The organism is Legionella qingyii (genome assembly GCF_003184185.1).
In genome coordinates this window covers 1-53,560 of record NZ_QHJG01000044.1, presented here as the reverse complement: position 1 = coordinate 53,560, position 53,560 = coordinate 1, and the positions used below count along the sequence as shown (strand labels likewise).

The following is a 53,560-nucleotide window of genomic DNA, read 5'->3' as shown; positions in this document are numbered from 1 at the left end:
AACTTGCCCCGAAGGCGTGCTGCGTATTCTACTGATTTCGCCAACAGTGTCAAACACTTTTTTCATTTTTTTAAAAAAAATGATGACACTCTGTTTATTGTAAATGCAGCTTGGCAATTCTACGTTTGCCAACTTGTATTATATAGGTCTTATTTGTAGATAATACAAGTGATGCATCCTCAGCTTTTTCTCCATCTATTTTAACTGCACCCTGTTTTACCAAACGAATCGCTTCTGAAGTACTTTGAGTTAGATTCATTTGCTTTAATATTTGAGCTAAAGAAAGCGATTCATTCGAGGTTATTGTTTGTTCCTCTAAATCTTCAGGAATAATCCCTTTTTGAAATCGTTCTATAAATTCTTTATGTGCATGTTCTGCTTGTGTTTGATCATGGAAGCGCGCCACGATTTCTTTAGCAAAATCAATTTTTATGTCTCTAGGATTCGCACCGTCTATTACTGATTTCTTTAAAGCCTGAATTTCCTTTCCTGTTTTAAAACTCAGTAAATCTATATATCGCCACATTAATTCATCAGATATTGACATAATTTTACCAAACATATCGGATGCTGGCTCACTAATACCAATATAATTATCTAGTGACTTAGACATTTTCTTCACACCATCTAAGCCTTCAATCAATGGAGTCATCATCACAACTTGTGGTTCAAGACCATAATGCTTTTGTAATTCGCGCCCCATTAATAAATTAAATTTTTGATCCGAACCACCCAGTTCAATATCTGCTTTGAGTGCCACAGAATCATAACCCTGAAGTAGAGGATATAAAAACTCATGAATTGCGATTGGCTGACCTGTAGTATATCGTTTGTTAAAATCATCACGCTCTAACATACGTGCAACTGTGTGGGTTGCAGCTAGACGAATTAAATCTGTTGCATTGAATTTTGCAAGCCACTGCGAGTTAAATGCTACTCTTGTTTTAAGAGGGTCTAAAATTTTAAAAACTTGCTCTTGATAGGTCTTGGCATTATTAAGAACTGTTTCTGGACTAAGTGGCAAACGTGTGACATTCTTCCCAGTTGGATCGCCAATCATCGCCGTAAAATCACCAATTAAAAAAATGACTTCATGACCATGTTGTTGAAATTGTCGTAACTTATTAAGTAATACAGTATGTCCCAAATGCAAATCAGGTGCAGTTGGATCAAAACCTGCTTTTATTTTTAAGGTAGTTCCTTTTTGTAATTTTTTTTCCAATTCATGCTGGGGAAGTACCTCCTCACAGCCTCTTATTAGCTCGGAACAAACTGAATCTTCAACTATCATGACATCAAAACCTTTATAAATGATTGACCTATCTTCTCACACCGAGTATCTTAGCCCGGTTGGCAATTTCCTGCCATACCTAAAAGGTGATTTAAGATAATTTGTCACCCGAAATTTAATAAAATGCAGACAATAGCATGATTCCGGATGGCAATGTATAGGCAAACAATGGATAAAAAACCTTATATATATATCGAAAAAAGAAAAACGAATAAAAATAAAAAATCTAATCCATCTAAGGTATTAATGGGTTTTGCCTTGATTATTGCCTTTTCACTCCCCTATTTCCTTGTAAAAAAGTTTTCACATAACTCACATCAGGGACCTACAACTCAATCCATTGCCTTACCTGATCTTGATGAAGATGAATCAGAAGAGTATCAAGATGAAGCTTATCAAGAAAATGCATTTCAAAATGAAGAAGAGCAAATTGTTGAAGAGTCTAAACCCGATCTGACAGAAGAAACAGCTAAAACTGTTGCACAAAACGCTGTTAAAGCGGTTCAACCAGTTAAAAAAATTGCCAAGGACAATGAATGGCAAACTATTAGACCTAGATCTGGTGACTCTATGGCCACTATATTTAAGCGACTTGGATTAACTGCCCAAAATCTACATTTGGTGATGCAAAAAAATCCTTATGCTAAAGCGCTTACTGCAATAAAACCAAGTCAAGAACTGAAATTTTTAATTAATAAGAATAAATTAGAAAAATTAATTATCCCGATGAACAACATACAGACACTTACAGTTTATAGGGATGGGGCAGTTTATAAAACGAAAATTGATTCCAAAAAAGTAAAAACCCAAGAGCGTTATGTAACGGGTGTAGTCAAAGGTTCCTTATTCGCAACAGCCCAACAATTAGGGATCCCGAGGAAATTAATTCAACAAATGACTACTATCTTGCGTAAAGAAATTGATTTTTCGCGTTCTGTTCGTAGTGGAGATCGATTCTCTATTGCTTATGATACGTTCTATGTGGAAAACAAAATGGTGGGCATTGGTGATGTTGTTGCCGTAAGCTACACCAATCAAGGTAAAACCGCTCAGGCCGTACGCCATATCAGTAGAAATGGCACTCGTGACTATTATACCCCTAAGGGAGAAAGCTTTAAAAAAGCATTTTCACGCTATCCCATTAAATTTAGTCATATCAGTTCGACCTTTACTACTTCAAGATATCATCCAATATTACACTATAAAAGAGCCCATAAAGGTATCGATCTTGCAGCACCGATTGGTACTCCGATTCAATCTGTCGGTGATGGGACTATTGTTAGTATTGGCAGACACAATGGGTACGGTAATATGATTGAAGTCAAACACGATAAAACCTACAGTACGCTTTATGGACACATGCTTCGATTTGCAAAAGGTCTATCCAAAGGAAGCAGAATAAGACGAGGCCAAGTTATTGGCTATGTTGGCCAAACAGGTCTTGCGACAGGCCCTCATTGTCATTATGAACTGCATGTTCATAATCAACCAAGAAATCCAACTACAACTTATTTGCCTACAGCATCTCCTGTTCCTGCGCGAGAAATGGCTCAATTTAAAGCGAAAGTGCGTAATGTGTTTGCTCACTTGAAATCAATGGAAAAAGCAAATTATGCTGGCAAAGGCAAGAAGAAAACAAAAATAGGATAATCTAAAGCAGAACTGTATAATTCATGCATGTGCCAAATTTTCGAGGGCGCCGTATATTTCGCTACCCTATGAATTTCTGGCAAAGCTACAATAGCTCTCAGTTATTATCATCCGAATAAATAGCGACAAACAAGTACTGATGCAATAATTCCAGCAAGATCAGCCAATAAACCCGCGGGTATAGCGTGCCGCGTGCGCCGAATTCCTATAGAACCGAAATATACAGCAATGACATAAAATGTCGTTTCTGTACTTCCCATCATAGTTGCTGCAATTTTGCCTATGAGTGAATCCCCGCCATATTGATGAATCAATTCCGCCATCATTCCCGTTGAAGCACTTCCAGAAAAAGGTCGAATCAAAGCCAACGGTAATACTTCTGGAGGCATACCTATCATAGCTAAAAGCGGTGAAAGAAGATTTGCCATTAAACTAAAAAAACCTGAGGCACGCAGCATGCCTATAGCAACTATCATAGCGATTAAATAGGGAACAACGCTTAAAATAGTATCAAAACCTTGTTTCGCACCGACAATAAATGCATCAAAAACATTAATTTTTTTTACTGCCGCAGCATATAAAGGAATACCTACAATAAAAACTAAAAGCATCCAATTGGATAATTGATTGGCAAACCCACTCATAGACTGTTTTTCCCTTCAACACGAAACATTGGTAATTTGGCTAATTGTTTTACAGAAATAATGGCGACCAATGTAGAAATGGTCGTTGCGATCAATGAGCTGACTATAACGCTGCTAGGATTCGTACTGCCATTGGTCGCCAAATAGGCAATTGCGGTAGCAGGGATTAATTGCACGCTTGAAGTATTAATTGCCAAGAAAGTACACATGGAATTTGTTGCAATTTGTGCGTGTTGATTCAGTGTTTGCAGCTCTTTCATTGCTTGCAGTCCAAATGGAGTAGCTGCATTGGCAAGACCTAGCATATTAGCAGCAATATTCATAGTCATTGCTCCCATTGCAGGATGCTCCGTAGGAATATCCGGAAATAGTCGTCTTAAAATTGGCCTGAGTATTTTTCCTAGTAAGGCAACCAAACCTGATTCGTTAGCTATAGACATTATTCCTAGCCATAATGACATAATTCCTGCCAAACCAAGAGCGATTTCAAAGCCTAGTTTTGCCGATTCTGTGACAGCACGTGCCACCTCATCAATACGCCCCTCAATTACGCCAACGACGACTGAAATTAGTATCATTCCTAACCAAATTATATTCAGCATCCTTGCCTCCATACTTTGGAACGGGTTAAAATGCAGTCATTATTTGGCTTTAGATAGAAAAAACTAATGAAGTACACACTCACTCCCTTAAAACATCTAGCCTTTGCAGCCTGCATTCTCATTTCTTTTCAAAGCCATGCTTTTGACTCAGATAGTGCCGAAAAACAAGCTAACTCCTCAATAGAAGAACTATACCATAGACTAAGCAACATGCCGAATAGTTCCATGCCAGATAGAATAGATTGGGTCAGCAGTCAATTTTTAGGAGTACAATATATTCTTGGTTCCTTAGGTGAAGGACCAAAGGCTCGATACGATCAATACCCTCAATATCGTGTAGATGCGTTCGACTGTGATACCTACGTCAACACCGTTGTATCATTGGCCGTTGCAAATTCGCTTGCATCGTTTCAACGATGCATAAAAAGCATACGTTATAAAAACGGAACTGTCTCTTATCTACAACGAAATCATTTTACAGGTCTGGATTGGAATCAAAATAATCAGCGAAATGGAATTCTTAAAGACATTACACTAACTATAAAAGATCAGAATAATCAACCTGTTGCAAAAATTGCTGATGCGATCATTAATAAACCCAATTGGTATGCCTATAAAACTGTTCAAACAATCAGATTAGTAAACACTGATAAGGTAAAAGAAGAAGAACGATTAATGGAATTAAAAAAGAAAGGGGCCCAATTGGAAACTCTTTCAGAAGAAGTTCCATACATCCCCTTCACTGCACTATTTTCTGAAAAAAATAAACCTAATATGTATTTATTCGCACAAATTCCTAATGGTGCAATCATCGAAATCGTAAGACCCAATTGGGAGCTAAGCCCAAAAATTGGCACTGCATTAAATATTTCTCATTTAGGCTTTGCAATTCGAAATAAAGGTCAATTGTTTTTTCGGCAAGCTTCATCAGAATATGGTAAAGTAGTTGATGTTCCATTGATTGAATATTTAGAAAAAGCAATAAATAGCCCAACGATTAAAGGAATCAATGTCCAAATTGTTGTACCAACACAACCATTAACAGACTGTAAATTGCCTGTTTAAAATCAAACTAAGTTTGGGTAAACTACAAGTCAAATGTAGTCTGGGTGAAGCGCGGCCCAGGTTTAATTAATACAATTCCCGGGTTATACTGCGCTTCACCCAGGCTAAGCCAGGCATTAGGGATTATTAAAATGAATTACGGATTAACGCAAAAACCTAACTTATCAAGTAGTGAATGTCTTGTTATTGGGGTGTTTTCTGATGCTGAACTAGCTGATTTTGCTCTGAGTAAGGAGCATCATAATTTAGTTAGTAGACTTATTAAAAAAACCTCCGAGGCTGGTGATATGCAGTGGCATCATGATCTGGATGGTAGCTTATTAATCATTCAATGTGGTGAACAAACCAAATTCACACCATCTCAGCTAAAAAAAAGAATAACAGAGATTACAGGGGCTTTAATCAAACACCGAATTCGCTCTGCAACCCTATGTTTGCCTCAAATAACGCACTATTCAGCAGATTGGCAATTGGAACAAATGATTGTTCAAATCGATAATCAACGCTATCAATTACTCGATTTTAAAAAGAAAAAAGCGAAGCCTCATCAATTAGAGTCTATAACTTTTTATTTGCCGAATGCTAGTGAAGAGGGATTAAAATTAGGTCAATCAATTGCAGCAGGTGTTGAGTTGACTCGTCATCTGGCCAATATGCCCGCTAATATCTGTACCCCTACTTATTTAGGGGATCAAGCAATGCAATTAGCTAAAGAATTTGCCCAAAATATGAGCTGCAAAGTGATGGGACCGGAAGAAATGCACCAAATGGGCATGGGAACTTTATTAGCAGTGGCACAAGGGTCAGCCCAACCACCAAGACTTATTGACATACATTACAAAGGAGCTGATGATGCTCCTCCAATCATTCTGGTAGGCAAGGGAATTACTTTTGATTCTGGCGGATTATCCATCAAACCAGCCAATGCAATGGATGAAATGAAATATGATATGTCTGGTGCTGCCAGTGTATTAGGTACTTTAAAAGCTTGTGCTTTGTTAAAACTTCCTGTTCATGTTATCGGTTTAATTGCCAGTGCTGAAAATATGGTGAGTGGCACCTCCGTCAAATCAGGTGATATTGTTACAAGTATGTCCGGGCAAACCGTGGAAATCATTAATACTGATGCCGAAGGTCGTTTGGTTTTAGCCGATGCACTGACATATGCAGAGCGATATCAACCGAAATTTGTCATCGATGTTGCAACACTTACTGGTGGAATTATTGTTGCGCTGGGAACTGTTGCATCGGGTTTTATGACTCAAGATGAAGAATTAGCACAATTGATTGAAGATGCGGCTAAGGAAAGTAATGATAGAGTCTGGCGCATGCCTTTAGATGATGACTATCAAGATGCCCTTGATAGTCCTTTAGCCGATATGATCAATGCGGGTTTTGATCGTACTGCAAGCAGTGTCACTGCAGCTTGCTTTTTGTCTCGCTTTACAGAAAAGTATCGTTGGGCACATTTAGACATTGCTGGCACAGCCTGGATCTTCGGCAAAAATCGTAATGCCACTGGCAGACCAGTTCCCTTATTAACTCAAATAATACGCCATGCCCTCAATTCGCGTTGATTTTTATCTATTAGCTAGTGACCAGACTGATGCACGCTGGTCGGTGGCTTGTCGTCTTTTGGAAAAAGCTTATGCTAAAGGACATAAGGTTTATGTCTTATGCAACAACAAACAAGATGCCGAATTTCTGGATGAGCTGCTATGGACGTTCAAAGAAGAAAGCTTTATTCCGCATAACCTGCAAGGTGAAGGCCCCGAACCCCCTCCCCCGATACAAATAGGTTATGAACGGGAACCTAGAGGATTTAACGACATCCTCTTGAATCTTGCGAATTATATTCCAGATTTTTATCCTAAATTTAAGCGTGTTATCGAAATTGTAGTGAATGTAGAAGCTGAGAAAGAATTAAGCCGTGCACACTACAGAGACTATAGAGCCAAAGGTTGCGAATTACATACGCATCAGATTGAATTGAAGTAGTGTGCTGGTTCTTTGATTCGAATGTTTCGTCATCCTGAATACCCACCAGTACACGTCATCCTCAGCGCAGTGGGAGCTCTCCATCGGATGATATGAACATAATAAAATATAATGCTCAAAGTAGTAAATCCTTCATCGTAAGCTCCTCAGGATGACACTAGTTGTGAACGATTACGATAAAGCAGGACATTAATCCCAGAGAATATCTTTATCTTTTTTTATTGCGGCTTGCAGTAAACTAATTAAAGGAACAGCACGCTTTGACAAACTGATTTCTGATTCGTTTTCATCATCCTCTTCAACCACCTTTTTTTCTTTGTTAAGGCCAGCCTGCAATCGTTCCAAAGCTTCAGGAAGATTTTCTGATTTGATTGCACCAGGAGTAGTGCCGCTATGTCCCATTAAAGAAAGCAGACGCTTAGCTACATCTGCAAAATAGGTTATATCTTCATAGGCATCAGTATGAAACGTTATTAACATCAGAATCTCCTTTTGAACTCAACTTTTTCTTGTTATCCATAAACCTTTAGCAAATATTCTGCAACCGTGTGTAACCCCATTGCTTCTCCACCTTCAGGCTTTCCAGGCCTATTACCCAAGTTCCACGCCATAATATCAAAATGCATCCAAGGTATGGATTTTGCTACGAAGCGCTGCAGAAATAATCCTGCCACAATTGCTCCTGCATAAGGATGATCGCTAGAGTTAGCTAAATCAGCAATATTTGAGCGAAGCAAATCTTCGTACGCTGGAAATAAAGGCAATCGCCAGATGGGATCAACCACTTTATAAGAGGCCGCTGTTAGTTCTGCAGCCAAGTGATCATTATTGGTAAACAGTGCGGCAATTTCAGTACCAACTGAAACACGTGCAGCTCCTGTTAGAGTTGCAAAGTCAATCAGTAAATCGGGGTGTTCTTCGCATGCTTTTACTAAAGCATCAGCCAAAACCAACCGTCCTTCCGCATCCGTATTATGCACTTCCACAGTTAAGCCGTTACGCATGGTTAAAACATCACCAGGTCTAAATGCATCAGGACCTATAGAATTTTCTACAGCAGGAATAAGCATTTGTAAGCGTACCGGTAAATTACGCGTCATAATCCATTGCGCAAGACCTATTACATGGGCAGCACCACCCATATCTTTTTTCATTAACCGCATACCAGAAGCCGATTTAATATCTAGGCCTCCGCTATCAAAACAAACCCCTTTTCCTACCAGAGTAATATGAGGATTTTTCTCATCTCCCCAAGTTAATGACAACAAGCGGGGAGATGATTTAGAAGCACGCCCAACTGCATGAATTGCTGGAAAATTATCGTTTAACAATTCATCACCAATCCATTGTCTGAATTGCGCATTATGTGTTTCAGCTAATTGTTCTACTACCTCAGCTAATTCTTTTGGACCTAAATCACTTGTTGGTTTGTTTATCAAATCCCTCACTAAAAAGTGAGCTTGAGTTAATGCCAAAATGGAATTTAAATTATCTGGATGAACTACTAAAAGCCGTGGTTGCACTTCTTGTTTTTTATATGCCTCAAAACGATATTGCGCCAAAGCCCAACTGATTGCTCCTTCTTGGGAACATATTCCTTGTACTTGATAAATATTAGGAGGAAGTATTAATGCTGCATTGGCTAAAGCCTGAACTTGATTCCCATCACCTGTACCAATATATGCTTTATCGATCAAACCATCTGCATTCTGAATGAAACAAGAATCACCTATTTTCCCTTTAAATTGATGCAAGGACAGACAATTTTGTACCGCAGGAGTAAGCATGCTTACCTCCTCTTCCCATTGACCTTGAGAAATCAAATAAAGAGGAATAGCCCTTTCACCTTGAGTCTCATAAAATAACTTTGCTTGCATGTTTTTATTCCTTCACTTGACCTCGGAAATGGGCAGGTCTAAGCCCGGTTAATCCCAGAACTAACAAATAAATGATTACTGCAGCTGTTACATGGACGGATAGTAAGGTTAGACGCATCACGGGGGAAAAACCAAGCCAGTAACTTACTGTACCACTCATTAAAATTAAATAAATACTAATTGCTGCATTAGCAAGGAGTAATTGCATACTGTATTTTAACCATCCAGGAGAAGGTTTGAATACCCCACGTTTAATTAATAAAAATAATAAAGTACCGCAATTAACATAACCTGCCAATGCGGAAGCTAAAGTTAGACCCGCGTGAGCGAAATGCCAAATAAATATAGAACACAATAAAGTATTAACTATCATAGAAATCGCACCCACCTTAACTGGAGTGCTAATGTCTTGTCGTGCATAAAAACCAGAGGCTAATACTTTGACCATCATAAAAGCAGGCACCCCGGCCCCAAGTGTGATTAAGCTTTTTTGAGTCTGAATCACATCATAAGCGGTGAATTTACCATAGGCAAAGCAACTCGCAATCAACGGCATAGCAAATAAACATAATCCTAAACCTGCTGGAATTCCTATAAGTAAAATAGAGCGTAATCCCCAATCTAAGGCACTTGAATATTGGCTTATACTCTGCTCCGCATGCCTTCGAGATAAATGAGGAAGAATCACTGTTGCAATCGCCACACCAAAAACTCCTAATGGAAAATCAGTAAGGCGGTCGGTGTAGTATAACCAAGACACACTTCCAACTTTTAAAAAGGAAGCAAAAATACTGTCAACCATTAAATTAAGTTGGGCAATAGAAACACCAAATAAAGCTGGAATCATTAACTTAAGCACTTTATTCACTCCAGCATCATTTCTGACTAACTGGGGTTTTACTAATAAACTGCGTTGATGCAAAAAAGGAATTTGAAACAGTAATTGCGCAATGCCTGCAATGAGCACGCCCCAAGCCAAACCGACTACAGGTTTTGGTAAATGAGGACATAAATAGATCGCCACAAGAATCATACTGATATTCAATAATACCGGTGTAAAGGCAGGGATTGCAAAATAACCGTAGGTATTTAATACCGCTCCAGCCATAGCTGTTAGTGAAACGAGCATTAAAAATGGAAAAGTAATACGCAACATTTCTGTAGCCAATACAGCACGGTCACTGTCATGACTAAAACCAGGGGCAAATAAAAAGATGATCACTGGTGCAGCAAATATCCCAATTAAAGTGACAACACTAAGAATAGTACCTAGATATCCGGAAATACGTGCGATAAAAACACGTACATCGCTTGGAGAACGAGTTTTTTGATACTCAGCAAGCACAGGAACAAACGCTTGAGCAAATGCTCCTTCTGCAAAAAGACGACGCATAAAATTAGGAATGCGGAATGCTACAAAAAAAGCATCCATGCCTGCTTGAGCACCAAAAAAATTGGCGAGCACCATATCGCGCACAAAACCTACAATACGTGAAATAAAGGTCATTACTGAAACCAATGTCGTTGAACGCAATAAGCTCTGTCGTTTAGGTACCATAATCTCTGTATCTGTTGCTGACATAATTTTTATACAAGGCGCAAAATACCTTATATTATACCTAAATGTATCAACTGTCATAATTATAAATATGATGTCATAGTCTTTATACTGAAATTGAACGAATAATTAGGATTTCATATTACTCAATTGATTTTGAGCATAAATGACACATACCGTCGTAGAGTGAATCAATTTATGCTTTAGAAACAAAGAAGTCTATTGACAAATTCTAACTCATTGTGCATGATCATCATCTTTTTGTACCATCTGAATGAGTGGAGATTTTTAAGTGGCAAATATTAAATCAGCGATCAAGCGTGCTCGCCAAAACGTAAAACTACGTCAACACAATGCCAGTGCACGTTCTATGTTCCGCACCTACATCAAAAATGTAATTAAAGCTGTTGAATCAGGTGATAAAGAAGCCGCTCAAGCTGCCTTCACCAAAGCGCAACCAATTATTGATAAAGCGGCTTGTAAAGGTTTAATTCATAAAAATAAAGCTGCTCGTATTAAAAGTCGTCTAGTAGCTCGTGTTAAGGCAATGGCTGCTTAATCGTTCAATTCGAAAAAATCGAACCGGAATTGCCGGTTCGATTTTTTATCTGCTGAAAGCGTTTAATAGTTCACGACTACCTTATCTATTAACATTATTATAATACTACCTGACTGGAGATTCCCTCGCTACATTCGGAAAAATTGAGCTATGTTCAAAATTTTTTCTGGTGGATGCGGCACTAATACTCTCCCTTGGCTACAGCACTCGCCTTCACCCAGGCTATGATCAAAATACTAAACGGGTACTTATACCGGCAAAGTTACCTGTGTTACTTCGTCTTCCAAATACGGCCTTCCTACTATCTTACATAGACTCTTTTTATCTTCTGTTGATAAGTAAGAAACTAAAGCTTCCAGTACGTTATAGTCTTCGCCATCTACAGTTGTAGAGGTCTCAGAAGGATACTCATCATAAATCGACCATCCATCTACTACGGCCATATAAAGAGTGTTTAAAAGCATTTTTGCCTGATGAATTTTACCTTGTAGTTTTTTCTCTTCATTACTTCTCGGAACAGAAAAAAAACCAAGAATTGAGCCTTGCCAACCTGATATTTTAGTATCATTTTTGGGCTCAATCATGGCAAATGCTTTATAACAGGAAACAATACGCTGAATTAAATCCCTTTGATATTCTTTGTATTTTTCAGGTAAAGATGCATTTCTTATTAACCACTCCAAACGCTGCAACTGACTGACGATATATTTCACTTCATCACAATACTCTTCATCGATTTTAAATAGCTTCTCGGTATCCACTGATAATTCATCAAAACGTTGTGGGGGTACGCTCCAATATAATTTAACTTCCTTATCCTGTTTCATATCTCGATAAAAAACTTCTTTACCTGATGATTTTTTATGTGTGTGTAAAGGGCCCTCACTATGCAAAAGTATAGGTTCTAAACCTGGAATCAATCGTGGCAAAGAGGAATTTTTAAATGGGGCAAGTTGCTCGTCGGTTAAGATTCCTTCCAAAAGGGAAACCGCCATAGTTTTACAGGTATTGGAATTCTTCAGACTAGGTCCCGATAAATCAAATGATAAATGAAAATCAAAAGGCTTAAGCCTGGAAGGACGTCCTTCAATTTTGGCTTTTATTTGTTCAATTTCAAAAATTTGTCTGGAGTAGGCTTCTTCTTGATAAATTCTTCCCTTTTTTGATGGATCTGCTTTAAAATTTTGACCATCACCTACTATTTCTTTAATTGCAGCCTCTTGCTCTGCAACAGCATGTGCGCATCTCTTTTGTAACAATTCAAATTCATGCTGAGTTAGCTCAAAAGTGTATCCATGTAAACCGTGCCCAAGATCCATGAAACGCACTTCCTCATTAATTAGCATCCCATGATTGCCTTGGAAATCAACATCTAAATGATATTTGTTTTTAAATTGCTCCAACCAACTGCTTTTATCTCCGGTACTGGTAACACCATAAAAGCCCCAAGTCTCAACAACTTCAAGCAATTGTTTGCTTTCATCCAGCATCGATAAAAAAAAAGAACCATGCCAAAAAGGATTCCCTCCTACAGTATGATCAAATACGCAAAAAGTTATCGTATATTTCATCGTGACACTCCTGTCATTTTGTTAGACTTTCTATTGGAATACTAGATAAATCAAAAACTATTTTGAGTAAATATTATAAAATATGCAATATTTTATCCCAAAATAAATGGAATAAATTTTAATTTGGAATCAATGGAACGATAAACAGGCAGAAAAGATGAACAAACGATAAATTATGCTTCCCGGGCGTTGTTTATCTCGCCCGGGGAATCAAGGAATTAACTAACTATCCATAAATACTGGCCAATTTTGCCTGATTCAACTGCTCAATGGCACGTTTTGCCGGTACAAAATTTGGAAACTGCGTCACTAAACGTTGTAAAATCATACGCGATAAAACTTCATCCCCCTGATTCCACTCATTTAATGCTTGCAGATACATAAAATCAGCTGTTTGCTCCGGAGTAAAAGAGGCTTTATTCATTAATACAGGTTCAATAAAACTCACACGAGCTTGATTTTGTGCTTCCATTCTCTGTAAAATTTTACGTGCCTGTATGCTGCCATTATCACTTGCCTGCTGTAGTAATTCCTTACCCTTAGAAAGAGATCGCTCACCAGCAGTTCCCTCCAAGTAATAAGTACCTAATTGATACTGTGCATAAGCATTTTGTCGTACGGCGAGTTTTTCATAAAGACTTGCAGCCATTTTGGGGTTTCTCTCAACGCCCAAACCATAATGATACATTCTTGCTAAAGCCAACATCGCCTTCTCGTTACCTTTAGCAGCAGATTGTTGGTAATAGTTAATTGCATCATTAAAATCAAGTTTGGTAATTACTCCTGTTTCTGATAATAATCCCAATTGATAAAGTGCATTGTCATCACCTAAATCTGCGGCCTTTTTATACCAGGATAAAGCTTGTTGTGTGTCACGAGATTGTCCGAGGCCATTAAAATAAATTGCACCTAATTGATTCATTGCCTCATGAACTTGATGGGTTGATGCTTCAACAAATAAATCCCTCGCTTTTTGATAATTGACTGGTGTTCCTTTGCCATATAAGTACATTAATGCCAAATCATATATTCCTAAAGGATCTCCTTTCGCAGCAGCTTGTTGATAAGCCTTAAATGCCTGGGCATAATTATCATTGACTGTTTCATCAATAAATCCTAAAGCAACAGAAGCTTCAGGTAGAACAAAGGCTGCTTTCTCATACCACTGCTTAGCCAAATTGTAATCAGGTTCGCCATTCTCACCTAATTGATAAAACTGACCTAACAGATATTGAGCAAGAGGATTTCCTTGTTCTGCAGATGCAGTATACCAACGTTGTGCCTCTGCCAGATTAGGTTCGGAACCTAAACCCTTTTCCAGCATGAAAGCCAATTTCAATTGTGCATACTGATCTCCTTTTTCGGCCAAACCAGTATAAATTTGTTTGGCTTCTTGCATTTTCTCTGGATCAGAATTTTCTGCCAAATAGAAATCGGCCAAAACAATTCCTGCATGACTGTTACCTAATTTATAAGACCGTATTAAATTAGGTAAAAAGTCTTGTCCATTTTGCTTTTGCAACACCGCCATATTAAAATCTGCATATGAGAATTTATCATCAACGGATTTCTGCAATTGCTCCATTCCTTTTGTCTTGTCTTGGGCAATACCCTTCCCTTCTGCAGAATATGTTCCTAATATAAAATCGCTTACCGAGTTTTGTCCTGCTTGCTGATACCAGGTGATGGCTTGTCCTGGATCCGCTTTAACACCAATACCCCGGTCATAGAGCAATCCCAGCAATAACGCAGCGTTTTCATCTCCACTAGTCGCTTGCTCTTTAGCAATCAGAAAAGCTTGCGCCTGCTTTGCCATATCCTGATCCATAGCATTATAAAATGCGAGAGGCAGTAGTGCCTGAGAAATGCCTCTATCTGCGGCCCCTTGATACAATTGACGAATCATAGCTATTTTGTGCTTCCTTACATTGACACTTAAACCGCTATCATTTTGACGCGCCAAGCTATCTGCAAGCTCATATTCTGCAGGACCATAATTGTTGGCTGCAGCCAGATATAACATAGACGTTGCTTGTTCTGGATTGGGTTGAATATAAACTGTACCATCCGGACCAGTTATCCCCTGGGATAGAATTCTGGCCAAAACGTATTGAGATTTTTTATTTCCTTTAAACGCTGCATCCGTTAAATCATTTAATGCAAGCTGATAATCATTTTTATCCTTAGCATGCTGTAAATATAAAATGCCTAAATTGTATTCTGCACCCAAATGTTGCTGTTGTGCCGCATTTTGATAAAAAATGATGGCTGAAGAATCACTTTGTGCTATACCGATGCCATATTGAAACATTTGTCCGATTTGAAACTGCGATTGAGCATCACCTAATATCGCTCTAAAATATAAATGATTAAACATAGACATGTAGTTAAGTTGTGCTTGCCAACCTTGAGTCCACAAATCCATGATACTGGCCTGTGAATTATCATCATAATCATAATAATTAGCATCTATATAAGGTGCAGGTAAATTCAACTGAGCATAAATTGGGGCATTTATCCTTTCCAAAGCAGAAAGCTGTGGGTCTAAAGGATAAAGAGGATATGTCCATTGATTTGCCTGGAAACTTGGGATTTTACTCAAGAGAGCATCGTAATAACTGGTGATTGGAACATCATTAGGCTGAACTAATTCAAATTGGGGCTGAAAAATAGACTGACGCATTATCTTTTTCAGCTGGGGGGCTTGGTTATAAGCAAAATCTCCTAATACAGCAGGATTATGCCAAGCACTAAGTATTCCTTTCATTTGAAAATCAGTTTGCTCGAGCTTATCGGTTGTCCCATTACTTAGCCACAATGCTGCTTGCGCTAAAGCTGCTTCCTGATTTTTTGCACTTTCATCTTGAATTGCCTGATTCTGCCATTGTTTTGCCAAATCTTGATTGGTATCAACGCCTATTCCTTTTTGATACATATCAGCTAACTCACGTTTCGCTTGCGGCAATCCATTCTGAGCTGCTTTCAAAGTCCACATAAATGCAGTTTTAGGATCATAAATTGGACTTTTTTGTTGTAAATAAATGTGAGCCAAGTCCAAATAGGCCTCATCACTTGATTGACCACCTGCTTTATTAAACCACTGCAAAGCTTGTTCTTTTTGATTTTGTTCTAAAGCTAATTCACCTAATGCCACCATTGCAGGTGCAAAGCCTTGAGCTGCAGCTTGATTTAATAATTCCTCGCCTTTCTTTTCATCTTTATCGACCAGCTGACCTGCAAGATAAAGCTCCCCCAGCCTGGTTATTGCTTGAAGGTTACCATTGGCAACTGCTTTATTTAACCAAATAAGACCTAATTTACGATTTGATGAATTACGGCTATCGATAAAATTCTTGGCTAAAGTAAATTGCGCAAGAGAGTTACCACTTTTTGCCGCATTAATATAATACCGAGTTGCCGCGTCTGTATTTTTCTTTACCCCAACTCCATACATATAAGCAGCTGCGGTAAACATCTGGGCATCTACATCTCCTGCATCGGCCGCTTTTTGAAACCACATAAAAGCTTGTTGCGGATCCTTCTCATGCAATAAAGTATATTTTGCCATCAGTTGAATTGCAGGTAGATATCCTTTTTGTGCAGATTGGGTAAAATAGCGTATTGCCAACAAGTTATTTTTAAATTGACCATATCCATAAAGATAAATCCGTCCTAAGTAGTAATCGGCGACTGCATTTTTCCCCGATTGACTCATCAAAGGCTCTATTGCTTTATTATAATTCCCTAATCGATAAGCACTAAACTCATCAGCAAAAGCATTTTGGCCGGCTGATGCAACGAATAAACAGACCCAAGGTACTAGCGATTTCATGAAAATTCTCCCTCTTTGCATGGCAATTGTAACCTGAATTTTTATCATTATATTTTCAGATTTATACCCCAGGTATTATGCCATAATGCACTACTTCATTAACTGCCCCATTTCTCGTTGTGCCATCGACTATCCAATAGTTACCTTTATTATTCAAACCAAACTTAACATTAACGTATTCACATACTTTAATCGTATCTGCACAATCTATAATTTTTCCATAAGAAGTTTTGCCATCACCCGCAGTACAAATAAATTTAACTAATGGCTCTCCTGTAGCTAACGCCGCCCATTGACGACCACCTATCGAATGATTATATCGAGTTGTGTACTGACTGTCTTCATCACGCATTTGGTACAAGCTGACCGTTTGTGGTGATTTATTAAAGAAAAAATACAAAGACTGCAAAGCCCCCTCTTTCCCAGGAAAAAGAGATAATACTTTTAAACTTTCCTTATATCCTACCGGCCTACATCCTATAGGAAATCGTGCCTCTTCCTTTTCTGCCTTGGCTTGTGCCTCTTGGGGGTTATTCTTTTTGATTTTGGCTGCTTCAAGTTGTGCAGAAGACATTAGTCCTAAGAAAAGCATCAATGAAATTGAAGTGATTTTATTTATTGTATTCATTATATTTCTCACTCACTGTCATTTATTGGACGTACAATAACCGTTGTACCCATGAAATTATTTCGTTCGCTGGATAATTCAACAAAGTTCAGATTTAACCATTTAGCATCCTGGGTAAACATACGCACACATCCGTGACTCGCTCTTACTCCCGGGATATCGTCGGAACCATGTAATGCGAAACCCTTATGGAAAAACATGCAGAAAGGCATCTTTGCGCCACCTTTACCTATGGGGAATACATCGGATGTACATTTTTCATTTTCTTTACTGAACACCCGATAAATCCCAGTTAAAGTGCGGCAAGAACGATTAGCGTCAGGGCATCGGTCTCTTCCAGATGAAATAGGTCCCCATTTCACCAAATTACCTTCGGCATCATAAGCCCCAAAGGCCAATTTATCCTGATCAACAATAATTTGTTTTTGATGTTCATTTGGAATTTTTAATGGGAAAGGTGCAACGTCAAAAACAGTGAGATAAGCTAAATTTTTCGGAACCGCGATTATCTTGCCAGCCCATAACGGGTTATAGGTCCGATTGACTCTTTGAACAATGTCACGTTGATTTTCATCCGGAAACAAAGTCTCCCAACTTTGTCCTGACTCTACTTTAATACAATCGTATTGTGGGTATCCACATAGTCCTGTGCCATAAAAATTACCCGCATTCGCTATGGCAGCCATGAGCATCATCAATGCAGCTGAAAGTAATTTATACATATGCCCCCCCTCTCACCTTTACTTATTATTTTTATATGCAAGATTTGTGCTTAAATATCAATTTATTCCAATTATTATTCGAGCATATCTAAAATAAGTTTAGTACGAATATTAGAGTTTTTGCTAGGGTTATGAATAATATTCTAATTATTGATGAATAACATAGGTACAAAACCCCGTCATCTTGAGTGCAACGAGGGATCTCCATGCTGTCGCACCATGTCCTGATAGGAGCCCCTCATTGCACTCAGGATTGCCGGAACGCACTGCGCCAATCCGGCGCTACAATTTTTTTATGACTACACTTTTTCGCCATGAAAAAATTGAAAAATACGTTTTGCCAAATGTTCACTAATTCCTGATACTTTGGCAATTTCTTCCAGTGGAGCCTTTGCAAGCTCTCGTATCCCACCAAAGCGATGCAGTAATGCTTGTCTACGTTTTGCTCCGACTCCTTCTATATCCTCAAGAGTTGATTCCAATCTCTTTTTTTGTCTTTTTTTACGATGAGCAGTAATGGCAAATCGGTGCGCCTCATCTCGAATATGTTGTAACAAATGCAAGGCTTTAGAGTCATCGGGTAAAGTCAATTCATGTGCTTCATGCACTAGAATCAATTTTTCCCACCCGGCTTTGCGTGAAGGTCCTTTAGCCACCCCCAGCAAGTTCACCGTTGATATACCTAAAGACATAAGCACTTTCTGGGCCACCGCTACTTGCCCTTTGCCTCCGTCAATAATTAATACATCAGGTAGGGATTGAATTTCCACCAAACGTTTAAAGCGTCGGGTAATTGCCTGTTCCATTGCCGCATAATCATCTCCAGGAGTAATTCCTTCGATATTAAAACGTCGATACTCATTAGGACAAGGCCCCTCATGATCAAACACAACACACGATGCAACAGTTGCCTCACCTTGCGTGTGACTTATATCAAAGCATTCCATTCGCTCAATTTGCTTTTTAAGGCCCAAAAGCCGCTCTAACTCTTGGAAACGAGATCTGATTGTAGAATGTTTTGTAACATATTCGGCTACCGAGACACGTAAATTATTCAGTGCAAAATCCATCCATCGGGACTTAATGCCACGAGGATTCACTTGAATTTTACACAATTTACCGCGTTGTTGTGATAATGCCTCTTCTAAGGACTGGTGATCCACCAAATCATGATTCGTAATGATTAATGCAGGAATCTTCTCTGGAACATCCAAATAATAGAATCCTATAAATGCATCAAAAGTTTGTTGCCACAAATCGTCGATATTGAGTTCATCTTCTAAGCCTTTTTGAGGTACCGATGGAAAATAACTACGACTTGCCAATACTTGGCCTTCGCGAATAGTCACGCATTGGACGCATGCAAAACCAGGGCTAATCTCGATTGCAATAGCATCCGCATCCCCACGTAATTGTAAAACGCCCTGTTGTTCTTGCACCAATCGCAAACTTTTAATTTGATCCCGCAAAAGCGCTGCTTCTTCAAAATTTAATTCGCTTACAGCTTTATCCATTCGTTTGGCAAGTTCATCAAGAATTAATTGGGACTTACCCTGTAAAAATCGCATAGCGTCTTGTACAGAACGTTTGTAATCCTCGGGAGTTATGTAATTGACGCAGGGAGCAGTACATCGTTTAATCTGGTACTGCAAGCAAGGTCTTGAGCGTGCATTAAAATAACTGTCCCGACAATTTCGAACTTTAAAGACTTTTTGTATGGTTACTATAGTTTCTTTTACCGCGGCGCTACTAGGATAAGGGCCAAAAAAATCACCTGAAAGAGGTTTTTTTTTAGAACGATAGCTTTCTATACGTGGAAAATCAGGATGATTAGAAAGGTGAATATAAGGATAAGATTTATCGTCTCGTAATAAAACATTGTATTTTGGTTTTAATGTTTTAATCAGATTACTTTCCAATAATAAAGCTTCGGTTTCGCTACGTGTAACAGAAATTTCTATAGAGGCGATTTGACTCACCAAAGATCGTGTTTTAATGCCTGTATTTTGTTTGTTGAAATAGCTGGTTACCCGCTTTTTCAGATTGGAAGCTTTACCTACGTAAAGAATATTGCCTACTTCATCCAGCATACGATAAACACCGGGCTCATTAGGTAACTTAGTGAGAAACAACGCTAATTCAGTAGAAATATTCATGTAATAATAGCAGTAACTCTTGGTTTAAAATGTAGCCTAGGCGGCAGTGCTATACTTTTGGGAAAAGTCAGACGCAATACCCAGACCACACACAAGGACCTTTAATCTTCTGACGTTAAATCGATGGGATTTTCTATAATTCCATGTTTCAGAGCTAAATAAGTAAGCTCCACATCATTTTTAATACCTAATTTTTCAAATGTGCGATAACGATAGCCATTAATTGTCTTGGTGCTAAGGAAAAGCCTATCACTAATTTCTTGCACATTCATGCCACTAGTAATCATCAACATCACTTGCATTTCACGTTCAGATAATACATCAAAGGGAGAACCTTGTACTTCTTCCAAGCTATTAATCGCAACTTTTTGAGCAATTTCAGCACTAAGGTATTTTTCTCCTTTGGCAACTTTACGTATCGCAGCAGCCATTTCTTCTGCACCTGACTCTTTCGTCAGATACCCCATAGCGCCTAATTGCAAAACACGGGTAGGTAACAGATCAGAACACATCGCGGTTACAGCAATAACCTTAACATGGGGATTTGATTTTTTTAGACGACGTGTTACTTCCCAGCCATCAATCCCAGGCATTTTCATATCTAAAAGGACCACGTCAGGAGAATGTTTTTTTACTAATGCCAAAGCTTCTTCACCGCTTTCTGCATCAGCGACTACCTCTACATCCGACATATCTTCGAGTAATCGTCGAATACCCATTCGAACCAATGCATGGTCATCAACAATTAGTACTTTAATCAAATAATGCTCCTTGACTTAAAAGCCAATGAACAAACTAGGTTGCTCGATGTTAACAAGACTAGCTGTTCATTACAATACGTAGATTAACATGCTCTAATATGGATATTAGGGTTATCTGGATCCACCTTAAAAAAAGGTGGAAACTCCCCTAGTTCTCGAGTTCGAGCTAAAAGTTTACCTATGTCAGATAAAACAAAGTCGTACAAAGTCTGATAATTATTGATCACAAAATAAACTGGTTGCAACATGTCGATACGATACGGCATGCGAAATGCGGCTATTGGTTCAAAAATCACTCTCAGCGGAATATCGCTTTCTACACTATATACCGTTTCACTAATGGAAGACAGTATTCCACCACCATAAGCTCGCAGCCCCTTTGCGGTCTTAATTAAACCAAACTCAACTGTAAACCAAAACAAACGTTGGAGTAATGGCCAATCTGATTCAGGGAAGGTTAACACTTTTTGAGCATAATCATAAACAAACTCAGCATATACCTTATCCGTCAACATCGGACAATGACCAAAAACTTCATGAAAGATATCAGGCTCTTTAACATAATCCAACTCTTCTTCACTACGAATAAATGTAGCTATAGGAAAATGTTTAGTTGCCAACAACTCAAAAAATTCTCGAGCAGAAATTAATGCCTCAACTGCAGACACTTGCCAGCCCGTTACTGCTTTAAGCCTTTCATTTAGATCGGGAATCTGAGGAATTACTTCAGACTTTATAGCTAAAGTTTTTAATCCCGTTATGAATTCATCACAAGCTCTTCCTGTTATTAATTTGATTTGTCTTTCAAATAAAATACTCCAGATCTTATTTTCTTCTGCAGAATATTTAACAAACCCTTGAGCGTCAGGAACATGCGCTACATAACGGCTTGAAAATTCCATAATTTCTCCTTTACACACAAATGATTGTTAAAATTAATCGAAAGAGCAGTATTTATCTTAAAAAAAACCACCTTTTCTAGTTATTAGGCAATTTCAGAATAAATGTCAATAACTATTACAGATTTTTCAAATTATGCTATAAAATCAGGCCAATATGATCTTCGGAAATAGGCAATGACCGTAGCCATTTTAGCAACTGGTGATGAAATTATTCATGGCGATACCCTAAATACTAATGGTCGCGACATCGCCCATGCCTTAAGTTCAGAAGGCTTATCTTTAGGTCTTCACCTTTCATGCAGCGACAAAAAAGTTGATATTGTCAATTGCCTGCAGTTCTTAACAAAAAAGCATGACATTATTATTATCATTGGCGGACTTGGACCAACTACCGATGACCTTACTCGCTTTGCCCTATCTCAATTTACAGGTGAGGCATTGGTACAACATTCTGAAGCTCTTGAGCACGTAATAAACCGTTTACGAGATGCCAAGCTAACCCTAAATGCGGGAAATTTACAACAATGCCTTTTTCCTGAACAAGCACTACTTTTACCCAACCCTGTGGGTAGCGCTTTAGGATGCCATTATCAGTGGAATAATAAAAACTTTTTTTTATTACCTGGCCCACCCCGTGAATGTTTGCCAATGTTTAATAATTATATAATGCCTATTTTGCAGCAAACCACCCATAGCCAAAAACAGATACTTAAGTGGCGAATATTTGGTTTGGCTGAAAGTGAAATAGCCCAAAAATTGGAGGATGCACTTCAAAATATTGATTGTCAAACCGGCTATCGCTGGGAATCACCTTACATTGAATTTAAAGTTCGTTGTACTTCCAATTTGGTGCATAAAATAAAAGCCATTGTTGATCCGATTCTAGAGCCTCACATTATTAGTTCTGTAGAGAAAAAAGCTTCTGAAACCCTACGCGAATTAATTGCAAGTATCAATGAGCCAATAACGATTATCGATGAAGCAACTGGAGGATTACTGCAATTACTGCTGACCAAACCCCATATATATCATTTACTCCATTTTAGTAGTGTACATAAAAATAAGCTGTATTTTCATATAAGTGGTTTAGCAGAATATTGGCAGCAACAACCAACAAATGGGACAACACAATTAATTATTGACTACAGTAATCACTCTCAGAAAGGTCGTGAAACCCATAACATACCCTACCGTAAGACTTCAGTAGTTGAACATGCTGCAGAATGGCTATGCTTCAGACTCTTTCATCTCATCAATGAGCTGCATCAATGAATAGCACAATTGTTGTGTTCCTTCGCCATTGATCGCGGAGATAGCAAATACCTTATCCTTCCAACCCAAACCATTTATTATGTCCTGGATTCGTTCCTCTCGACTCGCTGCATCGGGAAGCATATCTATTTTGTTCAATACCAGCCATCTGGGTTTATGTAAAAGCTCGGGATTATATTCTGCCAACTCATGAATAATTGCTTTAGCTGATGCAACTGGATCACTATCATCTATTGGAGCGACATCAATTACATGGAGTAACACACAGGTACGTGAAAGATGTTTTAAAAATCGATGCCCAAGTCCAGCTCCGGTAGAAGCTCCTTCAATGAGGCCAGGAATATCAGCCATCACAAAGCTCTTATGTGAAGAAACGCTAACAACACCTAGGCTTGGATGCAACGTTGTAAAAGGATAATCGGCCACTTTTGCTTTTGAACTGGAAACTGCGCGAATTAAAGTAGATTTGCCGGCGTTAGGCAATCCTAATAGGCCTACATCAGCCAAAACACGCAATTCTAAACGCAAATGTCGTGATTCCCCGGGGCTTCCTGGAGTAGTTTGTCTTGGAGAGCGATTCACACTACTTTTATAGCGTGTATTACCTAAACCATGAAATCCGCCTTGAGCAATTAATACAGGTACGTCTGGTTCTTTAATGTCACCAAGTAATTCTCCTGTATCAACATCATATACCATAGTACCAACGGGTACTTTTATCGTTAAATCATCACCTTTTTTCCCAGTACAATTTCCTCCCATACCGTGCTGACCATTGCGCGCTTTAAAATGACGCATATAACGGAAATCAACAAGGGTATTTAAATCCGTACTGGCTTCAAAGTATACACTTCCACCATCACCACCATCACCACCATCAGGACCACCACGTGGTATGAATTTTTCGCGTCTGAAGCTTAGACAACCATTTCCGCCATGGCCTGCTTCTACTTTTATCACTGCCTCATCAACGAATTTCATGACCAACCTCAAAATAAAAAAAAACCCCGTTGCCGGGGTCAATAACAACATTGCATTTGGGTATAACATGTATTCTGGATTAAGTAAAACCATAATCCAGAATACATCATAACACCAAGGCCGCTGTACGCGGCATATTGGTTTCCCGTAGGAATTAGTTAGCAGCTTCTTGTGCTTCTGCAACTATAGTTACGTATTTACGATTTTTGTCACCCTTGACAACAAATTGTACTAAACCTTCAACCAAGGCATACAAGGTATGATCACGACCACAGCCTACACCAGGCCCTGGATGAAAACGTGTACCACGTTGTCTTACAATTATTTCACCCGCATTAACGAATTGACCGCCATAACGCTTTACTCCAAGATACTTGGGATTCGAGTCGCGGCCGTTACGAGTACTACCACCTGCTTTCTTATGAGCCATTGCTATCCTCTCTTACTTGCTTATCGCAGTAATTTTAACTTGCGAATAATATTGTCTGTGCCCCATTTGTTTTCTGTGGTGCTTACGACGACGAAACTTGATAATTTTAACTTTTTTGTGACGACCATGATCAAGCACTTCGGCTTTCACTGTTGCCTTGGCAACTAATGGTGTACCACAAACAATTGTATCACCATCAGCCAACATTAATACTTCTTCAAATTGTATTTCATTGCCAACATCTTCAGGCAGTAATTCAATTTTTAACACATCACCTTCCTTCACGGTGTATTGCTTACCGCCAGTTTTGATTACCGCATACATAATATTTCTCCAATTCGCCTGATTGGCTATCACAAATTCAATAAAGTCGCATATTCTATGAAATTATGGCTATGACTTCAAGTTCATTTTAAAATATTGTATACTTCGCCACCCTTTCCGGATTTTTTAATTCATTATCCGGTGTTTAATCTGGTCGCGGATTAAATTTTAAAGGAACTGTATCAATTCACCACATTTACATCTTGGTAATACGCCAGATTGAGTCGCTGTGCGGAATAGTTACAAAGAACTTATATCAATTTTTGGAGTATATAATGTCAAACATCCTTTTAGAAGCACAAACAAGAACGGATATGGGGAAAGGTGCGAGCCGCCGCCTACGTCGTCTTGAAAATAAAGTACCTGCTGTAATTTACGGTGGTGATAAAAAGCCAATGTCAATTCATTTTCAACATAACAAAGTAGTTAAAGCTTTGGAAACTGAAAGTATCTATTCCAGTGTTTTTGATATTACAATCGATGGCAAAGTTGAACATGTTATTTTAAAAGCATTGCAACGTCATCCCTACAAGCCTGTTGTAATGCATATGGATTTACAACGCGTTTCTAAAACCGACATTTTGATTAAATTAGTACCTGTTCACTTTGTCAACGAAGATAAAGCTCCAGGGATTAAAGCTGGTGGTATCATTAACCATACTATGACTCAAGTAGAAATCCGTTGCCAAGCAAAAGATCTACCTGAATTTATCACAGTAGACATGTCGGGCGTTAAAATGGATGATGTTGTTCATTTATCTCATTTAAAATTGCCTAAAGGGGTACAACTGACTGTTGATGTTACAGATGGAAGTCATGACGCGCCTGTTGTAAGCATTCACATGCCCAGAGCAAATGTAACAGAAGAAGCAGCTGAAGCGACAGAAGTTCCAGCATCTGCTGTGCCAACTGTTAGCGCTGAGAAAAATGAAGAGTAATATTCAAGTTTGATTGAAAAAATGTAAACCGTAGTCGCGGTGATGCGACAGTAAAACCCGGGAAATTTTGTGTAAACTTACCCGGGTTTACCTAAGCGCTTTGCCCTGGCTATATAAGCTCAAGAATTACGACCCCTATCAAAGAGCTATATCATGGCTATAAAACTTATCATTGGTTTGCGTAACCCCGGATCAGTCTATGAACATACGCGTCATAATGCCGGTGCATGGTTAGTCTCCGCCTTAGCTCAGCGACATAGTGTCTTTTTCAAATTGGAAAAGAAAATGCAAGCCGAACTGGCTGATTTAGAATTAAATCAGCATTCAGGTAAATTGGTTTTGCCGATATCTTTTATGAACCACAGCGGTCAGCCTACTCGGCTTATTAGTCAATTTTACCGAATTCAACCCGAAGAAATACTGGTTGTACATGATGAACTGGATTTACCTCCAGGACGCATTAAACTTAAAACAGGTGGAGGCCATGGCGGTCATAATGGCTTAAGAGATATAATAGCCCAATTAGGTAGCCCGGAGTTTCACCGCTTACGAATTGGAATTGGCCATCCAGGCCATAGAGATTTAGTTCATCAATTTGTGCTCGGTAAACCCTCAGCACAAGACAGACAATTAATTTATGATGCAATTGATAGAGGCATCGCGGCAATGCCCTTAGCCTTATCTGGTGATTTGGCCAGAGCAATGAATCAATTGAACGTTTAGGTACTGCATCTTCGCAAGGTAAAAAATCCTATTCGATCTGAATAAGATTACGGAGTAACAGTTAGTTTGGTTTTAAGGTGTGTTCGATATAAACAGATAAGTTATCCTTTTATATCGAACTTAATAATTTAGAATGAATCCCATACAAAATGTTTCACATTTTTATGGGATAACGTCCGTTTAACGACATAAAAGTAGAACGTTACTTTCTGCTTTTTATGTCGGACTCACGATAGTTTTAACAATTAGAGGTATTACTCATGGGATTTAAATGCGGCATAGTGGGCTTGCCCAATGTTGGTAAATCAACTCTGTTCAATGCACTCACCAAAGCAGGTATTGAAGCAGCAAACTATCCTTTCTGCACTATTGAACCCAATGTCGGGATAGTTACTGTTCCCGATCCCCGTCTTGATGCTTTGAGTGAGATAGTAAAACCACAACAAGCGCTCCCAGCCACCATGCAATTTGTTGATATTGCTGGCATTGTGAAAGGAGCATCCAAAGGCGAAGGCTTAGGGAATCAGTTTTTAGCCAATATTCGCGAAACTGATGCAATTGCACATGTAGTCCGTTGTTTTGAAAATACTGATGTAGTGCACGTTGAAGGTCGTGTGAACCCACTCAGTGATATCGAAGTAATTAATACAGAATTGGCTTTAGCAGATATGGAAACTGTTGAAAAGGCCATCTTAAAAGCAGGAAAAAATAGCCGTAGCGGTAATAAAGAGGCAATTTTTGAAATGAAAACCTTGGAAAAAATCAAGACACATCTTGATGAAGGTTTCCCTGTCCGTACTCTTGAATTAAGTGCCGAGGAAGAACCTATTGCACGCCGTCTATTTCTACTCACCGCAAAACCAGTACTCTATATTGCAAATGTCGATGACAATGGTTATGAAAACAATCCATTACTGGATAAAGTGCGTAACTTAGCCTTGCAAGAAAAAGCCAGTATTGTCGCTCTCTGTGCAGCAACTGAGGCAGAATTGGTCGAATTGGATGAAGCAGATCGCCAAGAGTTCATGGAAGATTTAGGGTTAAGCGAGCCAGGGTTGCATCGAGTGATTCGTGCAGGTTATGAGTTGTTAGGATTACAAACTTATTTCACCGCTGGAGTAAAAGAAGTGAGAGCCTGGACCATTCCTAAAGGAGCTACAGCACCGCAAGCAGCAGGTGTTATCCACTCTGATTTTGAAAAAGGTTTCATCCGTGCAGAAGTCATAGCATACGATGCATTTATCGCGTGTAAAGGTGAACAAGGTGCTAAGGAAGCCGGAAAGTTACGCCTGGAAGGCAAGGATTATATCGTTTGTGATGGAGATGTAATGCATTTCCGATTTAATGTATGAGTTCAAGTAAACCCCAGTTTTACTTGACAATTCGTATGCTCAAACCTTAGCATTTGTTGATTGAATCGTAGAGGACAAACAATGGCGATTGACAGTATACGCGCACTAGTTAGTGACGATTTTGATGCAGTTAATACTTTAATTGTAAATAAAATTGAATCGCAAATTGGCTTAATTGATGATATGTCCCACCATATAATACAAAGTGGCGGCAAAAGACTACGACCATTGTTGGTTCTTTTAGCAAGTAATGCATGTGGTTACCAAGGTAAAGAGCATATTACTCTGGCTGCGATGGTTGAGTTTTTTCACACAGCCACTTTACTTCACGATGATGTTATTGACGAATCTACACTAAGAAGAGGACGTCAGACAGCAAACGACATCTGGGGCAGCAAAGCAAGTATTCTGGTTGGGGATTATCTCTTTACCCAATCAATAGAGCTTATTGTTGATTCCGGCAATACAGCCGTACTTAAGCTCTTTGCCAAAACCGCACTCGAGATCAGCTGTGGGGAAGTAAAACAACTATCCAACCGCCATAACCCTGCATTAACTTTTGATGAATATTTTGATGTAATTCGTGCGAAGACGGCTCTTTTATTTGCAGCTGCTGCCTGTATAGGTCCCATGATCAGCAACGCGTCTAAAGAACTGCAAGACAGTCTCTATTCCTATGGCCTCCATTTAGGTAATGCCTTCCAGCTTATAGATGATGCTCTAGATTATTGTTCTGATGCCAAAACTATAGGCAAAAACATAGGAGACGACTTAGCTGATGGGAAAGCTACGTTACCTTTAATTCATGCATTACAACATGGAACTGAACTGCAGAAACAGCAAATCATGAGCAGCCTGAAACAAGGCAGCCTGGATTTCTTACCTGAAATTCTTATCGCATTGGAAGAAACAAAAGCAATAGAATATACAAAAAAAATAGCAGCACAAGAAATCGACAAAGCATTATCCTCGTTGATGATATTGCCCGATTCAAAATATAAAGAAGCGCTTATCAATTTGGCACAATTTGCTTTGCAAAGAAGCTATTAATTTTTTTAGTATTAAGTAGTCTGAGTATCGTGCAAACCAGGGATGTCAACACAAGATTTATCAGTACCAGACTACTTATTGCTCAGCGCGGAGTGTAGCTCAGCCTGGTAGAGCACTGCCTTCGGGAGGCAGGGGTCGCAAGTTCGATTCTTGTCACTCCGACCATATAAATCAAGGAGTTAAGGATTCCCCCCAACAAAGTTTTAATTTATAAAGTGCATATAAAGTGCAAATTTATTGTATCATGGTACTAATTAAACGGAAAAACACACAGTAAAGTTGTATGAAGAAATTTGAGTTATTTTTTTTAATGTTGTTCTCACTCCATTCTTTTGCTTTTGACTGTCACCCAGACATTAATCCTAATCTTTCACAATATATTGTCGGCTATGGAAGTTTAATTGATGAGGCATCCAAAAAAAGAACAGATCCATCTGCTGAAGAGAGTGTTCCCATTTTGGTAAAAGGATATAAAAGAATTTGGGCAGGACACGGTAATTTACCTGGAGTTAATGCCACATTTTTATCTGCCATTGAAAATAAAAGCTCATCTTTTATTGGTGTAAGTTACAAATTGAGCGAACCGGCAAACATTAAAAGTTATGATAAAAGAGAAAGCTTTTATTGCAGAGAACAAATTAATCCAGAGAATTTCGTATTCCTCTCTCAATCTTCCAACTTTTCAACTCAAAAACAAGTTTGGATATACACTATAGCCTCAACGGAAAATCAACTTCCTACTAAAGACTTNAAGAAAAATTTAAAATTACAAATTTTGCTAAAGATTGTATTGAAACTACTGATGGATGGCCGGTTTATTGGATAAACGATAGAATTTTTCCTCGCCGCCCATCCTTCCATGAACCTTTTGCTGCGCAGATAGATGCTTTACTAAAAGATACTGTATCGGAGCAATTCAGACATATTAGTTTTGAAAAGCCGTGATCTAATCACAGCTTTATTATTTTCTGTGCAGTTCTAACCAAGAGTCAAGATCATCTTTTAAATATCTAACAGATCGGCCTATCTTTATATATTTTGGTCCAGGCGTCCTATTTGCTAAAGTTCCATAAGCCCTATCTTGAGAGAGAAAAGAACGACTCATACAAATATAGTTTGCTGCCTCTGCTTCTTTAAAAACCTTTTTTTCCATAATTGCATCCTTATAGATATACATTGACGTGTATGTAAGCAAATGCATTATATACCTATAAAATGTATTTATACAATATACTATACGTGTTAAACGTATAATTATTTCAAAATATTTTCCTGCACTTCGAAAATCCTTCTTTCGGCTGAGAATTTGTCTTTGAATCGATTAATACCATCTTCACGCATTTTTGCTGCAGATTGATTAAAATAAACAGCGAGTGATTCTCTATCTTCTAATTGATATTGTACTGTTAGCTTTTCTTGGCTCAAGGAACTCTCAGCTTCCGGCCTTAAAATACGAGCTTTTATAAATCCAGGAAATTGAAGCATTTCTTTTACATGCTCTTTTAACCATAATTGGAATTGTGTATAAACGTCTTCATGAATAGTTAAGTTCACTTCGTAAATAACCATATTTTCTTCCTGTAAAATGAATAAATATCAAACATAGAGCGGCACAAATACTTATAGGAATGCCAGGATTCAGATGATTTTCGGAGGTTACAATTAAATAAGGCATTAATCCACCGAATAATGTCAAACTGATGTTATATGAAATGGCAAGCGCCCTTCCCCTCTGATTTAATTTGAATTGGGTTACTATAAATGCAGGTAATGCTGAATTTAGAAAAGCTTGAATCATTGCAAAGAGGACTAATACTATCATGCAATGAAATCCTTCCAACTGAGGTATTACAGCAAAAATCCCATATGAGAATAGCAAATAAAGTACTGATGCAATTTTTATTTGTCTAAGAACCCCTATTTTATCAGCCAATATTCCTCCAAAAGGTAAAGCTGATAAATAAGTAAAAAGAGCAATTAATGTTATTAGAATTGATTGTTGGTGTGAATGAAGATTTAATAAAGTTGATAAGAATGTAGGCATAAAAATAAATGTAATATAAAAAGCGGACGCGGAAAGATTTGATACTATAAATGTAAGCCCCAATTCTTTTTTATAATTTTTGATAAGTTTTTTAAAACCCGATAATTGCATCTGTTCATCAAGAAAATGATTATCAATCCTCTTCCGAATACAGAGCAGAACAAGACATCCTAATGAACCTATTAGAAATGGAATACGCCAAGCAAATTGAATAATTTGTTCATGTGGAATTAAAGAAAGAAGAATCAAGATGCTAAGGTTCGCCAGTAACAATCCCGTACTGCCGCCCACAAAAGCGAAACAGCCAAAAAATGCCGGATATTTTCTCCCTTGCTCGACAGCCATGATAATAGCAGAAGAAAACTCCCCTGAAATTGAAAGTCCCTGAATAATTCTACATATAATTAAACCAGCACCATAATACATACCCATTAAATTTGGAGGTAGTAAAGCTATTGCCGAAGTTGCTACAGTCATTAACACTGTTGTAAACAGCAATATTTTTTTTCGACCAAAATAATCGATTAAATAGCCAAACCCGATAGATCCAAATGGCTTAATAATATAGCTAATGACATAAGCTAAGATGGTAAAATTAATAGCACTATTTTTTGCATGGGAAGGAAAAAATACTTCGGACAATATGGGGAGCAAAAAAGGAAATATAGTGAAATCGTAAACCTCAATTAATGTCCCTAAAAATGCAGAGAGCATTGTAACTTTTTTCATTTACATCCAAGTAAAGTTTGAGTAAATTATTATAACACTGGATGTAAAAAAGTAGCAGTATGGATCTCTGTACAATTCAAAAAGTTGGAAGTTTACATAATTTTTTTCCTGAGAAGTTCGAATTACAGCTTTATCAAGCTTTTCGCAAACTCAAAGCTTTAGGATGTGATTATTTCTATTTTCTAGGATCAGATGATGTAGCCACCTATAGGTTCTGCACCCATGACGAATGGATAGATTTTTATCGCGATGAACAATTCATTTTGAATGATCCTCTTAAGCGCATAATAGAAGATGCTAAATTTCTATTATTACCTTGGTCTCAATTAACTTATTTACATAGCGATGAAAAGAGGACCATGTATGGAAGAGTTTCTTTCGGATTATTTAATGGATTAACAATAACCAGAGAATTTAATAGTAGGAAATATACTTTTGCATTAGCAACAGAATGTAAGGAGCATGACCTGGCAAGATACCTTATATTGGAAAAGATAAATACACTAGAAGAACTCATCTGTGATTGCATCAAGTTATTTGATCAATATTTAGCATTGATATTTAAACCCACTGCTCATGTAATGATGTAACCAGATTGACATGTCTAAGGATTCATAATAAAAACTGACGTAGTCAACCCAAAATGTGACACCCCAGTTAAGCAACTTTCATTAAAAAGATACTCTTCAAATTGATTTGGACTTAAATAGCCCCATTAAGAATATACCCCTGTGGTTGTTATAGAACATGGTGATATGATTCAAAATGTCCTTCTTATGCTATTTTTTGGAATTACTTATTACAAGTAATGTATAATAATTAATAAATGCAGATAAAGTTTAATTTAGATGAATAATGAACAGTTAATCCTAGGTATTCTAGAAGAGGCGCATAATTGTGGTATCTCACCATTACTGAAAACTTCTTTAATTAAATATTTATATTTATTAGAAGTATATTTGGCAGAAGAATGTCAGGGAAAGACTACCCCAAATTGGGAATGGAAATTTTTGCATTATGGCCCTTTCTCAACAAATGTTATGAAGGATATAGATACATTAGAAACAAAGAAAAAAATTATTACGATCCCTTCAACATCTCAAGAAAACGGTAAAGATTGCGTGCTTTATAAAATTACTGATTATCAAAGAACAGAAAATTTGGCTGATTTGAAAGTATCTGTCTCTGTACAGTCAAGAATTCAAGCAGACATGAAAAGATATCAGCAAAATTTAACTAAATTACTTGATTATGTCTATTTTAAAACAAATCCAATGAGAAATGCTCGTCCAGGAGATATTTTAAACTTCACCAATTGTATTAAGAAAAATCCAAATGATTATCGTGTTATACAAATGAAAAAAATTTCTTCTAAAGCAATAAAAGAGGCTCGTAATAAACTTCGGATACTTATTGATATTAGGACACAGAAAAGTATTATAGCTCATGGCTCCTACGATCAAGTTTATTACGAGGGATTAAACATGTTAGATGAAGAACCTCTTGATACAGGGCTAGAAGGCCAAGCAACTTTAAGTGATTAACTTAACATGGAATAATTATGGGTATACTGCAAGTATTTAGTACATTCCTTGAAGATACACCAAGCACAAAACCAGAACCTGGAAGTATTTATTGGGTGCCAACTCCAAATGTAGAAGAAGTAACAAGAATACTGGATATTGAAAGAGCTACCCCCGATGAACATTGTGTTACAAATTTTGAAATAAAACAAATGAGTAGTGTACATTTTACAAGTCGTGAACGGTTGCCAATAAAAAAGTTGAATTTAGGTGATACTGAGGAATTAATAATTTCGAAAGGAAAAAAAAGACCCGTTATAATTTTATCTGCTATACAAGCTAGTAATATGGATTCTATAAGCTCATCTGAACAGAGAAGACTTGCGTCACAATTAGAAAAAACAAGTTATTTGGTCGCGCCTTTTTTCAGCATTTCTACGATGTTGCAACCCGGAACCTTTGGACCTATTTTAGTCGCTCGTATTCGAGCGTTACACTATCCTCAATTTTTTTGCTTACCTGAATCCAATAATCCTGAGAAACCAAACTCAATTATTCGATTAGATAGAGTTTTTCCTACATATCTAGGAGTAGGCTGCAAGCCTATGGGTAAAAGACTTCATCCAGAACCATTTGAATTACTACTTTCACAATTTTCTATAGTAGTTAATGAAAAATGTGCTTATGATGAACCATATCAATTAATTAAAGGTCTTGCTCAAGAAGCATTACCTGATGATTTAAAATTATATTAGTTTATTTTTTACCAAATACTAAGTCTATTCCAAATAGATTAATGTCTTTAGATAATGCTTCGATAGTTCCTGATTTGTTAGCTTCCTGAATATTATCCAGATAATCCTGTTTAATTTTATCTTGCTGTTTTTCTGAAATTGATTTTTGTAAAACCTGCGATTCCTCAGCTTTTTGTTTAATAATATCCCAAAGCTCTAATGGAATTGAATATTCCATGGGCTCAATTCTACCGTTGTGAACACATATTCTTGTTTTTCTCCATGGCTTTGAATCATTTAGCTTTATATATCCTATACACAATAACCCGGGTAGCTTAGTGTATACAAAGGCAATATTTTTACTTGCTTGTACATCTATTTCAACAGATCTTTGTAGATAACGATTAATATTTACAGGTAACTCACTATGTGCGGAACTTACTTCCCCTATGAAATTATAAAGATGTTGCTCATACCCTCCAGGATTTTTATTATTATTAAAGAGGAATTCTTTCCAATTTAACAAAGCCTGATCTGACGCCTTTACTATTTTGTCATCGAAGTCGTTTAATCCTCCTAACTCTTGAAAGTACTTCAATACTCGCCAAGAAAGCGATACTGCAAACTTTAAAAAATTATTATTGTAACTTACATGATCTACATGACGTAAAGGACGAAAAATTTTATTAGAAAAATATGTTTCCCATGTACAAAGTTTGCATTCACAATCAGAACAAAGCCAGTAAAGTTTCAAACCATCTTGAACGCGTTTATTTATCTGGGTTCCAAATCGTAGATAGCTTGTTGCTGAAGTTCTGATTAGCCATCTAAAAATTAATTTTGGCACTATATGACTTTCTCTCAGCTCTCCCTTTTGATTGCAGAGTCGGCAAATTCCTATGTTCATAAAGTTTTCTTTTATCTTTGTTTAAAATTAAAGTCTTATTTTTTAACTATACTATATTTATTACACCATTTATTGCTGACTGTAATATACTATGGAGTTTGGAGATGAGAATTGAAGGAACAACCTATCAGTCTAATGCTCTATTTACTACGGCCGTTCTAATTTTTTTCTCTTTGTTTTTTTTACTTAAAATTGTGTTAGTATCATCTTATATGTATTCAATTTATTTACTAAACAATCTCATTAGTAGTCCTTCAGAGCTTATACGACAAGATTTTATCAGTTCATTAAATTTCAGTGATAGCATGACAAGGTATAATGTTATTATATTTATTTTATGTGCTGTTTCTTTTTCTTTATGGATATATAGGGCAAACAAGAATTTATCTTCTTTACGTATTACTGGGCTAGAGTTTACTCCTGCTTTGTCCGTATGGAGTTTTTATATTCCCTTACTTTGCCTTTATTGGCCATTTAAGGCGGTGGCTGAAATATGGAAGGCAAGCCAACCCGATGCCACGAACACTGGCGAAAGTTGGAAAAATTTGTCCGCGCCCTTAATTATTCCGATATGGTGGATATCATTTATTGGAGCTGGAATTTTAAGCCACATAATAAATACTTACTATCCTCCTCATTCATTATCAGAAATTAAGATGTATTTATTTGAGTGGATAGTAATTGAGTTACTTCTTTTAGTCGCCACCATTTTAATAAGCTACATCGTTTATAAAATAAACGAGAATCAAAATAATAAATTGATAATGCTTAACGCTCCAGTACAGAATAGTTCGGTTAACGTGTAATTTAATACACGGGCCTACATTCAGTAGGCGAAGATTCTATTTTTTTTCTAAGATTTAGGAAACATTGATAATTTCTTACTATGTCAGACAAATAAAAATTTTGTGCTCCCTCTTTTATAGTACTTCTGAAAAGTGTTTTTAATTTGGTCTAAAATTTAAATTAAGATACTCCGCCCGCGAGAGCTAGATGGATAATTTTAGAAAATGGATTTTCATTATATTTTTAACCACTTTAATACCCGTTTTAGGCGTTTTAGTTGGTTGGATGGTCTCAAATGGTTATGAAAATCAATATGAAGAGACAGTTGTTCAACTTTTTAAGGATAAAAAGGGCATAGATATCAGGGAAAATCCGCAAGTTTTAAATCAATTAAAACTTAATACTTTGTGCAATGAAAAGGATCTGGATCCAGCATTAAATTCTGTGTGCGATGAATTCAACCAAATAAACAACTTAAAATATTATTCATCAATAACTTTAGCATTTACTGCATTACTCTTTTGCGTAATTTTTACTTTAGGTTTTTTGTCTAGAAATAATAGAAATATTCTTTTTTATTTATTTAAACCCGGCTTATTGTTGTCACAAATTTCAGCTGCAATATTGGTAATCGCCAATGCAAGTATCCTCATTTTTAGTATTTATTTTGCTGAATCATTTTATTTTGAAAAAGTCCATTTGGGGTTGATTGTAAGTCTAGGAATAGTTGCTGGTATTACTGCAATATACGTATTAATTAAATCATTTATTCCAATAAAAGATGTGGAGGCTAAAGTTTTTGGCAAGATACTCGACAAAAGAAAATATCCAACTATATGGCAAACTGTCGAATCGGTTGCAAAAAAAGTGGGGACTAACGCACCTAGTACAATCATTGCAGGTATGGATCCGACCTTTTTTGTTACAGAAGCAAATATTTTATGTTTGGATGGTAATGTTCAGGGGAGGAGTTTATTTATATCATTACCCTTTTGTAGAGTGCTTTCAAAAAATGAGTTTTTAGCTATCCTTGGTCATGAAATGGGGCATTTTATAGGGGAAGATACAAAATGGAGTAGGAAATTTTATCCCATATATAGACGAGCTAACGATACAATTTTATCGTTAGATACTTCTAATAATGAGCAAGGATTAGCGCAATTATCTTTGCTTCCTTCATTTATTTTTATGAATATTTTTATTGGAGCGTTCGAAAAATCAGAGAAAGCCATTAGTAGAAAGAGAGAGTTAAATGCAGACTCAGTGGGTATAAAAATATCTTCTAAAGAAGAAATGAGTTCGGCTTTATTAAAAGCCCATATATACCAATATGTTTGGCTTTATACTCAGCAACAAATGGAAAAGGTATTATCAGAAGGAAAGCAGATTATAAATATATCAACTTTTTTTGCACAAATATGTAAAGAAATACCACAAGATTTCATGAAAAATGAAATAGGAAATACACATACTAGTCACCCAACAGATAGTCATCCTCCTCTTTCAATAAGATTAAACTCTATGGGGCTTGATGTAGATAGCATTTATAATAAAGGTATTAATATCGAAAGCGATCAAGCTATAACACTTATTGAGGATATAGAAACCTTAGAAAAAGAGTTAACGGATTTGGAATACTATAAATTGAGACAATCAAGCTAAGCGCAAAGCATTTATCAAATAATAAAATAATTAAAATTTCATTCGCTCAAATAAGTTTCTTTTATGAAAGTTATTCATACCTCAACATCCTTTGATTTTCTAGGGTACTACCCTAATGAGGCGTAATAGGCAATCCCATTTTCATCACGGTTAAATATATTACTAACAGCATTAATTTTAGATTTTCATTGGAAGATTTTTGATCATTAATATACAATCAAAAAATTTTTAATCAACACTGAATAAATTAAAACATCGTATTGGATAAAAAAGGTTAATTTAAGAAATAATCTTAGGACGGTACCTTACCATCATTGCTTGAACGTTACTAGCTCCTTAATCTTAATAAAGGGATTGATCGCGTAGAAATGGATTTTCTATTAATATTGGAAATTAAGCTGTGTCAATTTTAGATTTTATTAAAAAACAAATTTTACGTTATAGAGACCTTTTAGCTAACTTATCACGTAGAAATAAAGAAATTTATTATCGCGAAAGTCGGGGGCATTGCATTAATTTATCAAAAGCTCCAAAAGCAGAAGATATTTATAACGATATTATTTCAGAAAAATTTGTACCCATGCGCTCAATGTCATCAAGATTCCAAGACTTGATGAATAACTCAGATTTTGATCTAACTAAACATCTTCTATTAGAAGAAACTAAAAACACAGATTTAATTAAGAGACTTGATAAAATAAGACTTGCTGATGATAAGTTTAGACGTGAATATGGTATGCCTGGAGCTTGGCTTTTAGGTCCATTTCTTTGTTGGAGGGATAGCGCAAATTATAGGCAAGATGAGTTATTAATCTCACCAATTTTTAAAATTGCAGTAGATGTTATTAAGGATAAAAGAAAAAAATGGAGTCTAAAGCTAGAAGATAATATTGTACAATTGAATCCATCATTACGCCTTGCACTTCGGCAAAAATTAGGTATAAAGCTTCCAGAGCACTTCGAATCTGACCAGGTATCCGATGCTTTACAAGAGTTTAAGAATTATCTAGATAAATATGGTAAATCAGTAATTCATGATGAATCATTTACTGATGCTCTTCCCAAAATTCCTCCCCGTTTTAAAATAGTAAAAAATGAAGAAGGAGAACTTGTTGATAGGATTCCAGTTAACCTGGAAGAAGCTCTCTCGAAAAAAGAGTATGAGCTATATAGCAAAGTCAATGCAAACCAGTTTTATTTAATTGATATTGTCTTAATAGACCATCTTAATGCAAGCCGCACTGTACTTCTTAGAGATTATGACTCTATTTTTGAATATTCAGAAATGCATCCCATTTTATCAGAGTTATTTCTCGGAAAACCTATCCCTACTGATAAAGGTGAAATATACGAAAGAACAAAAGCTCTCGATGATTATAAAGAGCGAGATAATTTTTTTGTTGTAAATATTGATTCATCTCAACATAGAGCTATAGATCAAACAACAAAAGGCAAAGTAACAGTAATACAAGGACCACCTGGAACTGGAAAAAGTCAAACAATTACAAATCTTATTGCAGAAGGTATATCAAAAGGTAAAAAAGTACTATTTGTTTCAGAAAAAAGAGCCGCGTTGGATGTTGTATATGCTCGATTAAAAAAAGCTAACCTAGTATCTCAATCAGTACTTATTCATAGTAGCGATTTAAATAAACAAAGCTTATATAGCTCATTTCTAGAACTAGCTGAAGCAAATCATGATCCTCAAGCTGAAAAGCAATGGGATTTGCTTACAAATGAACTCGATAATCTTAAATCAGAAATCAATAATTATTACCGAATACTAGAAACAGTTCACAATCCAAGTGGATTGAATATTTCTGAGTTACTTACACTACATTCTGAGCAAATAAACGTTAAAATGAATATTCAATTTGCCAATTTATTTGCAAGATATTCATTTGATGACTTAAATAGCATTTGCGGAAAATTAAGCGAACTGCAAGCGTATGCCGCAAGAGTGAAAGATATTCCTAATCATCCATGGCTTCATAGGAAAAATGACACTATTTTGACCAATAGCTTTATACAAGTAATGTCAGATTTGGTCGAAAAAATTAAACTCACTGAACAATCAATATCCGCAATTAAAATACAGATTGAAGATCTTGGAGTGAATAATATCGAAGCGCTCCCCTCATCTAATGAGTTAATGGAGTTAAGTCAATTATCTCTACCTTCTGAATGGTTTGAATTTGCAGACATGTTTTATTCTGATTTATCTGGCTTAATGATATATCAAAAAGAAATCCAGGAAATAATACAAACAATTAACAGCGAGAAGTCTCATTTTGATTTGATAAATAAAAACGCTGATGACGAAATAATTCGACAACTTGAAATGTACTATTCTATTTCTCGTAGTGTATTTGATTGGTTCACCCCAAATTTTTGGAGAATGAGGAGTTTTAGACGTCAATTCCTAACGAATTGGGATAGAACAAATAAGTCATTTAAATCATATCGATTAGTAAAAGAAGCAATAAAATCATTCAAATCCATCACTCAAAATAAGTTACTCCCATTAGAGAGTAATGAGTCAGATCCAGAAAAAATAATTCTAGCCTTCAATGCAATTAATCCAATACTTAAAACCATAACTAGTATCGGGGATGCCATGAGGACATTAGGCTTAGTCTCGAATCCTGAACTCTCTAGTTATAACAGCCAATCTGCTATAAAAATTAAAAAAATATTTACTGACTTATCTCAGACAAAAATTAACTTGGAAGAGCAAATTGAGATACTAGATAAGTTAAAAGATAATCTAAATCAGTATTTCGAAAAACCACTAGTCTCAGATACTGATAATGAAAATTATAATTATGATCTACTTATTGAAAAGATGATAGATTTAGAAGTATTAGATAAGATAGATTTATGTTTAAACAGCATAAGATCATCTTTTAATTGTGATTTATCAAAAGAACTAATAATTAAAAATCTCATTCCTATTGATGACTCCTGGGACCAATACGTTATTTCTTTAGTGATCAAATGGTGGATAGATGAAATCATTACACAATATCCTGGGTTAAGAAATTTCGATCGAAATAATTTTCATACAAAAATTGAATCCTTTAAAAAAATTGAAACAGAACACCGACTTTCTGCACGTGAATTCGTAAATAATGCTGTTTCCAAAAGATGGGGAAATGGTGTTGGGGAATTTGAAGGATTAAGTTTACTCAAGAAAGAAGCTAACAAACAACGTAAGGTTCTTTCGCCACGTGAAATTATGGAGCGTGGAGCACTTTCTACAATGTTAAAACTTAAGCCTTGTTGGTTAATGAGTCCCTTAAGCATTAGCCAAATACTACCTATGGAAATGGGGCTTTTTGATATTATTATTTTCGACGAGGCATCCCAAGTAAGAGTTGAAGATGCAATACCCTCGATTTATAGAGCAAATTCTATGGTTGTTGTAGGTGATCCAAAACAAATGCCCCCTACAAACTTCTTTTCAGCAATTGAATTTATTGACGATGATGACGATGAAAATGAATCGGATTTATCGCAAAGTATATTAGATTTAGCTTCCCAAATTTATCCTTCTGAAATATTAGAATGGCATTATAGAAGCCGCTCTGAATCCCTAATTGCATTTTCAAATAGAGCATTTTATGGAGGCAGATTAATTGCAGTCCCTAACCCATATTATTTAACTGAAGGTGAAGTTATTAAGTTTCATCAAATAAATAATGCATATTTTAATCAAAAGGAAGGCAATAATGTGGAGGCTGATGCCTTAGTCGACAGATTAGCTCTGTTATTCCAAATTTATCCTGAAAAATCTTTGGGTGTGATTGCGATGGGACAATCGCAAATGCTAGCAATTGAAGATGCTATCGAACGTAGAATACTTTCTGATGTAAGTTTTAAAAATAATATAAAAAGAGCAAGAATGCTAAGTGATGGCGAATCAGATATACCTTTTTTCGTGAAAAACTTGGAAAATGTTCAAGGAGATGAAAGAGATTTAGTGCTCATTTCAGTTGGATATGCACCTTCTGCACAAGGTAGAAAATTGTATATGAATTTTGGTCCACTTTCGAAACAAGGTGGTGGGCGGCGTCTAAATGTTGCGATCACTCGTGCAAAACAAAGCATAGAAGTATTCTGCTCATTTGATCCAAATCTAATTCCAGCAGAAGAAAAAGATTTTACAAAAAACCCTGATTTGGTTTTATTTGGAAGATATCTTAAATATGCAAAGGCAATCAATGATAAAAATTATCCTGAAGCAAAAGCTATCTTAGATTCCTTTGGTATTGGCGGTGCAATTACTACGCGAAAAACAAGCTCATTCAGCAAAAATGTCCAACGCCGTTTAGAAGAGTTAGGCTATAAGGTATCAGCTGAGATTGGATCAAGTGGCTTTTATATCGATTTAGGAGTTCATCATCCAGTTATTCAAACTAATTTTATTTTAGGAATAGAGTGTGATGGAGCATTATTTCATTCTACGCCCTATGCTCGTGATCGTGATAAAACTAGACAGGAACTGTTGGAGTCTCGTGGATGGAGAATAGAGAGAATTTGGTCACAAGATTGGTCTAGGGACTGGAAGTCTGAAATTACAAGAATAGACAATATATTGAAACAAATTCTAAATATGGATAATGCTCAAAAGTCATTTTATAAGACAACAGAAGAAGTATAATACAGATCTTCTAGTTTAATTATTACTTTTATATCATTAGTATACTGATAATATAAACCATAATGTTCTCGTGAGTAATCACACTATAATCATGGACCTATATCTTTAGATGAGTTTGCATAATGCAAAAAAAATCAACTATTCGACTCCATCGAAAATGCCCTTGTGGTAGCAAAAAAAAAATATAGAAACTGTTGTGGTAAAAAAAATACTGTTAACTTTCATGACTTACCTAAAGAAACACAACAAATGTTTCACGAGCTTCAAGTAAAACATAAAATTGGTTCTCAATATCACCATGATCACATGGGTTACACGCCTGAAATTGTTAGTTCAGTTTTTCAAGGAAGAAGATTTGTTGCTCTCGGAGGTAGTCTTATTCAATCCGATGCCCCAGAAGGAGATTGGGATGAACCGGCAGATTTTTTAACTTCACACCTAAAAACTACACTAGGTAACGAATGGTTTGATGATGAATTAAAAAAGCAGGAAAATGAAAGGCACATAATTTTATCATGGGCAGTCGATGGTGAGTGTTCGGTGATGGACGCCAACAAACCGATTGAGTCAAGAAAACATAATGGTAGCGCTCTTGCTTATTTACATTTGGCGTACGATTTATTTGTTTTACATAATCAAGGCCACATCACTGACAAACTAATATCAAGATTAAAATCTAAACAAGGTTTTAATGGTGCTAGATACGAACTCTTTGTTCTGGCAACTATGATAAGGGCTGGTTTCAACATAGAGCCATTTGATGAAACCCTGGGTGTAGGGAAAGTAACTGAATGTAAAGCGACACATATACAAACCGGGGTTACTGTTCAAGTTGAAGCAAAAACACGTAATGTAAAATATGTCTTAGGCTCTACAGAGGGGAAAGCTAAGAATATTCGTTTGTACGACAAACTCAGAGATGCGATTGAAAAGGAGGTAAACCAACCTTACCTAATATTTGTTGATCTGAATTTTCCAGAGCTGAATGTATATGCTGAAAATGAAAAGATAAAAAAAATACAAGAAGAACATAATAAACTTATAAAACTACACCCCACTAACCTCCCCAATGCTATTATTTACACTAATATCCCTTTCCATTATGCACGTGATTATAATGTAACAAACACTGCGTTTGGTTTAATAAAAATCAATAGGCCAAAACTAAAGCTTGAGAATGAAAACATTATTCTCAATGCAATTAATTCTGCATTAAAACAATATCAATATCTTCCAAGAGAATTTAATGAAAGTGAAAAGCACGCTGAAACTGTAATCAATGCAATAAAAAAACATGCCCAAAGATCATGAATGATCAGCTGAAAACTTAGCCAATCACATACACGCAATTGTGTTGCGCTCATGATAATTAACAAATGTAGATAAAATTGCAAAGTAATCGACAATGAGAATATCTATCTTATATATACAGTACACACACCTTTCGCACGATAAAATTATTCATTATATCTGCATGATTAATAATAATATTTAACTATTTTTATATGTTTAATGCAAAAAAATGCCGGTGAATACGTGATGAATTGTCTAGTGAAAGAAATCCGTCTATCTAATTAGGGAATCAGCCTCCATTTCACCATTAATTCACCAATTAATCACCACAAAATAAAAAATAATCATATATTTATGTTAGGCTAGCGCTCTCAATTAGTGAGCACTACACAAAGCCTAAAACCCGTTAAAAAGCACTTGTCTTGTTACACCGTGGACAATAGTCTTTATTTTTTATCCGACATCTATCCCTTATTACTTTTTGATAAATATGGTTTTGAGGACAAATCCACCAGGCTACTTTTCCACTCCCTGGTGTAACCTGACTAGGTAATAAAGAACCATTTTTAGAAGGGTGCCACTGAATAGCAATTGCTGGATATATTGCTGCTAAGGAATTATCTTCATTTGCTTTTTTACCAGCACAATAAGGGCAGGAATTGCCTTGCACTCTGTCAATAATAGCAGCCTGATAAATATGTTTGTTTTTACACTGCCACCAGGCTTTATAACTACTACCAGCGGTAAAATCAAACGGAGTTTTAGAGTCATTTTTACTGTCTGACCATTCTAATGCCAAATTCGGGTACTTATTTGCAAAACAATTATCTGAACACACTTGATTACCAGAACAGTAGGGGCAACCACTACCGCCAGCCCTGTAGGCAATAACAGTCTTGTATTCATGGCCTTTAGGACATAACCACCAAACGCTTTTACCACTATATTTTTGAAAATCAAAAGAAGATAATTCAGCATTTCTTATAGGGTGCCATTCTTTTGCTACATCAGGGCATAAAACTCCAAAGCTAGTACACTTTGGGCAGTCATTATATTTTATTTGTGTTCTTATTAAGCGAGAATACTCATGTCCTTTTGGACATCTCCACCATGCATTAAAAGTACTAGTTTTAGTAAAGCTAACTGGACTTTTGCCTTTATTTAAAGTTGGGTGCCAATGTTTGGCTATATTTGGATACATCATTTGAATATTGTTATCTTTGGTCACTACTCTTTTGTTGCAATAAGGGCATCCGCTACCTTGAACTCTGCTAATTATTGGGGATTGATAGTGGTGGTTTTGAAGGCAACTCCACCAGGCATTATAGCCACTGCCTTTCGTATACTTAGCAACTGAGAACTCATTTTTATCATTGTCCCACTCATTTGCAAGAGAAGGATAATTTAACGCAAATGAGTTTTCTTTTGATACTTTTTTTCCCGAGCAAAAAGGGCAGTTTCGGCCATTTGTCCTTTTAACTATAGTAGCTTCATATGAGTGGCCAGATAGACAAATCCACCATACTTTAAATCCACTGCCAGAGGAAAAGCTTTCAGGTACTAGGGGCATGTTTTTTTCGTAATCCCACTCTTGGGCAATCCCTGGATAATTAACAGGCAACGAGTGTTGAGGAAGTGGGGCAGGATAATAAGATAGGTATTGATTAAATGTCATACTATTTTGAAATTTGTTTTTCCCTATGTATGAATCAATCTTATGATGAAATTTATTGGGTATTAATTTTTTTATGATTATCAAAAGTTCATTTATAACTTTTTTTGTTATTTCATTTTTACCTACGCAAATATCTGAACTGTCTATTTTATTTAACGGCTTCTCTCTAACTCGTATTAATTTAATGCCTCTGTCGCCAACAGCCTTGTTTTTTTCATTGTCTCTATTTGTCTTTTTCTGTCCTTTATGAAAGTAATACCCATCATACTCAATTCCAATTTTTAATTCAGGTATATATATATCAATTTCACTCCCATCAATAGATTCTCGGTTAATCACTTCATCAAAAACAACCATCAATTCAGTTAAAATTCTAAGCTCTGGTTTTGACGTTTGGTTAGTACAATACTTACACCCAATACCACGAGTTCTATCTCCAATAATAGACTGATACTCATGCCCTCTTGGACATATCCACCAAGCCTTAAAATTACTACCTCTTGTAAAAAATTCAGGCTTAACTTCTCCATTTTTTATAGGGTGCCATTCGCTTGCTAATTCAGGAAATAGTTCTTGTATATTATTATCTTTACATACTTTGGCTCCACTACAATTTGGGCAACCTGACCCCCTTGTTCTAGCCCCTATACTGGCCTTATATTCATGACCTTTGGGACATTTCCACCAAGCCTTGAGTCCGCTCCCTTTTGTATATTCGTTAGGTATCTTTCCCTGGTTTTTGTCAGGGTGCCATTCCTTAGCTATTTCGGGAAACAATGCTAATAAACTATTTTCCTTAGACACTTTCTTTCCTGCACAATAAGGACATGAGGTGGGACCTGACTTTCTTGTTCTTTCACATATTGCAGTTTGATATACATGCCCCTTTTCACAAAACCACCATACCTTTTCTTTACAACCATAGGTAAAATTGCTAGGACGCTTTTTGCCATTTAACTTTGGATGCCATTCTTTAGAAACTTCAGGAAATAAATTCTCTAAGCTATTCTCAGCACATACCATTTTTCCTGCACAGAAAGGACACCCTCTACCAGCAGTTCTGCTTCTAATTGCAGATAAATAACTATGACCTAAATCACATTTCCACCAAAATTTTTTCCCACTTTTTGGAGTATAGTGCTCTGGTTTATTATTCTCATTTTTTTGTAAATCCCATTCTTTTGCTATATCTGGGTACAAAGTTGAGAAACAGTTATCCTTACACGCTTTTTTTCCAGAACAATAAGGACAGCCACTTTTCCTATATGTCCGGTTGGCGATTGTTGCCCTGTAAGAGTGTCCTTTGGAACAACTCCACCAAACTTTTTTTTGGCTTCCGCTTGAAACATCACCAGGAGTTAGTGGGTCATTTTTAATACAATCCCACTCTTTAGAAATTTCGGGGTACCTTAGTATTAAACTATTATCTATTGACATTTTCCTTGCGTAAAATTATTTATCTTTTTAATAAATAATAGACTAGGTTAGTAATATTTCATCGTTTGGGAAACCACCTATTAATTCCACTATTGGCTAGTCTCGTTTAATGAAACCTTAACACTATGCCTAGCGAGTGATTCAGTTTCAAATACTCTACATATAGATTCTATGTTACCTATTTTTAATACAATAGGCTCAGATTCAATTCTAGCTGGATCTAAGATAGCTAGGCGCCATTCATTTTGCCATGCATATTCTTCGAGCTTAGAAAAGCAGCCTATTCGTCCGCTATATTCATTAGCTAAATAATCTACTTTATCAAAAAATTTGTTGGAACATGGTGGAGATTTTTTTCCATTTACACTTTTTGTAATTCTATCTATAAATTCTTGTGGTTGTGTAATTAATATCGCTTTATCACCAAATCCGCAAAATCTTTTGTCTAATTTAAAATTAAAATTTGTCACCTCTAAAAAATTAAGTTCAAATAAGGTCATACAAAATATATTAACTTGATGATCAAAGGGATACATAAAATTAATTCTATTGATTAAGCCTCCAATCGGAACAAGCTTTCCCTCAGAATTAGTTATAGAAATCTTAACAGAATCAGCTAGATAACTAGATGCCACTCCCTCTTGCTTATCGCCACGATTAATTTTTTCCTCAGTTTTTCTATAAAAGTTATATGTATTCATAAATAAATTACCATCCAAGATGTCATCTAAATATTCATCTTTAGTAATTTTAAATAAAAGAACATTTTTCATAAGAACTCATTACTCGTTGAGATATTCTTATAGTGTAGTCTTTCCAACCCCCACCATCTTACAAATCGCTCGATTTCCGAAAATTATGTTCCAAAACTATATCTGAATACTGTAACTACTACTCAAGTCATTAAGTTTTAAAGAACTTATTGCAATGAAAATTTAAAGGAAAGGTGTTATTGGCCATAATATTTCTGCTCGCCTTTACAATGACCGTTAATTTATATTCTGATATCGCTTGCTGCTAAGACCGCTCGTTCTTACAAAGATATAATTAATCAATGATGAACTTTCAATATCTCACTTCGTAGCCATGCTACTTAATTCAGCAAACTTCCCTACCGCTGCCCTTTGCAACTGTTCAAAATCTTCTTGATTAAACTTAAGTAATTCTACTGACATATTTTTAATCAGTGCATTCATTTGAATAATTAATTGTTGACAATGCTGCTCCACAATCTGATTTGATTTTTGTTGCCCCTCATACCAGTGCTGTAGACCAACATGGATTAATCGATTAATGATACTGGACATCGAATCATCATGCTGTATAGCTAGTGATGAAATACGATTGTGTAAATTATCAGGTAATGAAATAGTTAATCGTGACATGATTTATCTCCAAAATTATAGTTCTAGTTCCTTGATTGATTCTTTGGGCTTTTCGTTGTAGCTATTATTCTTGGTGAAATAAAGCTCTTCAATTTTGTTTTTAGGATGTAATTGATCGAATCTCTGATTAGCTTCATAGAGTATTTTCTTATCAATTACAGACTGGATTGATAATTGAGCCTTGCCCATAAAACGATCTTCATGATTCATCAATTGCTTACTTGAAATCACATCAAGAGAAGCCGGCTTTTCATTTGAATTTCTTTGAATGGCCTCAATAAGTTCTTCTTTATTATCGGTGACTAAGGTCATACCATGAACTGCCCTGGAAATTTGCACATAAAAATTTTTTAAAGTAGCACTAAAGCGATGATAAGATTCCATAAGTCCAATTCCATAAGGAGCATCTTTCCCTTGTACTTTGTAATTGGTTAACACATAGCTGTAATCAAGATGTTTTAATGCAGAGTGAGATTGTTTAAGGGTTAAAGACTGTCCCTCTGCAGTAGTAAAAAGAATTGCCTCATCATTAATTTCTTGAATTGTGGCGCATTGTCCATTGCGAATACCGTCTTTATTGAAATTACGTGTCCACATCACTTTATCACCCACATAGAGTTCGAGTGATTTGGCTTCGTAGAGTTCTATGACACGCTCAAAAGGAGCCGTATGTGTTTTGTAATGGGGAAGGTTCTTCAACGCAAATTGAATTGCTTTTCCTTGTTCATTAACTATCGGTAAAACATTGTCTCTAAGATGTGCTTGTGTGATAGTCCCGACTGTATAATAACTCCCTTGCTTAATTCGCCCCTTTTGAAAATCCTGATTAAAACGGATTACATCTCCTTTTTGATAATAAGCAACAAATCGCTGTTGCACCGCTTCAATCGTTTTTGCTTTTAAAACTTTTTGCTCAAGTGATGTACCTTTTAAGACCCCTTCACTCTGAAGGCCTTCACGAATAATTTGAGTAATTGCCTCCCTATTTGCATGAGTGGGAGCAAATAAAAGAGTTTTTTCTCGCTCCTCTGGAATCAACGATAACCAATGATCTGCTATCCACTGAATTCGTTCTTCATGAGTACCTAGAGTTTGCACATTAAGATGCTCCAAAGCCTCTTTTACATTCCCTTTTGTTGCACAAATTACAGCATCTTTTGCTTTTTGATTCTTTTGACGGACAATTTCATCCATGACATTCGTTTCAATCCCATATTCCTGAGTAAGACTAAAAATCCTACCTGTATTAACACTGGGTAATTGTGCTTTATCACCGACCAAAACCAAACGAGCCCCTGTTCGTTCTACTTGCTTTAAAAGCTCATGGCCTTGATGTGCAGAAAGCATCGATGCTTCATCCACAATAAATACCGTTTTAGACAAAGAGGCCGTAGGTGCCTTTTTTAACTCCTGATGCACAATGGGAAATACATCGGTAGAAATACCTGCTTTAGTTTGCAGCTCATGTGCTGCTGAGCTTGCAACCGTTATCCCTCTTAACTGATAACCTCTTTCCTCAATAAGCATCCTTGCTTCTGCAAGCATCGAGGTTTTGGCAACTCCGGCATACCCTTGAATTGCAGAAAAGCGATCGGTTCCAGTTAACAAGGCAACCATTGATTGCTTTTGTGAATCAGTCATTGGATAAGGTAAAATTTGACTTCGCTCACGCTGAAAAGACTCCAGTCGTTCTTTTGATGCAATAGAGGATAACGCCCTTTTATTGTTTTCAATTCGTGCAATGGTTTCGGCTTCTACTGTAAGTAACCAAGGAGTAGTTAAAACTGTTTGTCGTGTTTCAGGGCATTGAGCCTCATACAGATTTTGGTTTATTTTTTCTTGCCCAATTGCAGTAATTAACGTTTCTTTGGTGATGACTTCAGGATAGATGAGGCTGTGTTTCATCGCTTCGTTTAATAAAGTACGTTCACTAAAAACTGCTGTACGCTGACTTAACGTTTCAATAGCAACCTGAACACATGCAAGTGCCACACCTGTTTCCGGGGGTTGTTTATTCTTTTTAACTAAAGCAATGAGCTTCTCTTTAATAGCTGAAAACCAGTTTTGCGATTCAATATGTTGATGGCGGTTTTTGATAAAGTGATGGGCGTCAAATCCAAGAGCTTTAGCACGCTCTTGCCAATCTAACGCAAGTACATCCATTTCTTGATCCTCTTTCCCATGACGTGTTAAAAGGGTTGCAGCAGAAGCACTTTTAGCTCCTGACCACCCTTTTTCTTCCAAATGTTTCTCAATATCCTCTCGCCTTCGTGAAAACTCACGCAAAACTGCATCGGGAATACCATCAATTTCAAACAAACCATCACCAGCCATGCGAAGAGGAAAGCCTGCTTTTTTTAACGAGTTCGCCAAATGCTGTCTATAAATCAATCCACAATAATGGGCGTTGTTTTGGATTTGCTCAATCACCCCATGATTTCTTGAGGGGTCGCTGGCCAATGAACGAATCTTTCCCTGGTGAAAGGTCATGTTCATCGTCACACAATGAGTATGAAGTGCAGGATCATTAGCCCGTGAGTTCGGTTGTCTAAATGCTGCCACTAATAAGTTATCCGTCTTTTCATAACAAATTTCACCATCACGTCGAACACGTGTTTGGGCAAATTCACGTTCAATTTGACCAATTGCATATTTAACTGCTTCATCATGAAATCGTACTAATTCAGGTGCTGCTCCTAAACCAACTAATAAGGATACACTTTTAGGTGCTGAAAAAGTCATGTCAAACCCAGGTCGATGCTCCCCTTTTAGGTTTTGCAGCACTTGTCCATTGGGTAACCTTCCTTCGAGCAAAGCCAACATGTGTTCTTTTTCAATCACCCCATTTAATTGAAAATGTGAGCTAGTTTTACCCAACCACTGCATAGCTGTTGCATCACCTGCATAATAGTTAAATGCAGCGGCATAATAGTCTGCGGCACCTTGTGCTGATTTTAGTGGTTGTATACTAAGCATCTTTATCCCTAATCCATATATTCTATCAGTTGGCGTTCTTTCATTCTTTGTGAGCTGTGTTCCAAACCTTGCCCTAAGGACTCACTATCCTCATCCCCACTTGAAACATCCTCTGTTATGGATTCAGGTACATTTCGTTCGATAAAACCTAAGCTTTGCGAATCACGTTGGATTAATTGAATAGGCAACTTTGTCACTGGATAAGGGCCTGGAAGACGCAAAAAACAGGTTAAATCTTTGAGTTCCAAAATTTCGGGATATGCAACAATAGGACGAGTCACACGTTGACTTCCTAAGGAAATACCATCTCGGATGCTGTTGGCACCATAAGAATAATTTTCCCGAGACTCTTCAATTTCCTCCTCCCCTAGCTCACTAGCTACTAGACGCGCCATATCGCTGCTTGGACTGCGGAAGAAAAAGCGAGTGTTGAGTAAATCAAAAATTTCTCTAGCCCCACTTTGACCATAGACCTTAGTTAGCTGTGAAAAGCTTTGCATCCCTAAAAGAAAACAGCCACCAAATTTACGCACTTCAGCGATCGTCTCCCCAAGTAAAGGAAGTTTATGCAAACTAGGTAATTCATCACAGACAAACCAAATACGTCGATCTCGATCTGGCGTTAAACTCAAAAGCGTCAGGGAAGCCATGGCTAACCACATCGACATAAGTGGTTTTAGAGTTTTATGTTGCTCTCCATTGGATGAAATAAACAACCACCCTTTTCTATGTTCATCAAGGATGTAGTCACGAATGGAGAAAGAAGGCTTATTATCTTTCCCAAGACCTGATAAAGACTGCAATGATTTAAGATAAGTCGTGATTACCGAACGGATGGAAATTGCTGTTTTTTCAATTTTACCACTGACTAAAGTGGCTGCAGCCGTTCCTCGCAAATACTCTTCTAAAGTAGAAAATTCACCAGTTAATAAAAGCCGCAATAATTTATCAAGTGAGCGCTCATTATCATGGCGCATGGTAGATGCAACAGATGCAAAAACAGTTCGGGCAGCATTCACCCAAAAAGGATCAGATTCCCCATGCATAGGAATAAGGCTTTCTGCCATATTTTCAAAATCTGAATCCCGAGGTGCTTCACACCACATATCCCAATTAGGACAACGTGCATCAAAAGGATTTAAAACAATATCACAGTCTTCACGAAAATAATGAGTTATAAAAGAGCACCCTTTATCATAAATAATGACCCTATCTCCACGTGCTCTCAAAGCATCTAAGATCTTCATGATGAGTTGGCTTTTTCCAGTCCCTACTGTTCCATGTACTAATAGGTGCTGCACCTCACTACCTTGAATTAAAGGAAAATCATCAATATGAATGTCGGAATGTGCCGCATCATTTAGGATCATTTCTTTTACCTGAGCTGGTGTATCGATTCGACTTCCTCGAATAAACTGATGTTTACTCTGTTCTTTACCTCGGCGAATAAAGTAAATGGCAAACCCTATTCCAATAAAAAATGCCATGCCAAATGCAACTAAGGCCGATTGCCCCATAGTTCTGATGACCTCATTGGCATTATCACGATAATAGGAATAATGAAGAATTTGCTGAACATTTTGCTGGAAGGTTTTTCCATGGAAAGAAAAATGAAACACATGATTTTGACCAATAGCATTTAAAAATTGAGCCCAATAATAAGCAAATGCATGGTGTAGCTTTTCAACAGAAGTGATACTCCAAATAATAACCCCAGTAAACACTACCCAAAGCAACAAGCAAATTAAGGTTAACGATTTAGTAATTTGATCCCACATGCGAAGATTATGGAAACTAATTTGCCCACCACGAGTATAGTGTTTGAAATTAGGCTCATCACGCATCTGTTTTTCTCCTTATACCTTTTAGGCAAAGCAGTAGCTAACACTGCCTTTAAAGTGATTAAAATTAATTCTTAATGATTTTTTATTGGTTTATCTCAAGGGTAACTCAATTTTTTTTCCTTTATGAAAAAACTCGTTGATTAGAGTAAATATGGTGCTTATACCAATTCGACTAATTTCCATACTCACTAGGAAATAGGTAACCAGTAAGCTTCCAAAAAATGCAAATCCAACGAACATAAAGATTGCAGCAGATTCACCATAACTTGCAAATAGAGCACAAAATAAAGCAAATACCCCCAAAAAAAGGTACGAAAACTGTTTTAATTTTTTTACAACTAAAGATCCTGTTTTAAGCCTTTTTTCCAAATGAAACCTAAAAAGAATGTAGAAATTAAGTGCCTGAAACAATAAGAACATGGCACCTGCACTCATAAAAAATGCCATCAATACTGATTCTCCAATCACCTGAGAAGCAGCCTCTCTTGCGAGCCCTTCGTTTGATGGATGAACTATTCCTGCATAAGCAATCGTGATTGAAGTAATAAGCCAAAATATCAAGAGACCATTTAAAAATAATTTCGAGAGACTCCAATAATAAAAGCGAGCAGGAATAATATCGGGTTGAAGACCTGTAATTGCACCCACATCCTCATCAATAGCACACTTTAAATCCTTATAATTCATCCTATTCTCCTTTATTATGAAGTCCCCATGTTCTTGGTAGTTTTTCGGTTAAAATCACATTCTTTTGTGCTCTGACCATCCCCTCTCTCAATGCGGCTTCCTTCTTGTCCATTAGATCATGGTGATCTTTCTTAATCAACTCCTTCCCTTGATTAAGATTTTGAAAAGATTCATCCAATTGCTGGTGAACATTGTGTTTTAATGGTTTAGCCTTATTTTGATCAATTCCTACTTTGAGTAATTGAGCATCGTACTCCAATTCTTGATTATTTTTTTGATAATGAGTCCCTAACTGTTTTCCCATTGAGCTCACTTGATGCTTTTCTTGG

General features: G+C 36.7%; 43 protein-coding genes, 1 tRNA gene and 1 pseudogene. 18 read left to right on the top strand and 27 right to left on the bottom strand.

Features of this window, described 5'->3' with window-relative positions; all coding sequences use genetic code 11:
- Positions 1-94: 94 nt before the first annotated feature.
- Positions 95-1,291, bottom strand: a complete 1,197-nt coding sequence (gene tyrS / locus DGG96_RS18760; RefSeq protein WP_110143710.1) for a tyrosine--tRNA ligase — start codon at positions 1,289-1,291, stop codon at positions 95-97.
- A 168-nt stretch (positions 1,292-1,459) separates the two neighbouring features.
- Between tyrS and DGG96_RS18755 the strand changes: the two genes are divergently transcribed.
- Positions 1,460-2,941, top strand: coding sequence for a M23 family metallopeptidase (locus DGG96_RS18755; RefSeq protein WP_110143711.1), 1,482 nt, complete (start codon positions 1,460-1,462; stop codon positions 2,939-2,941).
- A gap of 107 nt (positions 2,942-3,048) precedes the next feature.
- Here DGG96_RS18755 and DGG96_RS18750 read toward each other — a convergent pair whose 3' ends face one another.
- Entirely contained in the window at positions 3,049-3,585 is a 537-nt protein-coding gene (locus DGG96_RS18750) for a spore maturation protein (protein WP_110143712.1), read from the bottom strand.
- On the bottom strand, positions 3,582-4,187 hold the full coding sequence (locus tag DGG96_RS18745) for a nucleoside recognition domain-containing protein (protein WP_165831638.1): 606 nt from the start codon (positions 4,185-4,187) through the stop codon (positions 3,582-3,584). Before DGG96_RS18745 ends, DGG96_RS18750 begins: the two co-directional genes overlap by 4 nt.
- 66 nt (positions 4,188-4,253) lie before the next feature.
- On the opposite strand from DGG96_RS18745, the gene DGG96_RS18740 reads away from it, so the two are divergent.
- The 3 genes from DGG96_RS18740 to DGG96_RS18730 all read left to right on the top strand — a co-directional run bounded on the left by DGG96_RS18740 (position 4,254) and on the right by DGG96_RS18730 (position 7,250).
- Positions 4,254-5,252: an N-acetylmuramoyl-L-alanine amidase-like domain-containing protein gene (locus tag DGG96_RS18740; RefSeq protein WP_110143714.1), complete on the top strand. Its 999-nt coding sequence runs from the start codon at positions 4,254-4,256 to the stop codon at positions 5,250-5,252.
- Between the two features lie 131 nt (positions 5,253-5,383).
- Positions 5,384-6,829 carry a leucyl aminopeptidase gene (locus DGG96_RS18735; RefSeq protein ID WP_110143715.1) on the top strand — a complete coding sequence of 482 codons (1,446 nt, stop codon included), beginning with the start codon at positions 5,384-5,386 and terminating at the stop codon, positions 6,827-6,829.
- Complete coding sequence (locus tag DGG96_RS18730; RefSeq protein ID WP_110143716.1) at positions 6,810-7,250, top strand: DNA polymerase III subunit chi; 441 nt, start codon at positions 6,810-6,812, stop codon at positions 7,248-7,250. The genes DGG96_RS18735 and DGG96_RS18730 overlap by 20 nt, the downstream gene beginning before the upstream one ends.
- 189 nt (positions 7,251-7,439) lie before the next feature.
- Here DGG96_RS18730 and DGG96_RS18725 read toward each other — a convergent pair whose 3' ends face one another.
- From DGG96_RS18725 to murJ, 3 genes are read right to left on the bottom strand one after another with little or no spacing between them, the layout of a single operon-like run.
- Positions 7,440-7,730 (bottom strand): DUF1840 domain-containing protein, encoded by a 291-nt coding sequence (locus DGG96_RS18725; protein WP_110143717.1) that lies wholly within the window; start codon positions 7,728-7,730, stop codon positions 7,440-7,442.
- Between the two features lie 32 nt (positions 7,731-7,762).
- Positions 7,763-9,127 (bottom strand): leucyl aminopeptidase family protein, encoded by a 1,365-nt coding sequence (locus tag DGG96_RS18720; protein WP_110144017.1) that lies wholly within the window; start codon positions 9,125-9,127, stop codon positions 7,763-7,765.
- 4 nt (positions 9,128-9,131) lie between these two features.
- Positions 9,132-10,709 carry a murein biosynthesis integral membrane protein MurJ gene (gene murJ / locus DGG96_RS18715; RefSeq protein WP_110143718.1) on the bottom strand — a complete coding sequence of 526 codons (1,578 nt, stop codon included), beginning with the start codon at positions 10,707-10,709 and terminating at the stop codon, positions 9,132-9,134.
- Between the two features lie 268 nt (positions 10,710-10,977).
- Between murJ and rpsT the strand changes: the two genes are divergently transcribed.
- Complete coding sequence (gene rpsT, locus DGG96_RS18710; protein ID WP_110143719.1) at positions 10,978-11,244, top strand: 30S ribosomal protein S20; 267 nt, start codon at positions 10,978-10,980, stop codon at positions 11,242-11,244.
- Between the two features lie 248 nt (positions 11,245-11,492).
- Here the strand turns inward: rpsT and DGG96_RS18705 are convergent, their stop codons facing one another.
- The 7 genes from DGG96_RS18705 to phhA all read right to left on the bottom strand — a co-directional run bounded on the left by DGG96_RS18705 (position 11,493) and on the right by phhA (position 21,816).
- Complete coding sequence (locus DGG96_RS18705; protein WP_110143720.1) at positions 11,493-12,815, bottom strand: hypothetical protein; 1,323 nt, start codon at positions 12,813-12,815, stop codon at positions 11,493-11,495.
- A 226-nt stretch (positions 12,816-13,041) separates the two neighbouring features.
- On the bottom strand, positions 13,042-16,647 hold the full coding sequence (locus tag DGG96_RS18700) for an SEL1-like repeat protein (RefSeq protein ID WP_110143721.1): 3,606 nt from the start codon (positions 16,645-16,647) through the stop codon (positions 13,042-13,044).
- A 61-nt stretch (positions 16,648-16,708) separates the two neighbouring features.
- The gene (locus DGG96_RS18695) at positions 16,709-17,275 is read right to left on the bottom strand and encodes an endopeptidase IV (RefSeq protein ID WP_110143722.1); all 567 of its coding nucleotides are present in this window, start codon (positions 17,273-17,275) and stop codon (positions 16,709-16,711) included.
- 8 nt (positions 17,276-17,283) lie between these two features.
- A complete protein-coding gene (locus tag DGG96_RS18690) occupies positions 17,284-17,997 on the bottom strand; it encodes a L,D-transpeptidase (protein ID WP_110143723.1) in 714 nt (237 codons plus the stop codon).
- Positions 17,998-18,296: 299 nt separating this feature from the next.
- Positions 18,297-20,153, bottom strand: a complete 1,857-nt coding sequence (uvrC, locus tag DGG96_RS18685; RefSeq protein ID WP_110143724.1) for an excinuclease ABC subunit UvrC — start codon at positions 20,151-20,153, stop codon at positions 18,297-18,299.
- A 101-nt stretch (positions 20,154-20,254) separates the two neighbouring features.
- The gene (letA, locus tag DGG96_RS18680; RefSeq protein ID WP_058466537.1) at positions 20,255-20,914 is read right to left on the bottom strand and encodes a two-component system response regulator LetA; all 660 of its coding nucleotides are present in this window, start codon (positions 20,912-20,914) and stop codon (positions 20,255-20,257) included.
- Positions 20,915-20,997: 83 nt separating this feature from the next.
- On the bottom strand, positions 20,998-21,816 hold the full coding sequence (gene phhA / locus DGG96_RS18675) for a phenylalanine 4-monooxygenase (RefSeq protein WP_110143725.1): 819 nt from the start codon (positions 21,814-21,816) through the stop codon (positions 20,998-21,000).
- Positions 21,817-21,990: 174 nt separating this feature from the next.
- On the opposite strand from phhA, the gene DGG96_RS18670 reads away from it, so the two are divergent.
- Positions 21,991-23,088, top strand: coding sequence for a competence/damage-inducible protein A (locus tag DGG96_RS18670; RefSeq protein ID WP_110143726.1), 1,098 nt, complete (start codon positions 21,991-21,993; stop codon positions 23,086-23,088).
- Here the strand turns inward: DGG96_RS18670 and cgtA are convergent.
- From cgtA to rplU, 3 genes are all read right to left on the bottom strand, one after another.
- A complete protein-coding gene (gene cgtA / locus DGG96_RS18665; protein WP_110143751.1) occupies positions 23,044-24,069 on the bottom strand; it encodes an Obg family GTPase CgtA in 1,026 nt (341 codons plus the stop codon). The two genes, DGG96_RS18670 and cgtA, sit on opposite strands and share 45 nt — an antisense overlap.
- Before the next feature lie 154 nt (positions 24,070-24,223).
- Entirely contained in the window at positions 24,224-24,499 is a 276-nt protein-coding gene (gene rpmA, locus DGG96_RS18660; protein ID WP_110143727.1) for a 50S ribosomal protein L27, read from the bottom strand.
- 12 nt (positions 24,500-24,511) lie between these two features.
- The gene (gene rplU, locus DGG96_RS18655) at positions 24,512-24,823 is read right to left on the bottom strand and encodes a 50S ribosomal protein L21 (protein ID WP_110143728.1); all 312 of its coding nucleotides are present in this window, start codon (positions 24,821-24,823) and stop codon (positions 24,512-24,514) included.
- Between the two features lie 275 nt (positions 24,824-25,098).
- On the opposite strand from rplU, the gene DGG96_RS18650 reads away from it, so the two are divergent.
- The 5 genes from DGG96_RS18650 (at position 25,099) to DGG96_RS18630 (ending at position 29,051) form a co-directional block, all read left to right on the top strand.
- Complete coding sequence (locus tag DGG96_RS18650) at positions 25,099-25,761, top strand: 50S ribosomal protein L25/general stress protein Ctc (protein ID WP_110143729.1); 663 nt, start codon at positions 25,099-25,101, stop codon at positions 25,759-25,761.
- 153 nt (positions 25,762-25,914) lie between these two features.
- Positions 25,915-26,484 carry an aminoacyl-tRNA hydrolase gene (gene pth / locus DGG96_RS18645; protein WP_110143730.1) on the top strand — a complete coding sequence of 190 codons (570 nt, stop codon included), beginning with the start codon at positions 25,915-25,917 and terminating at the stop codon, positions 26,482-26,484.
- 260 nt (positions 26,485-26,744) lie between these two features.
- Positions 26,745-27,836 (top strand): redox-regulated ATPase YchF, encoded by a 1,092-nt coding sequence (gene ychF, locus DGG96_RS18640; RefSeq protein ID WP_110143731.1) that lies wholly within the window; start codon positions 26,745-26,747, stop codon positions 27,834-27,836.
- 81 nt (positions 27,837-27,917) lie between these two features.
- The gene (locus tag DGG96_RS18635) at positions 27,918-28,886 is read left to right on the top strand and encodes a polyprenyl synthetase family protein (RefSeq protein WP_110143732.1); all 969 of its coding nucleotides are present in this window, start codon (positions 27,918-27,920) and stop codon (positions 28,884-28,886) included.
- Positions 28,887-28,974: 88 nt separating this feature from the next.
- Positions 28,975-29,051, top strand: a tRNA-Pro gene (locus DGG96_RS18630).
- A 796-nt stretch (positions 29,052-29,847) separates the two neighbouring features.
- Here DGG96_RS18630 and DGG96_RS18620 read toward each other — a convergent pair.
- The 3 genes from DGG96_RS18620 to DGG96_RS18610 form a co-directional block, all read right to left on the bottom strand.
- A complete protein-coding gene (locus DGG96_RS18620) occupies positions 29,848-30,039 on the bottom strand; it encodes a helix-turn-helix transcriptional regulator (RefSeq protein WP_110143734.1) in 192 nt (63 codons plus the stop codon).
- A gap of 101 nt (positions 30,040-30,140) precedes the next feature.
- Positions 30,141-30,455, bottom strand: coding sequence for a DUF4286 family protein (locus DGG96_RS18615; RefSeq protein WP_110143735.1), 315 nt, complete (start codon positions 30,453-30,455; stop codon positions 30,141-30,143).
- Positions 30,421-31,659, bottom strand: a complete 1,239-nt coding sequence (locus DGG96_RS18610) for an MFS transporter (RefSeq protein ID WP_110143736.1) — start codon at positions 31,657-31,659, stop codon at positions 30,421-30,423. The genes DGG96_RS18615 and DGG96_RS18610 overlap by 35 nt, the downstream gene beginning before the upstream one ends.
- Positions 31,660-31,718: 59 nt before the next feature.
- On the opposite strand from DGG96_RS18610, the gene DGG96_RS18605 reads away from it, so the two are divergent.
- From DGG96_RS18605 to DGG96_RS18595, 3 genes are all read left to right on the top strand, one after another.
- Entirely contained in the window at positions 31,719-32,249 is a 531-nt protein-coding gene (locus tag DGG96_RS18605) for an autoinducer binding domain-containing protein (protein WP_110143737.1), read from the top strand.
- A 258-nt stretch (positions 32,250-32,507) separates the two neighbouring features.
- The gene (locus tag DGG96_RS18600) at positions 32,508-33,203 is read left to right on the top strand and encodes a hypothetical protein (protein WP_110143738.1); all 696 of its coding nucleotides are present in this window, start codon (positions 32,508-32,510) and stop codon (positions 33,201-33,203) included.
- Positions 33,204-33,220: 17 nt separating this feature from the next.
- Positions 33,221-33,937, top strand: coding sequence for a hypothetical protein (locus tag DGG96_RS18595; protein WP_110143739.1), 717 nt, complete (start codon positions 33,221-33,223; stop codon positions 33,935-33,937).
- A 1-nt stretch (position 33,938) separates the two neighbouring features.
- On the opposite strand, the gene DGG96_RS18590 is transcribed toward DGG96_RS18595, so the two are convergent.
- On the bottom strand, positions 33,939-34,823 hold the full coding sequence (locus tag DGG96_RS18590) for a hypothetical protein (RefSeq protein ID WP_110143740.1): 885 nt from the start codon (positions 34,821-34,823) through the stop codon (positions 33,939-33,941).
- 104 nt (positions 34,824-34,927) lie between these two features.
- On the opposite strand from DGG96_RS18590, the gene DGG96_RS18585 reads away from it, so the two are divergent.
- The 4 genes from DGG96_RS18585 (at position 34,928) to DGG96_RS18570 (ending at position 43,245) form a co-directional block, all read left to right on the top strand.
- Positions 34,928-35,629: a DUF4328 domain-containing protein gene (locus DGG96_RS18585; RefSeq protein WP_110143741.1), complete on the top strand. Its 702-nt coding sequence runs from the start codon at positions 34,928-34,930 to the stop codon at positions 35,627-35,629.
- Positions 35,630-35,816: 187 nt separating this feature from the next.
- On the top strand, positions 35,817-37,271 hold the full coding sequence (locus DGG96_RS18580; protein ID WP_110143742.1) for a M48 family metallopeptidase: 1,455 nt from the start codon (positions 35,817-35,819) through the stop codon (positions 37,269-37,271).
- Positions 37,272-37,671: 400 nt separating this feature from the next.
- Positions 37,672-41,934 (top strand): AAA domain-containing protein, encoded by a 4,263-nt coding sequence (locus DGG96_RS18575; RefSeq protein WP_110143743.1) that lies wholly within the window; start codon positions 37,672-37,674, stop codon positions 41,932-41,934.
- 165 nt (positions 41,935-42,099) lie between these two features.
- Entirely contained in the window at positions 42,100-43,245 is a 1,146-nt protein-coding gene (locus DGG96_RS18570; protein WP_127059491.1) for a hypothetical protein, read from the top strand.
- A gap of 388 nt (positions 43,246-43,633) precedes the next feature.
- Here the strand turns inward: DGG96_RS18570 and DGG96_RS18565 are convergent, their stop codons facing one another.
- The 7 genes and pseudogenes from DGG96_RS18565 to DGG96_RS18535 form a co-directional block, all read right to left on the bottom strand.
- Complete coding sequence (locus DGG96_RS18565; RefSeq protein WP_110143745.1) at positions 43,634-46,339, bottom strand: zinc-ribbon domain-containing protein; 2,706 nt, start codon at positions 46,337-46,339, stop codon at positions 43,634-43,636.
- An 89-nt stretch (positions 46,340-46,428) separates the two neighbouring features.
- The gene (locus tag DGG96_RS18560; protein ID WP_110143746.1) at positions 46,429-47,112 is read right to left on the bottom strand and encodes a hypothetical protein; all 684 of its coding nucleotides are present in this window, start codon (positions 47,110-47,112) and stop codon (positions 46,429-46,431) included.
- 300 nt (positions 47,113-47,412) lie between these two features.
- Positions 47,413-47,724 carry a hypothetical protein gene (locus tag DGG96_RS18555; protein ID WP_110143747.1) on the bottom strand — a complete coding sequence of 104 codons (312 nt, stop codon included), beginning with the start codon at positions 47,722-47,724 and terminating at the stop codon, positions 47,413-47,415.
- A 15-nt stretch (positions 47,725-47,739) separates the two neighbouring features.
- The gene (gene mobF / locus DGG96_RS18550) at positions 47,740-50,700 is read right to left on the bottom strand and encodes a MobF family relaxase (RefSeq protein ID WP_110143748.1); all 2,961 of its coding nucleotides are present in this window, start codon (positions 50,698-50,700) and stop codon (positions 47,740-47,742) included.
- Between the two features lie 8 nt (positions 50,701-50,708).
- Positions 50,709-52,544 carry a type IV conjugative transfer system coupling protein TraD gene (gene traD, locus DGG96_RS18545; RefSeq protein ID WP_110143749.1) on the bottom strand — a complete coding sequence of 612 codons (1,836 nt, stop codon included), beginning with the start codon at positions 52,542-52,544 and terminating at the stop codon, positions 50,709-50,711.
- A 90-nt stretch (positions 52,545-52,634) separates the two neighbouring features.
- Positions 52,635-53,231: a hypothetical protein gene (locus tag DGG96_RS18540; RefSeq protein ID WP_110143750.1), complete on the bottom strand. Its 597-nt coding sequence runs from the start codon at positions 53,229-53,231 to the stop codon at positions 52,635-52,637.
- Position 53,232: 1 nt separating this feature from the next.
- Positions 53,233-53,560 (bottom strand): annotated as a pseudogene (locus DGG96_RS18535) (conjugal transfer mating-pair stabilization protein TraG); the annotation flags it as partial.

Coding starts and splice junctions, on each gene's coding strand:
- DGG96_RS18555 (WP_110143747.1), bottom strand. CDS start 47,724: ATGTCACGATTAACTATTTCATTACCTGATAATTTACACAATCGTATT.
- DGG96_RS18565 (WP_110143745.1), bottom strand. CDS start 46,339: ATGTCAATAGATAATAGTTTAATACTAAGGTACCCCGAAATTTCTAAA.
- DGG96_RS18745 (WP_165831638.1), bottom strand. CDS start 4,187: ATGCTGAATATAATTTGGTTAGGAATGATACTAATTTCAGTCGTCGTT.
- DGG96_RS18695 (WP_110143722.1), bottom strand. CDS start 17,275: ATGAATACAATAAATAAAATCACTTCAATTTCATTGATGCTTTTCTTA.
- pth (WP_110143730.1), top strand. CDS start 25,915: ATGGCTATAAAACTTATCATTGGTTTGCGTAACCCCGGATCAGTCTAT.
- DGG96_RS18705 (WP_110143720.1), bottom strand. CDS start 12,815: ATGAAATATACGATAACTTTTTGCGTATTTGATCATACTGTAGGAGGG.
- DGG96_RS18610 (WP_110143736.1), bottom strand. CDS start 31,659: ATGAAAAAAGTTACAATGCTCTCTGCATTTTTAGGGACATTAATTGAG.
- DGG96_RS18635 (WP_110143732.1), top strand. CDS start 27,918: ATGGCGATTGACAGTATACGCGCACTAGTTAGTGACGATTTTGATGCA.
- ychF (WP_110143731.1), top strand. CDS start 26,745: ATGGGATTTAAATGCGGCATAGTGGGCTTGCCCAATGTTGGTAAATCA.
- DGG96_RS18670 (WP_110143726.1), top strand. CDS start 21,991: ATGACCGTAGCCATTTTAGCAACTGGTGATGAAATTATTCATGGCGAT.
- tyrS (WP_110143710.1), bottom strand. CDS start 1,291: ATGATAGTTGAAGATTCAGTTTGTTCCGAGCTAATAAGAGGCTGTGAG.
- DGG96_RS18605 (WP_110143737.1), top strand. CDS start 31,719: ATGGATCTCTGTACAATTCAAAAAGTTGGAAGTTTACATAATTTTTTT.
- DGG96_RS18750 (WP_110143712.1), bottom strand. CDS start 3,585: ATGAGTGGGTTTGCCAATCAATTATCCAATTGGATGCTTTTAGTTTTT.
- DGG96_RS18740 (WP_110143714.1), top strand. CDS start 4,254: ATGAAGTACACACTCACTCCCTTAAAACATCTAGCCTTTGCAGCCTGC.
- DGG96_RS18650 (WP_110143729.1), top strand. CDS start 25,099: ATGTCAAACATCCTTTTAGAAGCACAAACAAGAACGGATATGGGGAAA.
- DGG96_RS18720 (WP_110144017.1), bottom strand. CDS start 9,127: ATGCAAGCAAAGTTATTTTATGAGACTCAAGGTGAAAGGGCTATTCCT.
- DGG96_RS18585 (WP_110143741.1), top strand. CDS start 34,928: ATGAGAATTGAAGGAACAACCTATCAGTCTAATGCTCTATTTACTACG.
- traD (WP_110143749.1), bottom strand. CDS start 52,544: ATGCGTGATGAGCCTAATTTCAAACACTATACTCGTGGTGGGCAAATT.
- DGG96_RS18580 (WP_110143742.1), top strand. CDS start 35,817: ATGGATAATTTTAGAAAATGGATTTTCATTATATTTTTAACCACTTTA.
- DGG96_RS18615 (WP_110143735.1), bottom strand. CDS start 30,455: ATGGTTATTTACGAAGTGAACTTAACTATTCATGAAGACGTTTATACA.
- DGG96_RS18725 (WP_110143717.1), bottom strand. CDS start 7,730: ATGTTAATAACGTTTCATACTGATGCCTATGAAGATATAACCTATTTT.
- murJ (WP_110143718.1), bottom strand. CDS start 10,709: ATGTCAGCAACAGATACAGAGATTATGGTACCTAAACGACAGAGCTTA.
- DGG96_RS18700 (WP_110143721.1), bottom strand. CDS start 16,647: ATGAAATCGCTAGTACCTTGGGTCTGTTTATTCGTTGCATCAGCCGGC.
- rplU (WP_110143728.1), bottom strand. CDS start 24,823: ATGTATGCGGTAATCAAAACTGGCGGTAAGCAATACACCGTGAAGGAA.
- DGG96_RS18755 (WP_110143711.1), top strand. CDS start 1,460: ATGGATAAAAAACCTTATATATATATCGAAAAAAGAAAAACGAATAAA.
- mobF (WP_110143748.1), bottom strand. CDS start 50,700: ATGCTTAGTATACAACCACTAAAATCAGCACAAGGTGCCGCAGACTAT.
- DGG96_RS18590 (WP_110143740.1), bottom strand. CDS start 34,823: ATGAACATAGGAATTTGCCGACTCTGCAATCAAAAGGGAGAGCTGAGA.
- DGG96_RS18735 (WP_110143715.1), top strand. CDS start 5,384: ATGAATTACGGATTAACGCAAAAACCTAACTTATCAAGTAGTGAATGT.
- DGG96_RS18595 (WP_110143739.1), top strand. CDS start 33,221: ATGGGTATACTGCAAGTATTTAGTACATTCCTTGAAGATACACCAAGC.
- rpmA (WP_110143727.1), bottom strand. CDS start 24,499: ATGGCTCATAAGAAAGCAGGTGGTAGTACTCGTAACGGCCGCGACTCG.
- DGG96_RS18540 (WP_110143750.1), bottom strand. CDS start 53,231: ATGAATTATAAGGATTTAAAGTGTGCTATTGATGAGGATGTGGGTGCA.
- DGG96_RS18600 (WP_110143738.1), top strand. CDS start 32,508: ATGAATAATGAACAGTTAATCCTAGGTATTCTAGAAGAGGCGCATAAT.
- DGG96_RS18560 (WP_110143746.1), bottom strand. CDS start 47,112: ATGAAAAATGTTCTTTTATTTAAAATTACTAAAGATGAATATTTAGAT.
- DGG96_RS18690 (WP_110143723.1), bottom strand. CDS start 17,997: ATGTATAAATTACTTTCAGCTGCATTGATGATGCTCATGGCTGCCATA.
- phhA (WP_110143725.1), bottom strand. CDS start 21,816: ATGGAATTTTCAAGCCGTTATGTAGCGCATGTTCCTGACGCTCAAGGG.
- DGG96_RS18620 (WP_110143734.1), bottom strand. CDS start 30,039: ATGGAAAAAAAGGTTTTTAAAGAAGCAGAGGCAGCAAACTATATTTGT.
- DGG96_RS18730 (WP_110143716.1), top strand. CDS start 6,810: ATGCCCTCAATTCGCGTTGATTTTTATCTATTAGCTAGTGACCAGACT.
- uvrC (WP_110143724.1), bottom strand. CDS start 20,153: ATGAATATTTCTACTGAATTAGCGTTGTTTCTCACTAAGTTACCTAAT.
- cgtA (WP_110143751.1), bottom strand. CDS start 24,069: ATGAAATTCGTTGATGAGGCAGTGATAAAAGTAGAAGCAGGCCATGGC.